46 protein-coding genes (2 of these 46 only partly in view) are annotated in these 57,671 nt (G+C 63.1%); 35 read left to right on the forward strand and 11 right to left on the reverse strand.

Going from position 1 to position 57,671, the window contains the following annotated elements; translation table 11 throughout:
• Positions 1 to 315, reverse strand: partial view of a prepilin peptidase gene (locus tag SB659_RS00605; RefSeq protein WP_410549185.1) — the 5' portion only. The gene continues 330 nt to the left of window position 1, outside the view; only the first 315 of its 645 coding nucleotides appear in the window; it begins with the start codon at positions 313 to 315; the stop codon falls past the left edge of the window.
• A gap of 318 nt (positions 316 to 633) precedes the next feature.
• Between SB659_RS00605 and rplM the strand changes: the two genes are divergently transcribed.
• The 3 genes from rplM (at position 634) to glmM (ending at position 3,156) form a co-directional block, all read left to right on the forward strand.
• Positions 634 to 1,077 (forward strand): 50S ribosomal protein L13, encoded by a 444-nt coding sequence (rplM, locus tag SB659_RS00610; protein ID WP_024817563.1) that lies wholly within the window; start codon positions 634 to 636, stop codon positions 1,075 to 1,077.
• Positions 1,078 to 1,115: 38 nt separating this feature from the next.
• Entirely contained in the window at positions 1,116 to 1,622 is a 507-nt protein-coding gene (gene rpsI / locus SB659_RS00615) for a 30S ribosomal protein S9 (protein ID WP_284976397.1), read from the forward strand.
• A gap of 169 nt (positions 1,623 to 1,791) precedes the next feature.
• Positions 1,792 to 3,156: a phosphoglucosamine mutase gene (gene glmM, locus SB659_RS00620; RefSeq protein WP_410549186.1), complete on the forward strand. Its 1,365-nt coding sequence runs from the start codon at positions 1,792 to 1,794 to the stop codon at positions 3,154 to 3,156.
• A gap of 105 nt (positions 3,157 to 3,261) precedes the next feature.
• Here glmM and SB659_RS00625 read toward each other — a convergent pair whose 3' ends face one another.
• Positions 3,262 to 4,107, reverse strand: coding sequence for a D-alanyl-D-alanine carboxypeptidase family protein (locus SB659_RS00625; protein ID WP_410549396.1), 846 nt, complete (start codon positions 4,105 to 4,107; stop codon positions 3,262 to 3,264).
• Positions 4,108 to 4,177: 70 nt separating this feature from the next.
• Positions 4,178 to 5,149: a type I pantothenate kinase gene (coaA, locus tag SB659_RS00630; RefSeq protein ID WP_284979007.1), complete on the reverse strand. Its 972-nt coding sequence runs from the start codon at positions 5,147 to 5,149 to the stop codon at positions 4,178 to 4,180.
• Positions 5,150 to 5,288: 139 nt separating this feature from the next.
• Between coaA and glmS the strand changes: the two genes are divergently transcribed.
• The 8 genes from glmS (at position 5,289) to SB659_RS00670 (ending at position 18,032) form a co-directional block, all read left to right on the forward strand.
• Positions 5,289 to 7,172 (forward strand): glutamine--fructose-6-phosphate transaminase (isomerizing), encoded by a 1,884-nt coding sequence (gene glmS / locus SB659_RS00635; protein ID WP_284979006.1) that lies wholly within the window; start codon positions 5,289 to 5,291, stop codon positions 7,170 to 7,172.
• Positions 7,173 to 7,176: 4 nt separating this feature from the next.
• Complete coding sequence (locus SB659_RS00640; RefSeq protein WP_284979005.1) at positions 7,177 to 7,524, forward strand: holo-ACP synthase; 348 nt, start codon at positions 7,177 to 7,179, stop codon at positions 7,522 to 7,524.
• A gap of 16 nt (positions 7,525 to 7,540) precedes the next feature.
• The gene (locus tag SB659_RS00645) at positions 7,541 to 9,118 is read left to right on the forward strand and encodes an NAD(P)H-hydrate epimerase (protein ID WP_410549187.1); all 1,578 of its coding nucleotides are present in this window, start codon (positions 7,541 to 7,543) and stop codon (positions 9,116 to 9,118) included.
• Between the two features lie 68 nt (positions 9,119 to 9,186).
• Positions 9,187 to 11,460, forward strand: a complete 2,274-nt coding sequence (gene glgX / locus SB659_RS00650; RefSeq protein ID WP_410549188.1) for a glycogen debranching protein GlgX — start codon at positions 9,187 to 9,189, stop codon at positions 11,458 to 11,460.
• Positions 11,457 to 13,769 (forward strand): malto-oligosyltrehalose synthase, encoded by a 2,313-nt coding sequence (gene treY / locus SB659_RS00655; RefSeq protein ID WP_410549189.1) that lies wholly within the window; start codon positions 11,457 to 11,459, stop codon positions 13,767 to 13,769. Before glgX ends, treY begins: the two co-directional genes overlap by 4 nt.
• Positions 13,770 to 13,843: 74 nt before the next feature.
• Complete coding sequence (gene treZ / locus SB659_RS00660; RefSeq protein WP_284979045.1) at positions 13,844 to 15,631, forward strand: malto-oligosyltrehalose trehalohydrolase; 1,788 nt, start codon at positions 13,844 to 13,846, stop codon at positions 15,629 to 15,631.
• Positions 15,632 to 15,728: 97 nt separating this feature from the next.
• Positions 15,729 to 16,766: an L-glyceraldehyde 3-phosphate reductase gene (mgrA, locus tag SB659_RS00665; RefSeq protein ID WP_284979001.1), complete on the forward strand. Its 1,038-nt coding sequence runs from the start codon at positions 15,729 to 15,731 to the stop codon at positions 16,764 to 16,766.
• Between the two features lie 180 nt (positions 16,767 to 16,946).
• Complete coding sequence (locus SB659_RS00670; RefSeq protein WP_284976406.1) at positions 16,947 to 18,032, forward strand: inositol-3-phosphate synthase; 1,086 nt, start codon at positions 16,947 to 16,949, stop codon at positions 18,030 to 18,032.
• A 76-nt stretch (positions 18,033 to 18,108) separates the two neighbouring features.
• Here the strand turns inward: SB659_RS00670 and SB659_RS00675 are convergent, their stop codons facing one another.
• From SB659_RS00675 to SB659_RS00685, 3 genes are all read right to left on the reverse strand, one after another.
• Positions 18,109 to 19,797 carry a formate--tetrahydrofolate ligase gene (locus SB659_RS00675; RefSeq protein ID WP_410549190.1) on the reverse strand — a complete coding sequence of 563 codons (1,689 nt, stop codon included), beginning with the start codon at positions 19,795 to 19,797 and terminating at the stop codon, positions 18,109 to 18,111.
• A 117-nt stretch (positions 19,798 to 19,914) separates the two neighbouring features.
• Positions 19,915 to 21,159, reverse strand: a complete 1,245-nt coding sequence (mshA, locus tag SB659_RS00680; RefSeq protein ID WP_284978999.1) for a D-inositol-3-phosphate glycosyltransferase — start codon at positions 21,157 to 21,159, stop codon at positions 19,915 to 19,917.
• A gap of 174 nt (positions 21,160 to 21,333) precedes the next feature.
• Positions 21,334 to 22,755: a 6-phospho-beta-glucosidase gene (locus SB659_RS00685; protein ID WP_410549191.1), complete on the reverse strand. Its 1,422-nt coding sequence runs from the start codon at positions 22,753 to 22,755 to the stop codon at positions 21,334 to 21,336.
• Between the two features lie 46 nt (positions 22,756 to 22,801).
• Here SB659_RS00685 and SB659_RS00690 point away from each other — a divergent pair, with 46 nt between their 5' ends.
• The 6 genes from SB659_RS00690 (at position 22,802) to tsaD (ending at position 28,080) form a co-directional block, all read left to right on the forward strand.
• Positions 22,802 to 23,896: a carbohydrate kinase family protein gene (locus SB659_RS00690; RefSeq protein WP_410549192.1), complete on the forward strand. Its 1,095-nt coding sequence runs from the start codon at positions 22,802 to 22,804 to the stop codon at positions 23,894 to 23,896.
• 88 nt (positions 23,897 to 23,984) lie between these two features.
• Positions 23,985 to 25,211, forward strand: coding sequence for an alanine racemase (gene alr, locus SB659_RS00695; protein ID WP_410549193.1), 1,227 nt, complete (start codon positions 23,985 to 23,987; stop codon positions 25,209 to 25,211).
• Entirely contained in the window at positions 25,208 to 25,783 is a 576-nt protein-coding gene (tsaE, locus tag SB659_RS00700) for a tRNA (adenosine(37)-N6)-threonylcarbamoyltransferase complex ATPase subunit type 1 TsaE (protein WP_410549194.1), read from the forward strand. The genes alr and tsaE overlap by 4 nt, the downstream gene beginning before the upstream one ends.
• Complete coding sequence (gene tsaB / locus SB659_RS00705) at positions 25,783 to 26,454, forward strand: tRNA (adenosine(37)-N6)-threonylcarbamoyltransferase complex dimerization subunit type 1 TsaB (protein ID WP_284978994.1); 672 nt, start codon at positions 25,783 to 25,785, stop codon at positions 26,452 to 26,454. Before tsaE ends, tsaB begins: the two co-directional genes overlap by 1 nt.
• 13 nt (positions 26,455 to 26,467) lie before the next feature.
• Positions 26,468 to 26,986, forward strand: a complete 519-nt coding sequence (gene rimI, locus SB659_RS00710) for a ribosomal protein S18-alanine N-acetyltransferase (RefSeq protein WP_410549195.1) — start codon at positions 26,468 to 26,470, stop codon at positions 26,984 to 26,986.
• Complete coding sequence (gene tsaD / locus SB659_RS00715) at positions 26,983 to 28,080, forward strand: tRNA (adenosine(37)-N6)-threonylcarbamoyltransferase complex transferase subunit TsaD (protein WP_410549196.1); 1,098 nt, start codon at positions 26,983 to 26,985, stop codon at positions 28,078 to 28,080. The genes rimI and tsaD overlap by 4 nt, the downstream gene beginning before the upstream one ends.
• Positions 28,081 to 28,132: 52 nt before the next feature.
• On the opposite strand, the gene SB659_RS00720 is transcribed toward tsaD, so the two are convergent.
• Complete coding sequence (locus tag SB659_RS00720; RefSeq protein ID WP_284978991.1) at positions 28,133 to 29,284, reverse strand: glutamate--cysteine ligase; 1,152 nt, start codon at positions 29,282 to 29,284, stop codon at positions 28,133 to 28,135.
• A gap of 125 nt (positions 29,285 to 29,409) precedes the next feature.
• Here SB659_RS00720 and SB659_RS00725 point away from each other — a divergent pair, with 125 nt between their 5' ends.
• A complete protein-coding gene (locus SB659_RS00725) occupies positions 29,410 to 30,222 on the forward strand; it encodes a shikimate 5-dehydrogenase (RefSeq protein WP_284978990.1) in 813 nt (270 codons plus the stop codon).
• Here the strand turns inward: SB659_RS00725 and SB659_RS00730 are convergent.
• Positions 30,219 to 31,469 (reverse strand): THUMP-like domain-containing protein, encoded by a 1,251-nt coding sequence (locus tag SB659_RS00730; RefSeq protein ID WP_410549197.1) that lies wholly within the window; start codon positions 31,467 to 31,469, stop codon positions 30,219 to 30,221. The genes SB659_RS00725 and SB659_RS00730 overlap by 4 nt on opposite strands.
• Before the next feature lie 67 nt (positions 31,470 to 31,536).
• On the opposite strand from SB659_RS00730, the gene SB659_RS00735 reads away from it, so the two are divergent.
• The 15 genes from SB659_RS00735 (at position 31,537) to SB659_RS00805 (ending at position 54,566) form a co-directional block, all read left to right on the forward strand.
• Complete coding sequence (locus tag SB659_RS00735; RefSeq protein WP_410549198.1) at positions 31,537 to 31,980, forward strand: hypothetical protein; 444 nt, start codon at positions 31,537 to 31,539, stop codon at positions 31,978 to 31,980.
• Positions 31,981 to 32,170: 190 nt separating this feature from the next.
• Positions 32,171 to 32,467: a co-chaperone GroES gene (groES, locus tag SB659_RS00740; protein ID WP_211711208.1), complete on the forward strand. Its 297-nt coding sequence runs from the start codon at positions 32,171 to 32,173 to the stop codon at positions 32,465 to 32,467.
• A gap of 84 nt (positions 32,468 to 32,551) precedes the next feature.
• Positions 32,552 to 34,165, forward strand: a complete 1,614-nt coding sequence (gene groL / locus SB659_RS00745) for a chaperonin GroEL (RefSeq protein ID WP_410549199.1) — start codon at positions 32,552 to 32,554, stop codon at positions 34,163 to 34,165.
• Between the two features lie 176 nt (positions 34,166 to 34,341).
• A complete protein-coding gene (locus SB659_RS00750) occupies positions 34,342 to 35,994 on the forward strand; it encodes a response regulator transcription factor (RefSeq protein ID WP_284978986.1) in 1,653 nt (550 codons plus the stop codon).
• Between the two features lie 173 nt (positions 35,995 to 36,167).
• On the forward strand, positions 36,168 to 37,289 hold the full coding sequence (locus SB659_RS00755) for a flavin-containing monooxygenase (RefSeq protein WP_410549200.1): 1,122 nt from the start codon (positions 36,168 to 36,170) through the stop codon (positions 37,287 to 37,289).
• Positions 37,290 to 37,442: 153 nt separating this feature from the next.
• On the forward strand, positions 37,443 to 39,506 hold the full coding sequence (locus tag SB659_RS00760; protein ID WP_284978984.1) for an acyltransferase family protein: 2,064 nt from the start codon (positions 37,443 to 37,445) through the stop codon (positions 39,504 to 39,506).
• 244 nt (positions 39,507 to 39,750) lie between these two features.
• Positions 39,751 to 41,262 (forward strand): IMP dehydrogenase, encoded by a 1,512-nt coding sequence (gene guaB / locus SB659_RS00765; protein ID WP_410549201.1) that lies wholly within the window; start codon positions 39,751 to 39,753, stop codon positions 41,260 to 41,262.
• A gap of 148 nt (positions 41,263 to 41,410) precedes the next feature.
• A complete protein-coding gene (locus SB659_RS00770; RefSeq protein WP_410549202.1) occupies positions 41,411 to 43,288 on the forward strand; it encodes an ABC transporter ATP-binding protein in 1,878 nt (625 codons plus the stop codon).
• A gap of 97 nt (positions 43,289 to 43,385) precedes the next feature.
• Complete coding sequence (locus SB659_RS00775; RefSeq protein ID WP_284976427.1) at positions 43,386 to 44,522, forward strand: GuaB3 family IMP dehydrogenase-related protein; 1,137 nt, start codon at positions 43,386 to 43,388, stop codon at positions 44,520 to 44,522.
• 163 nt (positions 44,523 to 44,685) lie between these two features.
• Complete coding sequence (locus tag SB659_RS00780; RefSeq protein ID WP_284978982.1) at positions 44,686 to 46,440, forward strand: glycerol-3-phosphate dehydrogenase/oxidase; 1,755 nt, start codon at positions 44,686 to 44,688, stop codon at positions 46,438 to 46,440.
• Positions 46,441 to 46,504: 64 nt separating this feature from the next.
• Positions 46,505 to 46,993: a PTS sugar transporter subunit IIA gene (locus SB659_RS00785; protein WP_284978981.1), complete on the forward strand. Its 489-nt coding sequence runs from the start codon at positions 46,505 to 46,507 to the stop codon at positions 46,991 to 46,993.
• A 62-nt stretch (positions 46,994 to 47,055) separates the two neighbouring features.
• The gene (locus SB659_RS00790; protein WP_410549203.1) at positions 47,056 to 47,958 is read left to right on the forward strand and encodes an SURF1 family protein; all 903 of its coding nucleotides are present in this window, start codon (positions 47,056 to 47,058) and stop codon (positions 47,956 to 47,958) included.
• Entirely contained in the window at positions 47,955 to 48,455 is a 501-nt protein-coding gene (locus SB659_RS00795) for a DUF3817 domain-containing protein (RefSeq protein ID WP_284978979.1), read from the forward strand. Before SB659_RS00790 ends, SB659_RS00795 begins: the two co-directional genes overlap by 4 nt.
• A gap of 123 nt (positions 48,456 to 48,578) precedes the next feature.
• The gene (gene guaA / locus SB659_RS00800) at positions 48,579 to 50,168 is read left to right on the forward strand and encodes a glutamine-hydrolyzing GMP synthase (protein ID WP_284978978.1); all 1,590 of its coding nucleotides are present in this window, start codon (positions 48,579 to 48,581) and stop codon (positions 50,166 to 50,168) included.
• 186 nt (positions 50,169 to 50,354) lie between these two features.
• Positions 50,355 to 54,566, forward strand: coding sequence for an AAA family ATPase (locus tag SB659_RS00805; protein ID WP_410549204.1), 4,212 nt, complete (start codon positions 50,355 to 50,357; stop codon positions 54,564 to 54,566).
• Between the two features lie 26 nt (positions 54,567 to 54,592).
• Here SB659_RS00805 and cpaB read toward each other — a convergent pair whose 3' ends face one another.
• The 3 genes from cpaB to SB659_RS00820 all read right to left on the reverse strand — a co-directional run bounded on the left by cpaB (position 54,593) and on the right by SB659_RS00820 (position 56,517).
• The gene (gene cpaB, locus SB659_RS00810) at positions 54,593 to 55,408 is read right to left on the reverse strand and encodes a Flp pilus assembly protein CpaB (protein WP_410549205.1); all 816 of its coding nucleotides are present in this window, start codon (positions 55,406 to 55,408) and stop codon (positions 54,593 to 54,595) included.
• 85 nt (positions 55,409 to 55,493) lie between these two features.
• Positions 55,494 to 55,760, reverse strand: a complete 267-nt coding sequence (locus tag SB659_RS00815) for an FmdB family zinc ribbon protein (protein WP_284978975.1) — start codon at positions 55,758 to 55,760, stop codon at positions 55,494 to 55,496.
• 151 nt (positions 55,761 to 55,911) lie between these two features.
• The gene (locus SB659_RS00820; RefSeq protein WP_410549206.1) at positions 55,912 to 56,517 is read right to left on the reverse strand and encodes a 5-formyltetrahydrofolate cyclo-ligase; all 606 of its coding nucleotides are present in this window, start codon (positions 56,515 to 56,517) and stop codon (positions 55,912 to 55,914) included.
• Between the two features lie 106 nt (positions 56,518 to 56,623).
• Here SB659_RS00820 and galU point away from each other — a divergent pair, with 106 nt between their 5' ends.
• On the forward strand, positions 56,624 to 57,529 hold the full coding sequence (gene galU, locus SB659_RS00825; RefSeq protein ID WP_284978973.1) for a UTP--glucose-1-phosphate uridylyltransferase GalU: 906 nt from the start codon (positions 56,624 to 56,626) through the stop codon (positions 57,527 to 57,529).
• A gap of 5 nt (positions 57,530 to 57,534) precedes the next feature.
• A protein-coding gene (locus SB659_RS00830) for a GNAT family N-acetyltransferase (RefSeq protein ID WP_284978972.1) crosses the window boundary here: on the forward strand, positions 57,535 to 57,671 show its 5' end (the start). Its footprint extends 475 nt past the window's final position; the window shows 137 of its 612 coding nt (coding positions 1-137); it begins with the start codon at positions 57,535 to 57,537; its stop codon lies off the right edge, out of view.

The following is a 57,671-nucleotide window of genomic DNA, read 5'->3' on the forward strand; positions in this document are numbered from 1 at the left end:
AAGAAGCAGCAATCCGCCGCTTAAGAGAAACAAGACAAGGGGATTGGGCAGCAGGTGCAGGGTGAAATCGATGCGTGACAGTTGCACTCCGACAAGTGCGAGCAACAGAAACGCGAACAGCTGGGGCGCGGAACCAAAGCGCCAAGCGAGCAGGCCGAAGAGCAGGCCGGTGACGGCCGCCGTCGTGATCCGGACCTTAAGATCAGGCAGTAAGCCCAGCCTCGGGAGCGCTCGGGCGATCACGAGCTCTGCGCCCAGGCTGAGCAGTATGCCGGCCGCGGCGAAAACGAGCAGGAAGGCGGGGTTGTCGGTCATCGGCTCTCCGTTTGCTGTGATGCTCAGTCCCGTGGGCACGTATCCAGAGGACGCGTATCCCGAGGGCAGATACCCCATTTTGACCCGGACGCCCCGTTGAAGGTATTGTTTAGAGTCGTTGTGCGTGTCCTATCTCGATCACACATGCCTCCTCGGGGATCCAGTTGCAGGATCAATAACTCAAGAGGCATTTCGAGATCCTGGGATTACTGGTACATAGAGCCCTCACCTCTGCTCCGGTAGCGCATACATAGTAGGTACACGTCTCACTGCGTGTCGCCTAAAACATGAACGCCAGAACAAGAACGAGGCAAAACCGTGCGTACGTACACCCCGAAGCCCGGCGATATCAACCGCCAGTGGCACGTCATTGACGCCACCGACGTTGTCCTTGGTCGTCTTGCCAGCCAGACCGCAACACTGCTGCGCGGAAAGCACAAGCCGACCTTTGCGTCCCACATGGACATGGGCGACTTCGTCATCATCATCAACGCTGAAAAGGTTGCCCTCACCGGCGCCAAGCTGGAGCAGAAGCGCGCATACCGCCACTCCGGTTACCCGGGCGGCCTGACCTCCGTCAACTACGCCGAGCTGTTGGAATCCAACCCGGTTCGCGCTGTTGAGAAGGCCATCAAGGGCATGCTCCCCAAGAACTCCCTCGCTGCACAGCAGTTGGGCAAGCTCAAGGTCTACCGTGGCGCTGAGCACCCCCACGCTGCACAGCAGCCGAAGACTTTCGAAATCACCCAGGTCGCCCAGTAGTCCTGGCCACCAAACAACTTTTCATCACAAGGAGAACCGTGGCTCAGAACGAAGAACTGACCGCCGAAGCCGTCGAGGCCGAGGAAACCCTCACCAGCTACACCTCTGAAAGCACATCTACTGAAGATGCGCCCAAGAAGGAGCGCCCGGCACTGACCGTTGCCGGTGCAGCTGTTGGCCGCCGCAAGGAAGCCGTTGCACGCGTTCGCGTCATCCCGGGTTCCGGCAAGTGGACCATCAACGGCCGCACGCTGGACAACTACTTCCCGAACAAGCTGCACCAGCAGGACGTCAACGAGCCCTTCAAGATCCTTGATCTCGAAGGCGCCTACGACGTCATCGCCCGTATCCACGGTGGTGGCATCTCCGGCCAGGCCGGTGCACTGCGCCTCGGTGTCGCTCGCTCGCTGAACGAGATCGACGTCGACAACAACCGCGCCACCCTGAAGAAGGCCGGTTACTTGAGCCGTGACGCCCGCGTCATCGAGCGTAAGAAGGCCGGTCTCAAGAAGGCTCGCAAGGCCCAGCAGTACTCCAAGCGTTAATTCGCTTACACCCCTCTCGAAGGGGTTATCGAAAGCCCGTTCCGCCCTTCCGGCGGGGCGGGCTTTCGCCGTTAAGCCACCTGCTCCGGGTGCGCATTGGCCATTCTGGCGGGGCGGCCGCGACACGCCCTGTCCCAGCGTTCTCCCAGCGTCGTCTAAACTTGAGCCGATGTCTAGATTATTTGGAACAGATGGCGTCCGCGGTCTCGCGAACGAATTGCTCACAGCCGAGCTGGCTATGCAGCTCGCGCAAGCCGCCGCCGTCGTACTCGGCCATGACCGCACAACCGACGGTAAGCGGCCCCGCGCCGTCGTCGCCAGGGATCCCCGCGCCAGCGGCGAATTCCTCGCCGCCGCCGTCGAGGCGGGGCTCTCCAGTTCCGGCGTGGATGTCTACGACGCCGGTGTCTTGCCAACCCCCGCCGCGGCGTATCTGGTAGCTGATCTCGACGCAGACTTTGGCGTCATGCTCTCCGCCTCCCACAACCCCGCGCCGGACAACGGAATCAAGTTCTTCGCCCGGGGCGGCCAGAAGCTGCCGGACCAGGTCGAAGATGCCATCGAGGCGCAGCTTGGGAAAGATCCGCGGCGCCCCACCGGTGGCGAGGTCGGCCGCATCCAAAGGTTCTCGGACGCCGAGGACCGGTACATTGTTCATCTGCTCGGCACCCTGCCCCATCGGCTTGAGGGCTTGAAAATCGTCCTGGACTGCGCGCACGGTGCCGCGAGCGGCTGCTCGCCGCAGGTGTTCGCCGACGCCGGGGCCGAGGTAGTGGTGATTGGCGCCGAACCGGACGGTTTGAACATCAACGACGGCGTCGGGTCCACCCACTTGGGACCCCTCAAAGCCGCCGTGGTGGAGCATGGCGCCGACCTCGGCATCGCGCATGACGGCGACGCGGACCGTTGCCTGGCCGTCGACCACGAGGGCAACGAGGTGGACGGCGACCAGATCATGGCGATCCTGGCGCTGGCCCTCAAGGCTGCAGGACGTCTCAAGGACAACACGCTGGTAGCCACCGTGATGAGCAACCTCGGCCTCAAACTGGCTCTCCGGGATGCAGGGATCAGCATGCTCGAGACCGCCGTTGGCGACCGGTACGTCCTCGAGGGCATGCGCGACGCCGGCTACAACCTCGGCGGCGAGCAGTCAGGCCACGTTATTTTCTCGGACTACGCCACCACGGGCGACGGCGTCCTAACGGGACTCCAGCTTGCGGCCCAGGTTGCACTAACCGGCCGCAGCCTCAAGGAATTGGCGACGGCGATGACCAAGCTCCCGCAGCTGATGATCAACGTCAAGGACGTGGACAAGGGCCGCGCCGGCACTGACGAAGGCATAGCGGCCGCTGTAGCCGCTGCTGAAGTGGAGCTGGGCGAAACGGGCCGGGTCCTTCTCCGTCCGTCCGGGACAGAAGCCCTGGTCCGGGTCATGGTGGAAGCTGCGGACATGGACACCGCCGAGCGTATCTGCACGGGGCTTGCCGCCGTCGTCAAAGAGCGCCTGGGCGCCTCAAGCGAGCTGGCGGTCTAGGCGCACCAGCACGTCAACAGAGCTCTTCACGGCCCGTTCCTGGAATACCGGGGGCGGGCCGTTCTGTATCTGAACAGCTCTCTGTTGCTACAAATGACCCGGTTCTTACAAGTAACCCGGCGCGGCCGGGAGGCCGAAGTATTGCTCAAGGGTGGCTATGCCACGGGTGGCCATGGCCGTGGCGACGTCCGTCCCGACGTACCGCAGGTGCCAGGCTTCGTGGACGTAGCCGGTGACGGCCTGCATCCCCGCGGGGTAGCGGACGATGAAACCAAACTTGTACGCATTGGCCTTGGCCCACACGGCCGCTGGTTGGTCCGCGAAGCAGGGAAGGAAGCTGCACACGCCGCCGCCGTCGCCGATGTCCATGGCCCAGCCCGTTTGGTGTTCGGAGTAGCCAGGACGGGCGGAGACGGTGTCCGCGGCTGCACGGCCGTCGGTGTTGACGTACCCGTTGTACGTGGTCACTTGGGTCGAGTACGAGCGGTAGCCGGAAGCCAAGGTCATAATGACGCCGTTGGCAGCCGCGGCGGCAAACATCTTTTCTGCGGCAGCCGCCGTCGTGCTGTTGACCATGGAGGCCTCACCGCTGATGGCGAGGCGTACCCTCGGCTGCACGAGGTCCGCCGGCGCGAACGTTGTCGGGTTGAGCGGGCGGCGCTTGTTGACCACCACCCAGGGGCTGGTGGGGTCGGTGAGGGAAAATTTTGGTGTGGCCGCGGTGGGGGCAGGCGCCGGGCTCGACGCGTCGGGGCCGGGGGCGGTGCTGGTCTCCGCTGCCGGAGCAGGCTCAGTGGTCAGGACGCCCGACGGCGTTGCAGCTGCTGACAGGGTGGATGGGCTGGGCGTCGCGGTGGATGAAGGCGTCAGTGAGCCTGCGGCGGTGGGCAAGCCTGCCGCAGTGGGGGAGGGTGCGGGGCTCCCGGGGCTGCAGGCCGTGAGCGCAGTCATGCCAAGGCCGGCTGCCAGGAATCCCGTAAACGCCCGGCGGCTTGGTGCTGGGTGCGGCTGATCCACTGTCTTAGACCTTTCGCAGGAGCATGCGCCGGATGGAATGGTCCGCGTCCTTGGTGAGGACCAACTGGGCTCGGCCGCGGGTTGGCAGGACGTTCTCCTCCAGGTTCGGCTCGTTGATCCGCTTCCAAATACCCCTGGCTGTGGACTCGGCGTCGTCGTCGGACAAGGTGGCGTAGCGGTGGAAATAGGATTCCGGCTGCGCGAAGGCAGTGGACCGAAGCTTCCGGAACCGGTCCACGTACCATTCCTCGATGTAGGACGTTTTAGCGTCCACGTAGATGGAGAAGTCGAAGAAGTCACTGACGGCGAGGCCTTGCTTGCCGTCCATCCGCGGACGTGCCGGTGCGAGGACGTTGAGTCCTTCCACGATCAGGACATCCGGGCGCCGGACCACCACCTGCTTGCCCGGCACAATGTCGTACGTGACGTGGGAGTACCACGGTGCCCTGACTTCCTCCGCGCCGCCCTTGACCTCGGAGACGAACCGGAGCAAGCTCCGCCGGTCATAGGATTCCGGGAAGCCCTTGCGTTCCAGGAGGTGCCGGCGCTTCAACTCGGCCAGGGGATAGAGGAACCCGTCGGTTGTGACGAGTTCCACGTTCGGAGTCCCTGGCCAGCGTCGCAACATTTCCCTGAGCACGCGGGCGATGGTCGATTTGCCCACGGCTACCGAGCCAGCCACACCGATGACGAACGGGGTGCGCTGAGTTTGCTCGCCAAGGAACGTGGTGGTTGCGGCATGGAGCTGCTGGGATGCCTGGACGTAGAGGTGCAGGAGGCGGGAAAGGGGAAGGTATACCTCCCGGATTTCCTTCAGGTCCAGGGGATCGCCCAGGCCGCGGAGGCGGAAGACGTCCTCTTCATTGAGCGGCTGCTCCATTTGGGCTGCAAGCCGAGACCACGTTTGACGGTCCAGCTCAACAAAGGGGGAAGCGCCGTCGCCATTCGCCTCACTGCGTTGCAAAGTCACTCTCATGATTCTGCCTTCAGTGGGGCGGATCAGGAAATGGGCGGCGACCGTGCGACCACGCGGAAGGGGACCCGAGGTGAATTGTTAAGGCTAGAGAGAGGATGTCCGACGTCGATTGTCCGGGCTAGCAGTTAGGCTTGTACCCATGTGTGGAATCGTAGGCTATGTTGGCAATTCGTCTCGCAAGGAAGCTGGTCACAGCGCCCTTGACGTTGTGGTGGAAGGGCTGCGTCGTCTTGAGTACCGCGGCTATGACTCCGCTGGCGTCGCTGTGGTGGCTGACGGGAGTATTTCCTCCCGCAAAAAGTCCGGCAAGCTGAGCAACCTGATTGCTGAGCTGGAAGCAGATCCGGTTCCGGAGTCGCTGACCGGTATCGGTCATACCCGTTGGGCCACGCACGGCGGCCCGACCGACCAGAACGCGCACCCGCACCTTTCCGACGGCGGACGCCTTGCGGTGATCCACAACGGCATCATCGAGAACTTCGCCGAGCTCAAGCAGGAGTTGCTGGCCAAGGGCGTCGTATTTGCTTCGGAAACCGATACCGAAGTTGCTGCCGCCCTGATCGGTGACATCTTCCGCACCGAATTCGACGGCGACGGCGCCAACCTCACGCAGGCGATGCGTCTGGCCTGCCAGCGGCTCGAGGGTGCCTTCACCCTCTTGGCCGTCCACGCCGACCAGCCCGACGTCGTTGTTGCTGCACGCCGCAATTCCCCGCTCGTGGTGGGCCTTGGCGACGGCGAGAACTTCCTGGGCTCGGACGTCTCCGGCTTCATCGACTACACCCGTCGTGCCGTGGAATTGGGCCAGGACCAGATCGTTACCATCACCGCGGAGTCCGTGGACATTACCGACTTCTTCGGCAAGCCCGCTGAAGGCAAGGAGTACCACGTTGACTGGGACCCGGCCTCGGCGGAAAAGGGTGGATTCAGCTCCTTCATGGAGAAGGAAATCCACGACCAACCGGACGCCGTTGCCCAGACCCTGTTGGGTCGCTCCGACCTCGACGGCAAGCTGACCCTCGATGAGGTCCGCATTGACCCTGAGCTCCTCAAGCAGGTCAACAAGATCATTGTGCTCGCCTGCGGAACGGCAGCCTACGCCGGCCTCGTGGCCAAGTACGCCATTGAAAACTGGTGCCGTATTCCCACGGAGGTTGAGCTCGCCCACGAGTTCCGCTACCGCGATCCGATCGTCGACTCCAACACGCTGGTGGTTTCCATCAGCCAGTCGGGCGAGACCATGGACACGCTGATGGCCGTCCGCTACGCCCGTGAGCAGGGTGCCAAGACGATCTCCATCTGTAACACCAACGGTTCCACCATTCCGCGGGAATCCGACGCCGTGCTCTACACGCACGCCGGCCCGGAAATCGCCGTCGCCTCCACTAAGGCGTTCCTTGCGCAGATCACCGCCGCATACTTGCTTGGCCTGTACCTGGCCCAGTTGCGCGGCAACATCTTCTCCGGCCAGATCAAGGACGTCCTCGCGGACCTCTCCAAGATCCCTGCCAAGATCCAGCACATTTTGGACGGTGCGGGCCCGCTGCGCGAGCTGGCACGCAGCATGAAAGACGAAAAGTCGGTGCTGTTCCTCGGCCGCCACGTGGGCTACCCAGTAGCACTGGAAGGTGCCCTGAAGCTCAAGGAAATCGCGTACATCCACGCGGAAGGCTTCGCCGCCGGTGAGCTCAAGCATGGCCCGATTGCGCTCATCGACGACGGCCAGCCCGTGTTCGTCGTCGTTCCGTCACCTCGTGGCCGCGACTCCCTGCACTCCAAGGTGGTCAGCAACATCCAGGAAGTCCGCGCCCGTGGTGCACGCACCTTGGTCATCGCTGAAGAAGGTGACGAGTCGGTTAAGGACTACGCGGAGCACGTGTTCTACGTTCCTGAAACGCCTACCCTGCTGATGCCGCTGCTCACCACGGTTCCGCTGCAGATCTTCGCAGCCGAACTGGCCGGGGCGAAGGGTTACGACGTCGACCAGCCGCGTAACCTCGCCAAGAGCGTGACCGTAGAATAACGCCATGATCGTTGGCATTGGCGTAGACGTCGTAGACATCGAGCGCTTCGGGCGGCAGCTGGAACGCACCCCCGGGCTCAGGGACCGCTTGTTCGTCCCTGCTGAGCGGGAGCTGAACCCCCGTTCCTTGGCTGCCCGCTTTGCAGCCAAGGAAGCCGTGGCCAAAGTGCTTGGCGCACCTGCGGGCATGAACTGGCAGGACTGCTGGATCGGCCTGGACGAGAACGGTCCCACCGTGCAGGTCAAGGGAACTGTCCTTGCGGTGGCCGAGTCACGCGGCGTCAAACGCTGGCATTTGTCCATTAGCCACGACGGCGGCATCGCCACGGCGACCGTCATCGCCGAGGGCTAGACGGACTTCATAACTAATGATCAGCGCCTTCACTGGACAACAGATCAGGGATGCGGAACAGTCGCTCCTGGACTCCGGTGAGGGCGCTGTTCTTATGCAGCGGGCAGCGTACGGCCTCGCCCTTGCCGTGATCCGTGAGGTGCACCAAGAGCGTCGTCTGCCCGGTGCCGCCGTCGCGGTCCTCGTCGGCAGCGGAAACAACGGTGGCGACGGCCTCTTCGCGGGTGCCCTGCTGGCCCGCCGTGGAATGCGGGTTACGGCTATCCTTACGTCCCCTAAAGTGCATTCCGAAGGGCTGGCTGCCTTCCTCGCGGCCGGAGGGCGCTGCCTTCAGCTGGGTTCCGGAAACGCTGAGGAACTTGCGGTTCTCTGCGCCGGGCACGACGCCGTCATTGACGCGGTGCTGGGGACCGGTGCCCGGGGAGGGTTGCGGGAAGACTCGGCGGAGCTGGTTGCCTGCCTCCAGGAACTCCGTCCCCGCCTGGTGGTGGCCTGTGATCTTCCCAGTGGGCTGGATGCGAACACCGGAGAAGTGCACTGGCCCGTCCTGGAGGCTGATGTCACCGTTACCTTCGGCGGTATCAAAGCCGGACTCATGGCCGATCCCGGGGCAGGATGCGCTGGCCGGGTCGAACTGGTCCGCATTGGTATAGAAGAATCGCTCAACTCCGCCACTCCGGAACTCCGGAGGCTCACCGCCGCTGACCTTAACCGCGTCCTGCCTAAGCCTGAGCGCCGTGCGCAGAAGTACTCCCGGGGCGTCCTGGGGGTGGTCGCGGGTTCTTCGCGGTTTGTTGGCGCTGCGGTCCTCTGCGTGCATTCCGCAGCGCTCACCGGCGCTGGAATGGTGCGCTACCTCGGGCCGGAGACCGCGGCACGTGAGGTGCTTGGCCGCACCCCCGAAGCCCTCTGGGAAAGTGGTAGCCCGGGCCGCGTTCAGGCGTGGCTGCTGGGACCGGGAGTTGACGGGGATGAACAACTGGAGCGTGTCCGCGCGGCGCTGAAGGACGCAGGGTCCTCGGAACTTCCGGTGGTGCTCGACGCCGGCGCACTAAGTGCCTTGCCGGGCCGATGCCCCCCGCAGTGGATCCTGACACCGCACGCAGGAGAGCTGGCAACCCTCCTGGCCTCCCTCTCGGGTCCCGGTGAAGCGGCGGTGACGCGGGACGACGTCGAGTCCCGTCCGTTGCACTTCGCACGTCACGCCGCGAGGCAGACCGGGGCCACAGTCCTCCTGAAGGGTGCCACCACCCTGGTGGCCTCGCCGTCGGGCGTTGCCTTCTGCCAGTCCGAGGGGACGTCGTGGATGGCCACCGCGGGCAGCGGCGACGTACTGGCTGGTCTCTTGGGTGCCCTGCTGGTGCAATCCGTGGAATCGATCCAGGACGACGACGGCCCTTACGCCGCGTTGGGCCTCGAACACGACGATCGCTGGGCTGCCCTGGCGGCCTGCGCGGCGAGCATCCACGGCCGGGCCGGAACCGCTGCCTCCGGCGAAAATGGGGGAGGACCTATCACTGCGTCGGCCATCATGGCGGCGGTTCCCCGCGTCATTGGTTCGCTGTGCGCGGAATACGACCACAGAAGACCCTAAGGTTACTGACTGTGTCGGTCCAGTGAGTAGGCTTGCAGGAGTTGTTCGCATTCACTAGAGGAGAACGCATGGAAGTCTGGCCTGGATCGGCTTACCCGCTCGGCGCCACGTTTGACGGCACGGGCACCAACTTCGCGCTGTTCAGCGAGAAGGCCGAAAAAGTGGAGTTGTGTCTCTTCGACGACGACGGCGGGGAAGTCCGCGTGGAAGTCACTGAGGTTGACGGTTACGTGTGGCACTGTTACCTGCCGTTGGCACAGCCGGGACAGAAGTACGGGTACCGCGTCCATGGGCCGTATGACCCGGATGCAGGCCAGCGCTTCAACCCCAACAAGCTGCTGCTGGACCCTTACGCCAAGGCTATCCACCGGCAGATCGACTGGGATCCGTCGCTGTTTTCCTACAACTTGGGCGATCCTGAGTCGCGCAATGACGAGGACTCCGCAGCCCACATGATGCTGGGCGTTGTGACCAACCCGTTCTTCGACTGGGATGGCGACAAGCTCCTCAAGATTCCGTACCACAAGTCCGTGATCTACGAGGCCCACGTCAAGGGCCTCACCCAGCTGCACCCCGAGATCCCCGAGGAACAGCGCGGCACCTATGCCGGCGTGGCCCACCCCGCCGTGATTTCGCACCTGCAGAAGCTTGGTGTCACCGCCATTGAACTGATGCCTGTGCACCAATTCGTCAATGACGGAATCCTGCAGGACAAAGGCCTGAGCAATTACTGGGGCTATAACACCATCGGCTTCTTCGCCCCGCACAACAGCTACAGCTCCAAGGGCGATACCGGGCAGCAGGTGCAGGACTTCAAAGCGATGGTCCGCGCGCTGCACGCTGCGGGGATCGAGGTCATCCTCGACGTCGTGTACAACCACACAGCCGAAGGTAACCACCTTGGCCCCACGCTGTCCTTCAAGGGCATCGACAACTCTGCCTACTACCGCTTGGTGGAGGACGACCAGAAGTACTACATGGACTACACCGGGACGGGTAACTCCCTGAATGTCCGCAGCCCGCATTCACTGCAGCTGTTGATGGATTCCTTGCGCTACTGGGTCACGGAAATGCACGTGGATGGCTTCCGGTTCGACCTCGCTTCCACCCTGGCCCGCGAGTTCTACGATGTGGACAAGCTCTCCAGCTTCTTCGAACTCATCCAGCAGGACCCGGTGGTTTCCCAGGTGAAGCTCATTGCCGAGCCATGGGACGTTGGCCCCGGCGGCTACCAGGTGGGCAACTTCCCGCCGCAGTGGACGGAATGGAACGGCCAATACCGCGATACCGTCCGCGACTTCTGGCGGGGCGAGCCTTCCACCCTTGGTGAATTCGCATCACGGCTGACCGGCTCTGCGGACCTCTACGAGCACTCGGGGCGGCGGCCTGTTGCCTCCATCAACTTCGTTACCGCTCACGACGGTTTCACCCTGCATGACCTCGTCTCCTACAACGAGAAGCACAACGACGCCAACGGGGAAGACAACAACGACGGCGAATCGCACAACCGTTCATGGAACTGTGGCGTAGAAGGTCCCACCGATGACGCCACCGTCCTGGCACTGAGGGCCCGCCAGCAGCGGAACTTCATTGCCTCCCTGTTCCTGTCCCAAGGTGTTCCCATGTTGCTCCACGGCGATGAACTTGGAAGGACCCAAGGCGGAAACAACAACGGCTACTGCCAAGACTCCGAGCTGACCTGGATCCACTGGGACAACGTGGACCAGCCCCTGATCGAGTTCACGGCAGCCGTCAGCGCGCTGCGCGCAAAGCACCCCAGCCTGCGCCGCAGCCGCTTCTTCGACGGCCGCCCTGTGCTTCGCGGTGAAGGCGAGCGGCTCCCGGACATCGTATGGCTGGACGCCGACGCCAATGACATGAGCCCGTCCGATTGGGACGAGGCACTGGGCCGTGCTGTGGGTGTCTTCCTCAATGGCGACGGCATCCACGGCCTGGATACCCAGGGCCGGCGCATCACCGACGTCAACTTCCTGCTGTACTTCAACGCGGACCAGGAACAGGTCGATTTCCGAATTCCTTCGGACGAGTACGCCCCGGCATGGGACGTCATGATCGACACCGCGGGAGAAGGTGCCGAAGCGGGAGTTGTCAAGCCTGACCAGACACTCACCGTGGCAGGCAAGTCGCTCGTGGTCCTCCGGGCCCACACGGCTCCCGAGGTGGAACCGGACCACTCCGTCGCTGCTTCCCTTGCTGCGCTGACCCAGACCAGCACGCCGGAAACGGCGTCGATCACGGCGCCGGCAGTGACGTCATTGCCCTTCGACTACAAGGCCGGAGACGCTGCCCCCGCCGCCAGCCCCGCGAAGGACGGAGAATGAGGACCCCTGTATCCACGTACCGGCTCCAAATCCGGTCCGGATTCACGCTTCAGGACGCCGCCAAGCTGACCGGCTATCTCCGGTCGCTGGGCGTCGACTGGGTATACCTTTCTCCCATCCTCACGGCGGAGGAGGGCTCGGATCATGGCTATGACGTCACCGATCTCTCCAGCGTGGACCCGTCCCGCGGCGGAGCGGAGGGGCTGTCCATGCTCTCCAAGGCCGCACGGGAACAGGGCCTCGGCGTCCTGGTGGACATCGTCCCCAACCACATGGGCGTGGCCACTCCGGCGCAAAACGCCTGGTGGTGGCAACTGTTGAAAGAAGGCCGTTCGTCCAAGTACGCGGAAGCGTTCGACGTCGACTGGGACTTCGGCGGCGGGAAGATCCGCATTCCTGTGCTCGGCAGTGATGAGGACATCGACCAACTCACCTTGGTGGACAATGAGCTCCATTACTACGATCACCGCTTTCCGGTGGCCGAAGGTACCGTGCAGGCCGGGGACAGCCCCCAGGATGTCCACGCGCGGCAGCACTATGCGTTGGTTGGATGGCGTCGGGCGGATGCCGAGCTGAACTACCGGCGCTTCTTCGCCGTCAACACGCTTGCCGGTGTGCGCGTGGAGGTCCCGTGGGTCTTCGACGAGGCACACCAAGAGATCGTGCGTTGGTTCGATGAGGGTCTGGTGGATGGCCTGCGGATCGACCACCCGGACGGCCTCGCGGATCCGGAGGGATACCTGGCCAGGCTCCGGAAAGCCACAGGCGGAGCCTACCTGCTGGTTGAAAAGATCCTGGAACCGGGAGAAAAGCTGCCGGAGACCTTCGATTGTGAAGGTACTACGGGCTATGACGCTCTCGCCGACGTCGACCGCTTGTTCGTGGACCCGACGGCCGAAGAGTACCTCGACTCCCTCGATGCGCGTCTTCGGGATGCCGACGAGCCCGCGGACTACCACCTCATGATCCATGCCACCAAGCGCCGGATCGCGGATGGGATCCTGCGTTCGGAGGTCCTCCGGCTGGCCCGCCTCGTTCCGGAGGATGCGCAGCTTCCCACGGACTCTGCTGCCGATGCGATAGCCGAGGTCATTTGCTGGTTCCCGATCTACCGGACGTACCTCCCATATGGGAAGGAAACGTTGGTGGAAGCCGTCCACCGCGCGGCAAAGCACCGGCCGGAGCTCGAGCAGGTCCTGGGGGTTCTCCAGCCCTACCTGCTGGACACCTCGGGCGAACTTGCCCGGCGTTTCCAGCAGACCTCGGGAATGGTGATGGCCAAGGGTGTGGAGGACACTGCGTTCTTCCGTTACACCCGGCTTGGGACCCTGACCGAAGTCGGGGCAGAGCCCACGGAGTTCTCGTTGTCGCCCGCAGGGTTCCATGGGCGGATGGCCCGGCGACAAGCAGAACTGCCGCTATCCATGACCACGCTGAGCACGCACGATACCAAGCGCAGCGAAGACACCCGGGCCCGCATCTCGGTCATTTCCGAAGCTGTCCCGGAGTGGGAGCTCTTCCTCGGCACGGCCCAGGAACTCGCCCCGATTCCGGACGGCCCCCTGGCTGCCCTGGTGTGGCAGGCTATCGCCGGAGCGTGGCCTGCTGATCGCGGCAGGCTCCAGTCCTATGCGCTCAAGGCGGCACGGGAAGCCGGGAATTCCACTAACTGGACGGACCCGGACCAGGAGTTCGAACGCCACTTGGCTGCCGCCGTCGACGCCGTTTTCGACGTCCCGGAGGTAGCCGCAGCGTTGGAAAACTTCGTGGCTGAACTGGAGCCGTACGGAACGTCCAACTCCTTGTCCGCCAAGCTCATCCAGCTGACAATGCCCGGTGTCCCCGACGTGTACCAGGGGACTGAGTTCAGGGATGGTTCACTGACTGACCCGGACAACCGGAGGCCTGTGGACTTCCAGGCGCGGATGGACGCACTGGCGGATATCGATAACGGACCGAGGCCGGCTTACACGGAGGATGCAGCCAAACTCCTGGTGGTATCCCGTGCCCTGAGGCTGCGCCGTGACCGGCCTGAACTCTTTGGCGGGTACCGTGCGGTGGATGTCCGCGGTGAGGCAGCGAACCACCTGATCGCGTTCGATCGGGGTGCCGATGGCCCAGGCGCCGTCACACTCGCCACCCGTTTGCCCAAGCGGTTGGCTGGGGACGGCGGCTGGCGGGATACGGTCATCGATCTGCCCGTCACCTTCCGCGATGAACTCACCGGAGCTACGTACGGCGCCGGCGAAGTTTCCGTGGCCACTGTCTTGGGGCAGTATCCGGTGGCACTGCTTGTACCTGCCGAGTAATGACGGACGCACCACAACTGCACTGAACTGACACTGCACTGCAACGCACGCTTGAAGACATACAGGGGATCATGATGCTGGAGCACGCTGCTGGAAAAAGCCGCTACGACGTGTGGGCGCCGAACGCCGATTCGGTACGCCTTCTGGCTGGCGGCCAGGAATACCCCATGGAGGAAATTCACGACGACGGCGCCGCCGGTTGGTGGCGGGCGCCCGCTGACCTAGTAGCAGGGGACGCCGTGGACGTTGCCTATGGCTACCTCGTGGACGGAGAAGGGCCCTTCCCGGACCCGCGTTCGCGCAGGCAGCCGGAAGGTGTCCATGGGTTGTCCGCGACGTTCGATCCCGCCGCGCATGAGTGGCAGGACGCCCAATGGAAAGGGCGCGAACTCAAGGGTTCCGTCATTTATGAGCTGCACTTGGGCACGTTCACGCCCGAAGGAACGCTGGACGCTGCTGCCGGCAAGCTGAGCTACCTCGCGGAACTCGGCGTTGACTTCATCGAGCTGCTGCCGGTCAACGATTTCAATGGAGTCCATAACTGGGGCTACGACGGCGTCCTCTGGTACGCCGTCCATGAGCCCTACGGCGGTCCTGCGGCGTACCAGCGTTTCGTGGATGCCGCCCATGCCGCCGGGTTGGGTGTCATCCAGGACGTCGTCTATAACCACCTTGGTCCCAGCGGGAACTACCTGCCGAAATTCGGCCCGTACCTGAAGTCGGGCGAGGGCAACACCTGGGGCGATTCGGTAAACCTCGACGGGCCCGGGTCCGACGACGTCCGGCGGTACATCCTCGGGAACGCGGCGATGTGGCTCCGTGATTACCACGTGGACGGCCTCCGACTCGATGCGGTGCACGCCCTGCGGGACGAACGCGCAGTTCACATCCTCGAGGAATTCGGGGCGCTGGGGGATCTTATCGAGGCGGAGACCGGGATCCCGAGGACGCTCATCGCGGAATCGGACCTGAACAATCCACGCCTCATCTACCCGCGCAAGGACAACGGTTACGGACTGGAGGGCCAGTGGAGCGATGACTTCCACCACGCCGTCCACGTTAACTTGAGCGGGGAGACAACGGGGTACTACTCGGACTTCGATTCACTCGCCGTGCTGGCGAAGGTCCTGGAGCATGGATTCCTGCACGATGGCAGCTACTCGAGCTTCCGCGGCCGGCATCACGGGCGGCCCATCCGCCACGATCTCGCGCACCCTTCGGCCTTGGTGGTCTGCCTCCAAAACCATGACCAGATCGGCAACCGGGCCATAGGAGACAGGCTTACCGCATCCCTGTCCTACGGCAGGTTGGCAATCGGTGCCGTCCTGACCATGACGTCCCCCTTTACGCCCATGCTGTTCATGGGCGAGGAGTTCGGCGCGTCCACACCGTGGCAGTTCTTCACCTCCCACCCGGAGCCGGAGCTTGGCAAAGCCACAGCCGAGGGCCGGATCAAGGAGTTTGAACGCATGGGCTGGGATCCCAAGGTGGTGCCGGATCCCCAGGACCCGGAAACCTTCCTGCGCTCCAAGCTCAACTGGGCTGAAGCCGGAGAGGGTGAGCATGCGCGCTTGCTCCAGCTGTACAAGGATTTAGCACAGCTGCGCCGGAATACGCCTGAACTGGTTGACGGAGGATTCGGTGAGACGTCCGTAGAGTTCGACGACGACGATCACTGGCTGCAGTTCTCGCGCAGCCACGGGGGAGCGGGCAGCGTTCGCGTGGTGTGCAACTTCGGGGATGACGCCCTTGAGCTTCCGCTCACCGGCACCGTGCTGTTGGCCACCGACGAAAAAGCAGTCCTCGAGGACGGGACCCTGGCGCTTCCGGGTGCCAGCGCCGTCGTCGTGCGCCTTTCCTAGGACGTCTTTCAAAAGAAAAACCACGACGTCGGGGTGACGGCGCCCACATTGCGGACAGCGCCGTCACCCCGCGCCGGGCAGTGGCAGGATGGTAAGTATGACTTATTCGGCTGCGGAAGACCGCTACGAGACCATGCCCTACCGCCGCGTCGGACGCAGCGGACTCAAACTCCCTGCCATTTCGCTGGGCCTTTGGCACAACTTCGGTGATGACAAACGCTTCGATGAACAGCGCGCCATCCTGCGCCGCGCCTTCGATCTCGGAGTGAACCACTTTGACCTGGCCAACAACTACGGGCCTCCGGACGGATCGGCCGAAACGAACTTCGGCCGCCACCTGAAGGAAGACTTCAAGCCCTACCGCGATGAACTCATCATCTCCACCAAGGCCGGCTATTACATGTGGCCCGGCCCCTACGGCGAGTGGGGATCCCGGAAATACCTGATTTCCAGCCTTGACCAGTCCTTGGAGCGGATGGGCCTGGAGTACGTGGACATCTTCTACAGCCACCGCCCGGACCCGGAGACGCCGCTTGAAGAGACGATGGGTGCCCTCGACTACGCCGTCCGCTCAGGCAAGGCCCTTTACGCCGGCATCTCTTCCTACACTCCCGAACAGACGCTCGAGGCGGCCCGGATCCTGAAGGAGCTCGGAACACCCCTGCTCATCCACCAGCCCAGCTATTCCATGCTTAACCGTTGGACCGAGAACGGTTCCCCCAACCTGTACGAGGCCTTGGACCAGGTGGGCGCGGGATCCATCGCGTTCTCGCCGCTGGCCCAAGGGATGCTGACCGACCGCTACCTCAACGGTATTCCGGCTGATTCCAGGGCTGCGAAGGAACGCTTCCTGTCCGAGTCCCAGTTGACGGAGGAAAAGCTGGATCGCGTGCGGGGCCTCAAGGCCATCGCTGAGGGCCGCGGCCAGACCCTGGCACAGATGGCCATTGCCTGGATCCTTCGTGACCAGCCCAAGGGTTCCCCGGTGACCTCCGCCCTGGTTGGTGCCTCGAGCGTGGCGCAACTGGAGGACACCCTCAGTGCCATCAACAACCTTGCTTTCACGACGGATGAGCTGACGGCGATCGATGAGTTTGCCGTCGAATCCGATATCAACCTCTGGGCACAGAAGTAGCAGGAGGCTGCAGAGTCGAACATCGGGGGCCGGTGGCCAACGTGGCGGGAACAAAACCTGCCCCCGATGTGTTCGATACAATGCAAGGTGTGTGCCAAGTGGCGCCGTGCCCATTCGTCGCGTTCCGAAACCATTTGGAACGGCGCGAGGCACCTGAGGTTTAGTCTCAAAAGGAGTTCCGTGTCTTCACATCCGATTCGTGTTGCCATTGTCGGCGTAGGTAACTGCGCTGCATCGCTGGTCCAAGGTGTTCAGTACTACCGTGACGCCGACCCTACGGCCACGATCCCGGGTCTGATGCACGTTGAGTTCGGTCAGTACCACGTCAACGACGTCCAGTTCGTTGCTGCCTTCGACGTCGATAGCAAAAAGGTGGGCTTGGACCTTGCCGACGCCATCGGCGCAAGCGAAAACAACACCATCAAGATCGCCGACGTTCCTTCCACCGGCGTAACTGTCCAGCGCGGCCACACCCTGGATGGCTTGGGCAAGTACTATCGCGAAACCATCGTCGAAGCTCCCGAGGAAAACGTCGACATCGTTGCGGCCCTTCGTGAAGCGAAAGCCGATGTCATGGTGTGCTACCTGCCGGTGGGCTCCGAACAGGCGGCAAAGTTCTACGCACAGTGTGCCATCGACGCTGGCGTTGCTTTCGTCAACGCCCTGCCCGTATTTATCGCCGGAACCAAGGAATGGGCTGACAAGTTCACCGAAGCCGGCATTCCGATCGTGGGCGATGACATCAAGAGCCAGATCGGCGCCACCATCACGCACCGCGTCATGGCTAAGCTCTTCGAAGACCGCGGCGTCACGCTGGATCGCACCTACCAGCTCAACGTCGGCGGCAACATGGACTTCAAGAACATGCTTGAGCGGGACCGCCTCGAGTCCAAGAAGATCTCCAAGACCCAGGCCGTGACCTCCAACGTCGAGGCCGTACTGCACGCTGACGATGTCCACATCGGACCGTCCGATTACGTTGCGTGGCTTGATGACCGCAAGTGGGCTTTCGTCCGCCTCGAAGGCCGCAACTTCGGCGACGCTCCCGTCTCCCTGGAGTACAAGCTCGAAGTGTGGGACTCACCGAACTCTGCGGGTGTGATCATCGATGCCATCCGTGCAGCGAAGATCGGCCTGGACCGTGGCATCGGCGGTCCGCTGCTCTCGGCTTCCAGCTACTTCATGAAGTCCCCGCCGGAGCAGTTCAACGATGACATCGCCCGCGAAAAGGTCGAGGCCTTTATCCGCGGCGACATCGAACGCTAAAACCGAATAGCTTCTGCAGGCGCCCTTCCACCCAAGGTGGGAGGGCGCCTTCCGTTTCCTATGCTCCTGAGCGGCCTTAGGAGAGGCCCGTGGGGTTGCCCTGGGCGTCAACGTCCATGCGCATCGCTGCCGGTTCTTTGGGAAGCCCGGGCATCGTCATCACCGCACCGGTCAACGCCACGATGAACCCTGCGCCCGTCTTGGGGATGAGGTCCCGGACGTGGACCGTGAACCCGTTTGGGGCACCCAGTTTGGTGGCGTCATCGGTGAACGAGTACTGGGTCTTGGCCATGCACACCGGTAGCCCGCTCCACCCGTTTCTCTCAATCTCGGCCAAACGCCGCAACGCTGGAACCGAGAACTCCACGCCGTCGGCACCGTAAATCTCGCGCACGATCGTGGTGATCTTATCCTCGATGCTGAGCTCCAGCGGGTAAAGGTGACGGAAAGACGACGGCGCCTCCAGCGCAGCGGCCACCTTGGCGGCCAGGTCGTCACCGCCGTCGCCTCCACCGCCCTTGCCCCATACATCGGCGACGGCGGCTTGGACACCTTCTGCTTGGCACCAATCGAGCAGCCACTGGAGTTCCGCGGCGGTGTCCGTTCCGAATTTGTTGATCGAGACCACCGGGGAAATCCCGAACTTGGCCACATTGCCCAGGTGCCGTTTGAGGTTGGCGACTCCTGCGGCCACCGCCGCCACATTGGGCTCGTTGAGTTGGTCCTTGGGGACGCCGCCTTGCATTTTGAGGGCCCGGACTGTCGCGACCACCACGACGGCAGACGGCGCCACGTCCGCGATCCTCGCCTTGATGTCCATGTACTTTTCGGCCCCCAGGTCAGCGCCGAACCCGGCCTCGGTGACAACAACGTCCGCGAGCCGGGTAGCCGTGCGCGTTGCGATCAGGGAATTGCATCCATGCGCGATGTTGGCGAACGGGCCACCGTGAACCAGCGCGGGCGTTCCGGCTATGGTCTGGACGAGGTTTGGTTTGATCGCGTCCTTGAGCAACAGGGTCAGTGCTCCTTCAACACCTAGGTCCGCGACCGTGACGGGCGCTCGGTCATAGGTGTAGCCGAAAGTGATGTTCGCCAAGCGGCGTCGCAGGTCGTCGAGGTCGCTGGCCAGGCAGAAAACCGCCATGATCTCCGAGGCCACCGTGATGTCGAAGCCGTCTTGCCGCGGCACCCCTTGGGTTGGTCCACCGAGGCCTATGACCACTTCCCGCAATGAGCGGTCATTCATGTCCAAGACGCGCTTGAACGTCATTCTGCGCGGATCGATTCCGAGCGCATTTCCTTGGAAGATATGGTTGTCCACCAAAGCCATCAGCGCATTGTTGGCCGAGGTGATGGCGTGGAAATCACCCGTGAAATGCAGGTTGATGTCATCCATGGGCAACACCTGCGAGTAGCCGCCTCCCGTAGCTCCGCCCTTCATGCCAAGGATCGGTCCCAGCGAGGGTTCGCGAAGCGCGATCATGACCTTGTGTCCGGCCCGCGCCAAGGAGTCGGCAAGCCCCACGGTTGTCGTGGACTTCCCTTCCCCGGCAGGGGTGGGCGACATGGCAGAGACCAGGACCACCTTGCCGGGCGCTTTGCTGTCTTGGAGGCGCAGCTTCCCGGGCTGGATCTTGGCCTTGTAGGGGCCGTAGAGCTCCAAAGCGTCCGCAGGAATGCCTGCGCGCCTGGCGATTTCTTCGATGGGCAAGATGGCGCCGTTGTGGGCAATGTCCAGATCGGAGGGGACCTTATTCTCAGACATCGTTGTCCTTCGGCTCAGGGCTTGCGCTGCGCGTAGGCGCCGGGAAACGGGATTCCCCGGATCGCCTACGTTTCGCATCAACCTATCAGGCCGTACCCGTGTACCGGCGGAGGGCCGTTAATGCCGTGGGACGAGCAGCCCTGAGGCCGCTTCGCGGTAGCTTTCCATCGTGATGTCGGCCGTGTGCTTCCAGCCGAAAGATTCAGCGTGCACCGCGGCAAGCCTGCCCATGTCTTCGCGCGTCTGCGCGTCGTCGAATAGGTCCTCCAGGACATCAGCCCAGTGGCTGGGGTTGTGGCCGTCCACCAGGATGCCGGTGCGGCCGTCTGAAATAGCCCTGGACAGACCGCCGACATTGGTAGCCACCACCGGGGTCCCGCACGCCTGTGCTTCCAAGGCAACCAATCCGAAGGATTCACTGAAGGACGGCATGACCACCACGTCGGCAGATCGGAACCAGCCGGCGAGCTCGGGTGCGATCACCGGCGGGCGGTGGGTGACGACGTCGTGCAGTCCCTCTTCGTCAATGATTTGCTGAAGGTTGAAGTCTTTGGCGCCACTGAGCGAACCCAGGATGGTCAATTCAAGGTCGATATCCGGACGGCGCTTGCGCAGGATGCCCGCGGCTTTGACGAAGATCTGGGGACCTTTGAGGCGTTGGATTCTTCCGGCAAAGACAAGATGGAAACTGTCCGGCCTGACCTTGCGCTCTGTCCGTGACTTCCTGCGGAACGAGGGCGTGAACACCTTAAGGTCCACGCCCGGAGGTGCCACATCTATCCGGTCGATGTCCGCGCCGTAGTGGGAAACGAGTTCAGCGGCTTCCGCGGACGTATTCGCGATGAGCCGGGAGGCGCCGTCCACGATCCGCTGCTCGCCGTCCTCGCGACGCCTCGGTTCCGGCCGCTCGCCGGATTCCAGGACCAGGTTCTTGACCTTGGCCATGGTGTGCATGCTGTGCACCAGTGGAACACCCCACAGTTCCGACAACTCCAAGCCGGCCACCCCGGAGACCCAGTAATGCGAATGGATGGCGTCATAGCGGCCGTGGAGTTGCTGGTGGCGGATCTTGTCGATCTGTTCCACCATTTGGTGCAAAAGTTCGGGGAGCTCCTCCTTGGGCAGCTTCCGGGGCGGCCCTGCCAGGACGTTGTGGACGCAGACGCCGGGCCCGGGATGTTCGACGGCGGCTTGGCCGGCTTTGGTGGAGCGGGTGAAGATCTCTACCTCCACGCCGGATTCCGCCATGGCCATGGCCAGTGCCCGTACGTAGACGTTCATGCCTCCGGCATCCCCGGCGCCGGGTTGCTCCATGGGGGAAGTATGCAAGGAAAGCAACGCCACACGGCGGATCAACGGCACAAACTTCCTCCTGACAACCACAGCAAAACCATCTTTGCCCTGCAGAAAACAGTACTCCTGCCCCGCGCTGTAGTGGCGTCAGGCTATGCGGCCGGTACTACCCAGAGGCGCGTGTTGGCAAAGCCCCGTGTTAACCGAGGTGTGCTTTAACCGGGGCGTGCTCTAACCGGTGCTCTAACTGAGGGGTGCGGAACCGCGCGCCCACAAGGACCGAAGGGCCGGGAAAGCCGTCTCGTATCCCTCCAACAGCTGTTTTCCGATGGCCGTGGATCCCACCAGCGGGTGTGCGGCGAAAGCCTGGAGGGCCGCTTCCCGGTCACCGTCCCGGGCGGCCCGGATGGTCAACTGCTCCACTTCCTTGACGTGCCGCATCAAGGTCAGGAACTGCCCGGCTGGCCTTTCCTGCGCGCGTGGCAGGGCGCCGTCGGACGTTACGTCGCAGGGCACCTCCACCACGGCAGTTTCGGGCAAGCCCGGCACGGCGAGCTCGGGCGGGCCGGTTTCGGGCGAGCCAGTTCCAGAGCGCAACGATGCGGCCACAGGGGAGTTCGGCACGTTCAGGATCAACTCGGTGCTTCCCCCGCCAGCCAAGGCCCGCATCACGGACAAGGCAACGCGCTCATACCCACCGCCGGCGAGATCATCCTCGTCACGCTCCTCTCCATTCTTGCGCGCCTCGGCCAAGTAGCCCTCCTCCCGGGCACGTCGGGCGGATTCCCAGAGCGCGTAGGCATGGGAGGAAGCCGTCAACGCTGGGTACAGGGCGTCCTGCTGATGATGGATGGCGGCCCCGCGTGTTTCCTTCAGGGCCCGGATGGCAGCGGTGGCGTGGTCTGTCTCGTAGTAGTAATAGAGGTACTCATTGGGTAGGCAGCGGAGCTTTTGCAGCATGTGTTGCCCAAACAAGCGGCCCTCTTCCATCGATTCAAGGGCCGCGTGATCAGCGAGCAGATCCGGCAGGACGTCGTGGCCTGCGGGCGCCAACCGATACAGCCAACCGAGGTGGTTCAGTCCGTAGTAGCCCACGCCGTCGAGCTTTCCCTCGCCTAACGGGACGCCCGCGGCGCGTGCGGCGCGCTGCACCAGCCCGCCAGCGGAATCGCAGATGCCAATGACCCGACGGCCCAGCACCGGGACCAATGCCTCGGTGACCATGCCTGCCGGGTTGCTGAAATTGATGAGCCACGCATCGGGGCAATGGGCCCGCATGGCTTCGGCCAGCTCCAACATGGTGGGAATGGAGCGCAGCGCGTAGGAAATGCCGCCCGCTCCGGTGGTTTCCTGGCCCAGCAGGCCCAGGTCCAAAGCGATGCGTTCGTCCGCGATGCGCCCGGCCGTACCGCCCGGACGGATCGCGGAAAAAACCATATCCGTCCCCGCCAAGGACTTTGCCAGATTGGTGGAAACCACGACGACGGGCCGGGAACCTTCGGCCACCGGCATGTCCCTTAGCACCGCGTCAATGGCGGCCAAGCGCGCGGCGTCGACGTCGTAAAGGACCAGTTCGCTGACGAGCCCTGCGAAGGGACCCGAGCAAAGGGCCCGGTACACCAGGGGAACCCTGAATCCGCCGCCGCCGGCGATCATGAGCCGCATGGGTTGAGTCTATGCAGCAAAGTGGCTGCAGCGTAGTGTGCGGTGCATGGACGCTATGCCCCAGCGCCGCTTCGATCCCCTTGCGGCAGTGCGCAAGGATGCGAACGGAGCCTGCGATCTTTTACTCACGGGAACGGTTTTCCAAGACATCATCTTCACGGGCCTGCCGCACTCGCCCGAACCGGGCACCGAAGTCTGGTCCGAAGGAATGGGGAGCTGCCCCGGCGGGGTGGCCAACCAGGCAATCGCTGCGGCCAGATTGGGCCTCCGCACGAGCCTCGCCGCCACCTTCGGTGATGACGGATATGGGGACTACAACTGGCAGATCCTTGAAAGCCAAGAGCACGTGGACCTTTCGATGTCCCAACGGGTGCCGGGTTGGCACTCGCCGGTAACGGTGTCCATGTGCGTCAACCAGGACCGCTCCATGGTCACCCACGGGCACCCGGCCCCGATCAGTGCCACAGAGCTGATGGGCGAACCACCCAAGGCCTTGGCCGCCGTCGCCGATCTGGGCGAAGAACTCGAACCATGGATGCATGCGGTGAAGTCCGCGGGCACAAAACTCTTCGGAGTGGTGGGCTGGGATCCCAGCGGAAAGTGGTCCGAGCGCCGGCTGGACCAACTGGAGAATTTCCACGCCTTCCTGCCCAACGCTCCTGAAGCCATGGCCTTCACGGGCAAGGACGACCCCTGGGCTGCACTGTACTCGCTGGCCGATCGCGTTCCCGTGGCCGTGGTGACGCTCGGTGTGCAAGGCGCCGTTGCCGTGGACTCGGAGACGGGGGAGGAGGAGTGGGTGCCGTCGCTGCCGGTCTCGGCCTACGATCCCACCGGAGCCGGAGACTGCTTTAGCGCGGCCTTCATCATGGGATCGTTGGCGGGGTGGCGGCTCGGGGACAGGTTGCGGTTCGCGAACTTGTGCGCCTCCCTCGCCGTCCAGCAAGTGGGAGGTTCGTTGGCTGCGCCTGGCTGGGGCGACATTGCCGACTGGTGGCAGCGCGCCAACGCCCGGAAGGAACGGCAGTCGAGCCAGTGGATACGGCGGTTCGCGTTCTTGGAGCCGATCCTGAAAGACATACCCGCCGGCGCCCAGCGGCGCGCCAAGGCAACCATCGCGCACCTGTCCGATGCCCAGTAGGTTGATTCGCAACGGACGTCCGCCCAAACTGAGGCCGTCACCAACCCCTGATTAAGCCCGGATCATTGGCAGCACTAGAATCTCTAGGGTGACTTACGAAGCAGCTGCAGATATCGGTATCGGGTCCACCACCCCCATCGCGAGGTCGGCGGTGCTTGAACGTTCCGCGCTGATCGACCTCGAAGCCGTGCGGCACAACGTCCGCCAGTTCGCCGGTATTGCCTCCCCCGCAGCTGTGATGGCCGTTGTGAAAGCCGACGCTTACGGTCACGGAGCCGTGCAAGTCGCCCGCGCCGCACTCGACGCCGGAGCGGCGTGGCTTGGTGTCGCGCACATCTCCGAGGCGCTCGCCTTGCGCGCCGCGGGAATCGAATCGCCACTGCTTGCCTGGCTGCACACCACCGAGAGCAACTTCCAGGCAGCTGTCGCCGCGGGCATCGACGTCGGAATTTCCGGGTGGGAGCTGGACGCCGTGGTCGCCGCCGCCCGCGACCAGGAGCGCCCGGCACGCGTGCACCTTAAAGTCGACACCGGCTTGGGCCGCAATGGCTGCCCCATTGGGGAATGGGACCACCTGGTGGGCCAAGCAATGGACTACCAGGACCAGGGCCTTCTCCGGGTGGTGGGAATCTTCTCGCATCTCGCTGTGGCAGATGAGCCGGAGCGGCCCGAAACGGATGCCCAGCTGGAACTGTTCCGCGAAGCCATCGCCATCGCCGAGGACGCCGGTGTGGACACCGAGGTGCGGCACATCGCCAACACACCCGCAACGTTGTCCCGTCCCGACTCACACTTTGACCTGGTCCGGGTCGGCTTGGGCGTCTACGGACTGTCACCGTTCGACGGCGTCACCTCCGCCGAGCTCGGCCTCCACCCCGCCATGACCGTCCGCACACTGTTGTCCAACTGTAAAAAGGTGCCGCAGGGACAGGGCGTCTCCTACGGCCTGAACTACCGGACCAAGGAAGAGAGCACCCTGGGCCTGGTGCCGTTGGGATACGCCGACGGCGTTCCCCGCATCGCGACAGGTGGACCAGTACGCGTCGCCGGCACAAACTACCCGGTGGTCGGCCGAATCGCGATGGACCAGATGGTCATCGACCTCGGGCCGCTGACAGCGGAGGAAGCAACCGCCCTCAAGGGCGCCGAAGCCGTGCTTTTCGGTGATGGAGCCGACGGCGGACCGACGGCGGACCATTGGGCAGCGGCTGCGGGCACCAACAATTACGAGATCGTCACGCGCATCAGCCCGAGGGTTCCCCGCAGTTACCTGAACGAGCTGCCTGCCCAGCCCACCGGGACGGCGACCCCGTGAACGGACCACAATGGGAGCGGACCGTAACGGTCACGACGGCGGAACAAACCCACGCGCTCGCTGCCGCGCTCGCCGGGCTGCTGGAGGCCGGGGACCTCCTGGTCCTCACGGGAGAACTTGGCGCCGGCAAGACGACTTTCACCCAAGGCCTGGGGGAGGGCCTCGGAGTCCGCGCAGGCATCATCTCGCCCACCTTCGTCTTGGTGAGGATCCACCCGAATCTCCCCGAAGGCCCCCGCCCCGGCGGCCCGGACCTGGTCCACGTTGACGCGTACAGGCTCGAATCGGCGGCCGAGATCGACGACATCGACTTGGAAAACACCATGGATACCGCCGTGACGGTGGTGGAATGGGGGCGTGACCGGGTGGAGCATCTCTCCGAGAGCCGCCTTGAAGTGGACTTGCATCGCTCGGTGGGCGGAGAGTCTGTTGCGGCCGGCGCGGAGCAGGTTATGGACTTCGATACCGAAGACGACGACGAACCCCGCACCATAGTCTTCCGCGGCTTCGGGCCGCGCTGGCCCGAAGCTCCGGAACTGCTGGAGTCCACGTCCCTTGGGGGAGGAAACTGATGCTTATTTTGGCCATAGACACCTCCGCAGTTGCCAGTGCGGCCCTCATTTCGGACGTCGCGATGGAAGGAGTCATCGACTCCTTCGCCACGGAGGACACCCGGAGCCATGCCGAAGTTCTCGCCCCGGGAATCGAAAAGCTCCTGGCCGGCGCAGGGGTTACCGGAGCGGACATCGATGCGATCGTGACCGGCGTCGGACCCGGACCCTTCACGGGATTGCGCTCCGGCATTGCGACCGCCCGGACGCTGGCTTTTGTCTGGAACAAGCCCCTGTACGGGCTCATGAGTTTGGACGCCATCGCCTTGGAGGTGGCCGAGTCCACCGCAGCGGCTCCTGAGTTCCTCGTTGCCACCGACGCACGGCGCAAAGAAGTCTACTGGGCTCGATACGCGGCCACAGAGGGCCAACTGCCTGAATTGCTGGACGGTCCCCATGTGGGATTCGCTGCCGATTTGCCCGACCTCCCCGTGTTCGGTGCTGGTGCGGGCCTCTATCCGGACGTCCTGCGCGCCGACGAGGACTTCGCCGATGCCCAGCCGAACGCAGCGGCCTTGGGCCAGTTTGCGATGGCCCGGCTCACGGCAGGCAAACCGCTGCTGGACTCCACGCCCTTGTACTTGCGGGAATCCGACGCCCAAGTGCCTGGGCCCAGGAAGCGGGCGCTCTGATGGGACGGAAACCGTGAAACTGCCTCCCCAACTCGAGCTTGCGGGGGTTTGCCTGCGTGAGATGACCGAGGCCGACATTCCCGCCGTCGAGGTCCTCGAACGCCGGCTATTTCCCGTCGATGCCTGGCCGTTGCAGATGTTTTTCGATGAACTCGCGCAGCCCGAAACCAGGCGCTACCTGGTGGCCGAGGTCGCCGGGGAGATCGTCGCCTACGCCGGCCTGATGTGCATCGAGCCGATCGCCGATGTCCAGACGATCGCCGTCGTGCCTGAATTCGAAGGCAAGGGGATCGGCTCAGCGATCCTGACCGAACTGATCCAGGAAGCCCGACGCCGGCACGCGGCGGACGTTCTCCTGGAGGTGCGGGCAGACAACCCCAGGGCCCAGAAGCTCTACCTTCGCTTCGGCTTTGAACGGATCCACATTCGCCCGCGGTACTACCGCGACGGCACCGACGCGCTGATCATGCGCCTGCCGCTGACCGGACCGCATCCCAACGAATCCGCCCCCACAGAAGGAGCCACCTGGTGAGCGCCGCACTTCCCAAGCAGCCGCTGGTCCTGGGCATCGAATCATCCTGTGACGAGACCGGCGTCGGAATTGTCCGCGGAACCACGCTGCTGACCAACACAGTGTCCTCGTCCATGGACGAGCATGTCCGCTTTGGCGGCGTCATCCCCGAGATCGCTTCACGGGCCCATCTGGATGCTTTTGTGCCGACGCTCCAAGAGTCGTTGCACGAGGCCGGGGTCACGTTGGACGACATCGACGCCATCGCCGTGACATCGGGGCCCGGCCTCGCAGGTGCCCTCATGGTGGGTGTCTGTGCTGCCAAGGCGCTCGCGGTGGCAACCGGAAAGCCGCTCTACGCGATCAACCATCTGGTGGCGCACGTTGGTGTTGGGCTGCTCGACGGAAAGTCGTCCGACGCCGGGCAGTTGCCGGCGTCGTTGGGCGCGCTTTTGGTCTCCGGTGGCCACACAGAGATCCTCCGGATCCGGAACATCACCGGCGATGTGGAACTTCTCGGTTCCACCATCGACGACGCCGCCGGAGAGGCTTACGACAAAGTAGCCAGGATTCTAGGCCTGGGTTATCCGGGTGGACCGGCGATCGACAAACTCGCCCGGCTTGGCAACCCAAAATCCATCCGCTTCCCGCGCGGACTGACACAGCCCAAGTACATGGGCACAGCCGAAGCCAAGGGACCGCACCGCTATGACTGGTCCTTCAGCGGCCTGAAGACGGCCGTGGCCCGTTGCGTTGAACAGTTCGAAGCCCGCGGAGACGAAGTGCCCGTTGCCGATATTGCCGCGTCCTTCCAGGAAGCGGTGGTGGATGTCATCACGTCCAAGGCCGTCCTGGCTTGCAAAGAGCATGGCATTAGCGATGTCCTGCTCGGTGGGGGAGTCGCGGCCAACTCCCGGCTCAGGGAGCTTACGGCCCAGCGATGTGCCTCGGCCGGGATCAAGCTCCACGTTCCGCCCCTTAACCTCTGCACGGACAACGGGGCCATGGTGGCCGCGCTCGGGGCACAGTTGGTGATGGCGGGAGTTGGTCCGAGCGGTGTGTCTTTTGCTCCGGACTCGTCCATGCCGGTGACGACGGTGTCAGTGCCGGCCTAAGTTTCGCAGGGCGGTGCCAGGAGGCGGTGCCAAGCGGTTTCAGGAGGCGGTGCTACGCGTCCGGCCCTTTGCGCATCTGCTGGACCAGATCCATGACAACTTCGCGCAGGTCGCCGTGATGCTCTGCGGCAACCCGGCGTTGGCGCTGGTAGCTGGCGCCGCGTTCGATGATCTTAAGGACGTCCGCCAGCTCCTCGGTGCAGCCAAGCTTCGCTGCCACCGGCTCCAACCTCGCAACAGTTTCTGCCAGATGCTCGGTGACCAACTGCTCATTGCCTTGGGCGTCGAGGATGATGATGGCTTCCAACCCATAACGGGCAGCGCGCCACTTGTTTTCCTGCACATGCCACGGCGGCATGGTGGGAATGGAACCGCCCGCGTCCAGGATGGTGGAGAACTCATCCACCAGGCATTGGGTGAGTGCAGCGATTGCGCCCACTTCTTCGAGGCTGGCCAAACCGTCGCAGATACGCATTTCGATGGTGCCCAAATTCGAAACCGGACGGATATCCCAGCGGATCTCGGAGGTGGAGTCGATCACCCCGGTGGTGAACATGTCCTGGACATAGGACTCGTACGCTTCCCAGGTCTCGAACTGGAAGGGCAGGCCGGCGGTGGGAAGCTGCTGGAACATCAAGGCGCGCTGTGATGCATAGCCGGTTTCCTCGCCTGCCCAGAACGGACTGGAGGCGGAGAGGGCCTGGAAGTGTGGGAAGTAATTCACCAGGCCGTCCAGGATCGGCAGGACCTTATCGCGGCGGTCGATGCCCACGTGGACGTGCACACCATAGATCACCATTTGGCGTCCCCACCACTGGGTCCGCTCGATCAACTTGGCGTAGCGCTCTTTATCGGTGACGGGTTGCAGCAGGGGCGGGCTGAAGGGGTGGCTTCCAGCGCAGAACACTTCAACGTCCATGGGGTCCGTGACTTCGCGGACGGCTGCCAAGGACCGGCTCAGGTCCTCCTTGGCTTCTTGGACGGTTTCGCAGATCCCGGTCACCAGTTCGACGGTATTGAGAAGGAGTTCACGCTTGATGTGCGGGTGCTCGTCGTCTTCGTTGAGGTCGGGGTGGTTTGCAGCGACGCCTTTGAGGACCTCATTTGCTACGGAGACCAGTTCTCCCGTACGTGCATTGACGAGCGCCAGCTCCCATTCCACACCCAGTGTCGATTGCCTGGATGGCGCAAAATCAATCTGCACGTAGTCCCCTCGTTGGTCTTGTCCGAGCCGGACACGGCCCCGCTGCAGGGCCGCCAGCGGTCGGCTCAAGTCTAATGCAGGGCGAACGACGTTTCTTGCCGGTGACCGAGGTGTTAAATGGGTGGATGCCCATCCTGAACAAAGACATGTCCCTGTGCATTTCGCTTGCAGCCCGGCCCAGCAACATCGGCACCCGGTTCCATAACTACTTGTATGATCTGCTCGGCTTGAACTTTGTCTATAAGGCGTTCGCCCCAACGGACATCGCGCTTGCCGTTGCCGGTATCCGCGGCCTTCCGATCAGGGGAGCGGCGGTGTCCATGCCGTACAAGGAAGACGTCATCGCCCTGGTCGATGTCATGGACCCATCGGCAAAGGCCATCGATTCGGTCAACACCATTGTGAACGACGACGGCGTCCTGACCGCCTACAACACTGACTACATCGCCATCGCGCGGCTGCTGAAAGACCACGAAGTCCCCAGCAGCCATACCGTCCTGCTCCGTGGTGCCGGTGGCATGGCCAAAGCTGTTGCAGCTGCCCTGCGGGATGCCGGCTTCACTGCGGTCACCATTGTGGCCCGCAACGAAACCAGCGGCCGTGCGCTGGCGGGTCTCTACGGTTTTGAATGGCAGGCCGAGGTCAACGGGTCCACCGCCGACCTCATCATCAACGTCACGCCACTGGGCATGGCCGGCTCAGATGAAGCGGTCCAGTCCTTTGATGACGCAGCTATCGCGGCCGCGGAGGTGGTGTTCGACGTCGTCGCCCTGCCTTCGGAGACTCCGCTCATCGCAGCGGCACGCCGAGCCGGAAAGCCGGTTATCACCGGAGCCGAGGTCATTGCCATCCAAGCCGAGGAACAGTTTGTCCTCTACACCGGTGTGCGTCCCACACCGGGGCAGGTGCGGGAAGCCTCGGAATTCTCGCGCCGCTAGGCTTCCACGCTGCATGTGGCAGAGGACGCAGCCTCCACCACAATGGCCACCCTGTCTTCGCCGATCCGGGTGAGGACCAAGGTGGCGGTCTTGGCCGTGAGTGACTTGTCCGGTTTCCCGGGGAGCAGCTGTTTCCGCAGCTCTTCCGGGGTCACGGACGTGCCGCGCTTCTTGATGTCCAGCACAGTGATGCCGTTGTTTTTGACCCACGACTTGAGGGCTTTGACGTTGTAGGGCATCACGTCAAGCACCCTGTAAGCACGGGCGAACGGAGTGTCGTGAAGTCCGGGTGCGCAAATATAGGCGATGTGCTCGTCCACCAGGTGCCCGCCCAGCTTTTCCGCGACGTCGGCCACCAAGCCCGCGCGGATCACGGCGCCATCGGGTTCGTATAGGTAGCCCTCAACCGGCCCGACGGCGGCAACAGGACCGCCGTCGAAATCCTCGCCGCTGGTGATTTCCGCGGCGCCCTGGGAACTAAGGACAAGGGCCGCGCGTCGGACGCCCGGCCGGGCCACCGCGTTGAACCACAACGCCACCTCCGTGACATCCCCGCCCACCGAAACCCACTGGGCTTCGCAGCCGCCCGGAACGGAGTCATGGGGTATGCCGGGCCCCATCTTCACACCGACGGCCCGGCCCGTGGATGCTACTGCCTCCACGAAGGACAGCGGGGGAGAGAACGCTTCGGGATCCCAGATCCTCTTGGTGCCGGACGTGGACGTGGTGCGTCGCGCCGGGTCCATCCATACGCCGTCGATCCCGTCGAGGTCCACTGCTGTCGCATCTGAATGCACCACCGTGGCGTGGGGGAACGGGATGAGGTTGATGGTGGCGCAGGCTGCAGTGGTTTCGTCCATCTCCACGGCCGTGACAGCGAGGTCCAACGATGCCATCGCCATGGAATCGGCGCCAAGGCCGCAACCGAGGTCCGCTACGTGGGCTATTCCCGCTGCGGCGAAACGTTCAGCGTGGCGGGCAGCAACCGTCAGCCGCGTGGCCTGCTCTAACCCTGCCTGGGTAAACAGCATTTGACGCGCGAATTCGCCGAACTTGGCCTCAGCGCGGGTCCGAAGGCGTGACTGTGTCAGCACTGCGGCCACCAGTTCTGGCGCGTGGCCCGCTTTCCGGAGGTCGGCGTTGATGGTGAAAGCCTCGGCCTCCCGGTAGGGGCCCAGGGAGGCAAGGAGTTCCCAGCCCTCAGTGGTCAGCAAGGGGGCAATCTGTTCCTGCGGTGCGTGGGACATGGCATCAAGCCTAATGGGCTGCGAAGCAGCGTCGTGACTTGGTATCAGGCCAGCTAGGGTTGTTTTCATGGAAGACAACGCAGCCCCGCAGCCCTCCGACGCCGACAACTCCGGCGGCGACAACCCGGACGCGGAGGGTCCGGCAGCGCCATTGGCTCCAGGTCATCCGGACCATCACCCGCTCGTGGCATCGGCCCGTCCTGCTTTGATCGCAGGAGCTGTGATTGCCGTGGTTTGTATCGCCTTCCTGGTCATCCTTTTCGTCCTCGATTCCTTCAACGCGGCCGCCTACTCAGTCAGCGGCAAGAGCGTCAGCGATGCCACCGATGAAGCGCGGCAGATCCGTGACCTCTACAGCGGCGCCCGCATAGGCGGGATCATCGCGCTGGTGGTTTCCGCCATCGTCGCCTTGGTGTCCGCGCTGGTGTTGTACCTCAATCGGGACGTCGTCCGGCGTGACGGTAACGACGACGGCGAGAGCTACCACCTCGACGACCTGACGGGCAGGTAGGAGTTCATCTATGGACGAAATGCTGGCACTCGCCTTGACCGAGTGCTAACCACTTACATAGAGTCTAGTTAGCACTCTCCCCCGGAGGGTGCTAACTACGCCAAGCGTCCACCGGCACCGCGACGACGGATGTACGCATCGGCACCCTAGTTCTTAGTCCATGAATCAGCTCATGAAAAGGAGAGTCCGAGTGTCGGTCTCGATTAAGCCTCTTGAGGATCGTATTGTTGTTCGCCCGCTCGAAGCAGAGCAGACCACCGCTTCCGGACTGGTCATTCCGGACTCCGCACAGGAGAAGCCGCAGGAAGGCGAAGTTGTTGCAATCGGCCCCGGCCGCTTCGATGACAACGGCAACCGCGTTCCGGTCGACGTAACTGTCGGCGACGTCGTTATCTACTCCAAGTACGGTGGAACCGAAGTCAAGACCGGCGGCAACGAGTACCTCGTTCTGTCCGCCCGCGACGTTCTGGCGATCGTCGTAAAGTAACTTCCTGGAGCCCCGCACCGCAGCCGCGTTGGATCTATTCCGACCAACGGCGGTGCGGGTTTTCCGTCTTGAAAGGACACAACCATGGCAAAGCAGCTTGCTTTTAACGATGCTGCCCGCCGGTCTCTTGAGGCCGGTATCGACAAGCTCGCCAACACTGTCAAGGTGACGCTTGGTCCGCGCGGCCGCAACGTCGTGCTGGACAAGAAGTGGGGCGCTCCCACGATCACCAATGATGGCGTGACCATCGCCCGTGAAGTCGAGCTTGACGACCCCTACGAGAACCTTGGCGCACAGTTGGCCAAGGAAGTAGCAACCAAGACCAACGATGTCGCCGGTGACGGCACCACCACCGCCACCGTCCTGGCCCAGGCCCTGGTCAAGGAAGGCCTGCGCAACGTAGCTGCAGGCGCGGCTCCGGGTGAGATCAAGCGAGGCATCGAAGTTTCCGTCGAAGCCATCGCAGCACGTCTCTTGGAGAACGCCAGCGAAGTTGAAGGCACCCAGGTAGCCAACGTTGCTGCTATTTCCGCGCAGAGCGACGAGGTCGGCGAACTGCTGGCAGAAGCGTTCGGCAAGGTGGGCAAGGATGGCGTCATCACCATCGAAGAGTCCTCCACCACGCAGACGGAATTGGTCCTCACTGAGGGCATGCAGTTCGACAAGGGCTACTTGTCCCCGTACTTCGTCACCGACGCGGAACGCCAGGAAGCTGTCCTCGAAGACGCCCTGATCCTGATCAACCAGGGCAAGATTTCCTCGCTGCAGGAATTCCTGCCCCTGCTGGAAAAGGCACTGCAGGCCTCCAAGCCGCTCTTCATCATTGCCGAAGACATCGAGGGTGAGGCCCTGTCCACCCTGATCGTGAACCGCATCCGCGGCACGCTCAACGTTGTCGCCGTCAAGGCTCCCGGCTTTGGCGATCGCCGCAAGGCCATGCTGCAGGACATCGCAACACTCACCGGGGCACAGGTTGTCTCCCCGGACCTTGGCCTGAGCCTGGACACCGTGGGCCTGGAGGTCCTCGGTACCGCACGACGCATCACGGTGACCAAGGACAACACCACGATCGTCGATGGTGCCGGCACCGCTGAGGACGTAGCGGATCGCGTTGCGCAGCTTCGCGCCGAGCTCACCCGTACGGACTCCGACTGGGACCGGGAGAAGCTGCAGGAACGCTTGGCCAAGCTCGCTGGCGGCATCGGCGTCATCAAGGTTGGCGCAGCCACCGAGGTTGAGCTGAAGGAAAAGAAGCACCGCATCGAGGACGCTGTTTCCTCCACGCGTGCCGCCCTCGAAGAAGGCATCGTTTCCGGTGGCGGTTCCGCACTTATCCACGCCCTCAAGGCGCTGGACGAGTCCGAAGCCGTTGCGGCGCTTGAGGGGGATGCTGCAGCTGCTGTTGGCATTGTCCGCCGAGCCCTCATCCAGCCCCTGCGTTGGATCGCCCAGAACGCCGGCTTTGATGGCTTCGTGGTTGTTTCCAAGGTCTCTGAACTTGAAGCCAACCACGGATTCAACGCCAAGACCGGCGAGTACGAGGACCTGATCGCCGCTGGCGTGATCGACCCCGTCAAGGTCACCCGTTCGGCCCTTCGCAACGCCGCTTCCATCGCAGCCTTGGTTCTCACCACTGAGACCTTGGTTGCCGAGAAGCCCGCTGAAGAAGAAGACGCACACGCAGGGCACCAGCACTAACCTGCCCTTCAAAGCCCCGGTCACTGTTTTTGGTGGCCGGGGCTTTTGCCGTGTAGGACCAGTAGCGTGCAGGACCAGTAGGGCGGCCTATTGTGACGCGTCCGACGTCGGCAGTAACCTGACGCTATTACGGCGGTTTCGGGCGAACACCGGGCCGCTACCCTGCAGGGTGAGTCATGACAGCACCGGCCACAGCGTTGGACCTCGGCCGCTCGGCGTACTTCGAGCGCCGGTGGAGGGATGCGTTGGATTACTTGGCCCGGGCGGACACCGAAGGGGGATTGCCGCCTGCGGACATCGAGTTGGCGGCATCGGTTGCGATGCTGCTCGGGCTGACCATGGAAAGCGTTGACTACCTTTCCCGGGCCCACGACGAATTCCTGACCCTTGGAGATACGGACAGTGCAGCGCGCTGCGCCGCTTGGCTGGTCCTTTTCCTCATGGACATGGGCGAGGAGGCACGTGGCAACGGCTGGCTATCGCGCGCCAAGCATTTGCTGCAGGGAATGAAAGGTCCCAGTGCCGCCGAGGGATACTTGCTCATTCCAGCCGGGCTCGGCTCATTACGTGCCGGCAACCCGGAGGCCGGGCGTGCCTTGTTCAGCCGCGCCTTGGACATGGGGCTTGCGTGCCATGACAAGGACCTGGAGGCAATGGGGTTGCTGGGCGTAGGAACCTCGCAAGTGTCCCTCGGGCATACGGATGAAGGGCTTCAGCTCCTTGACGAGGTCATGGTTGCGGTGGGCGCAGGGGAGGTCTCTCCCATTCCGGCGGGCATCATCTACTGCGCGGTGCTGGGCAGTTGTCGCGTTGCCCACGATGTCCAACGCGCCCAAGAGTGGACGGTGGCGTTGGAACGCTGGTGCGGAGACCGTCCCGACATGGTCATGTTCAGTGGGCAATGCCAGGCGCACCGTGCAGAGCTGCTCATTCTTCACGGTGCATGGGACGACGCAATGTCGGTGGCCCGTTCGGCCGAAGGCCGGGTCAGGAAAGGCGACCCTGATGCCACTTTCGGTGCGTGGTACCAACAAGGGGAAGTATTTCGGCTGAGGGGTTCATTCGAAGAAGCAGGAGCGGCTTACGCCATGGCGGCAGAGACGGGCTTCGAACCCGTTCCCGGGATAGCCTTCCTCCAGTTGGCCCAGCACCGGACGCAACAGGCGCGGGCCACCATACGCCGGGCCGTGGAGGGCGCGGACGCAGCCAACCGGCGTCGCCTGTTGCCGGCGTTGGTCGACGTCGAACTTGCCGCGGGCAATCTCGAGGCCGCCAAGACCGCCTCACATGAATTGGCTGCGCCCTTGAACCATCAAAGCCGCCCCTTGGAGTTGGCACTTGCCGCCCAGGCTGAAGCCCAAGTTCTGCTCGCCGAGGATCCCGCATCTTCCCTTCAAGCAGGCAGACGCGCTTGGCGGCTCTGGTACAGCCTGGAAGCGCCTTACGAGGCAGCGCGTTGCAGGGTGCTCGTGGGCAGGGCATGCGCCGCAATGGGCGATGCCGACTCGGCGGCCATGGAGTTCGAGGCTGCCAAGGCCGAATTCGTCGATCTTGGTGCACTACCGGCCGTTGCTGAAGTCTTGGAACTAAGCGGCGAAAAGCCCAAAGGCGAGTCCCAGCTGACTGCCCGGGAGCTGGAAGTATTGCGCCTCATTGCGGGCGGCCGCTCGAACAGGAGCATCGCGCGTGAGCTTTACCTTAGCGAGAAGACAGTCGCCCGTCATGTGAGCAACATTCTCTCCAAACTCTCGGTGCCCTCCAGGGCCGCAGCGACCAGTTTTGCCTTCCAGCACCGCCTGGTCAATGGTGGTCCGCTACCTTTTTCGTAGCCCATTGCTGATGCAGGGCTGAGGACACCCACACCTACGCGCTCTTGAGTGGGCTTAAATACCCATGTCCTGCCACGAGGAATGCGCATTTCGCCCGACGCGGCGCGAGCCCCCGGCCGCCTAGCGTGGCTGTATCGGCATCCGTTGCCAGGACCAGCAGGAAGGAATGCACCATGGACACGAGGCAGCACACAGAAGTGGACACCGTCATCGTCGGCGGTGGCCAGGCGGGTCTGGCGCTTGGGTATTGGCTTGCCCGGGAAGGGCGGGATTTCGTGATTCTCGACGAGAATGCCAGGGCAGGGGAGGCATGGCGTCAACGGTGGGACTCGCTGCGACTCTTCACCCCGGCCAAGTACGACGGACTTCCGGAGGCTCCCTTCCCAGGCGACCCCCTGGCCTTTCCCCCGAAGGATGAACTTGCAGACTACTTGGAAGAGTACGTCCGCCGCTTCGATCTTCCCTTCCGTCCGGCTACCCGTGTGGACGAGATCCGCCAAGACGGGCAGAGATTCATCGTCATCTCAAAAGATCACACATGGCACGCCAGCAACGTAGTTATTGCTACGGGTGGGCACCGCATACCCAAAACGCCACCCTTCGCATCGGAATTGGACCCGAGGATACTTCAGCTGCATTCGCAGGACTACAAGAATCCGGGGCAATTGCGGCAGGGGACCGTTCTGGTGGTCGGGCTCGGCAACTCGGGGGCGGAGATCGCGCTGGAGACGGGCCGCAGCCACCACACTGTGCTGGCAGGCAAGCCCAGCGGCGAGTTGCCGATGCGGCACGGGCGGACGGCGGCCCGTTTCGGCTTGCCCATTGTCCGGTTCGCTGGCTTGCACATCCTTAACCTCAACACTCCTATCGGACGGAAGGTGGCCCCCAGGTTCAAGTCCATGGCAGCGCCCCTCATCCGGACAAAGACCAAAGACCTGACGGCCTCGGGCGTGAGCCTGGTTCCCAGGCTGGCCGGCGTCTCCGGGGGTCAACCAGTTGTGGAGGATGGGACCGAAATCGATGCGGCCACGATCATTTGGTGCACCGGTTACCACGAGGATTACTCGTGGGTGAAGCTCCCGGCTTTTGACGAGCACGGCAGCCCGGCGCAAACCAGGGGAGTAGCGGACAAAGTTCACGGGCTCTACTTCCTTGGCCAGGAGTTCCTGTATTCCGCAGCCTCCGCCACGCTGCCGGGGGTCACACAGGATGCAAGATACCTGGCCCGCAGGATAACGATGACCAGTGAATCCGCGGTGGTGCCCGCGCCCACGGCCGAGCGCAGAATGGCATAGCACAGGTGGCGCACAGGGAAGGCTGGGACAACGCATAGCTGGATTTGAGCTAATAGACAGCGAAGACGCGGTCGGGGCAAGCATCCCCTGGGGGCTTGTGACCTAGCCGCGTAGTATGGATACTTTGTGCCGCTGCTTTGAGGAACCACCAACGTGATTACGCCAACGATCCCAGCCCCCACCCGACGTGACAGGAGGGCTGCTGGAGCCGTTGGAAAGCCGAATTACCGGCCCGAGATCCAAGGTCTTCGCTCATTGGCTGTGCTCATGGTGGTCAGTTACCACGTCTGGATCGGCAGGGTCTCCGGGGGTGTCGATGTCTTCTTGCTGATCTCCGCGTTCCTCATGACCTTGCAGTTCACCAGACGCTATGAACAAGGCCGCGCCATGGACCTCGTCCGGCACTGGCTGCACCTGTTCAGGCGGCTGCTTCCCGCCGTCGTCGTGGTGCTGCTCGCAACCCTCGCGGCCACTTTCGCCTTCCTGCCGGCAACGCGGTGGGTGGATGTGGTCCATCAGGTCTGGGCCTCGTTGTTCTACTTTGAAAACTGGCTTCTGCAAAGCCTGGCGGTGGACTACTACGCTGCGGACCACAGCCTGGCAAGCCCGGTGCAGCACTTCTGGTCGCTGTCCATCCAGGGCCAGATTTTCATCATGTGGCCGGTTATCTTTGCCGTGGTGGCCGTGCTGTGCCGCCGTTTCCGATTGCGCTACCGTGCCTGCCTGGCCTATGTCTTCGCCATCATTTTTGCTGCTTCCCTGACGTACTCCATCATTTTCACTGCCCAGAACCAAGCGGTGGCGTACTTCGATACGTTTGCCCGTCTGTGGGAATTTGCCCTGGGCACGCTTGTGGCGCTGGCATTGCCCTTCCTCAAGCTGAGCCAGCCGGTCCGGATCGCCATGGGCTGGGTAGGTGTGGTGGCGATGCTCAGTTGCGGCATCGTCCTCCAGGTCCAGACGGCGTTCCCGGGTTTCCTTGCCCTGTGGCCCACGCTCGCCGCCACCGCGGTGATCGCGGCGGGACAAACCGGAAGCCGCTGGGGAGCGGACCGGATACTGAGTTCAAAGTTCCTGGTCCGCCTGGGAGATAACTCTTACGCGCTGTACCTGTGGCACTGGCCCATCCTGGTCATCGCGCTTGCCTGGAGTGGGAAGTCCCACGCCGGGTGGCTCTCCGGAACAGTGATCATAGCCACTGCACTGACGCTGGCGTTCGTGACCACCAAATTCGTCGAGAAGCCATTTAGGCAATGGAAATGGCCCGAGGAGAAACGGCGCCGTGCACTCATAGCCATCGTGGCGTGCCTGGCCCTGGTCTCCGGACCCTTGCTGGGCTTCCAGTACAAGCAGCTCATGGATCAACGGGCCGCCGAGACCCAGGCTTTCAACGATAATCCGGGGGCGGCCGCGCTCCTTCCCGGCTATGTCAACCTTGTCAGCGCCGGTGCCAAGACGTTGCCTACCGCAGCCCAGCTCCCCAAGGACTGGGCGAACCTCGGCGGATCGTGCCAAGGCACGTCGAAGCCAAGCGACAAGCTGCTCCAGGCCAATTGCCAACAGAACGACGTCGGCGATGATGCCACCAAGTCCATCGTGGTGCTCGGCGACTCCCACGCTCAGCAGTGGATGGGGGCGCTGGCCCCCCTCGCGGAGACCGAGCACTGGAAGGTCACCTCCCTGCTCCTGGGTGGTTGTCGGACTATGCCTGAGACGCCGGCCGCGAGCGCGGAGTGCAACACCTTCAATGCCGCCGCCCTGAAATACGTGGAGGCCAACAAGCCGAGCGCAGTGTTCATGGTGGGAACTGATGCTTCCCCTTCCTCCCCGAACGAACAGTTGGTGGACGGCTTCGCCCAGACGGTGAAAACCTTCAACGACCTCGGTGTGAAGGTGGTAGCCATCCGTGATAACCCCAGGTACAACTTCAACGTCACCGAGTGTGCGCTGTCCAAGGGTGCGGACAATGCGGCCTGCAAGTCCAAGGAAGCCAGTGTTCTCGCACCGCAAAGCCCCTTCGCAGCGGTCCAAGGGTCCTTCGCTAACGCAGCGTTCCTGGACATGACCGACCTGCTGTGTGACGGCGTCGAGTGTTCACCGGTGGTGGGGAATATGTTCGTCTACCTGGATGACAACCATTTGTCCAAGACCTACGTGGCCAGCATGGGGGACACGTTCAATGCACGCTGGTTTGCCGCCACGGGCTGGCAACAATAGCTGGCCCGCTAGGACTGCGGGCAACGAGAACCGCACGTGCCGTTGCTCACAGTCAGGCGTCGTGGAATATGGCGATCGCCGCTGAGGTTCTACTATTTATTCAATACCGGCGGCCCGTTCCGCCATTGAAGTAGATATGCCATTGAAGTAACTATGCACAGGCCAGTCCCGTAATGACGGGCTGGTCATCAGTTGCAACCCCTACCAGTTAAGCCCCCAGAACCCAGGTAAGAGGCGCACACTCATGACCCAGCCCGAACACAATCCCTTTGGCTTCATTGGCCTGACGTACGACGACGTCCTGTTGCTCCCCGGACACACCGACGTCATTCCGTCCGAGGCTGACACCTCGTCCCGTATTTCCAAGCGGATCGGCGTGCAGACACCCTTGCTTTCTGCTGCCATGGACACCGTTACTGAGTCGCGCATGGCGATCGCCATGGCACGCCAGGGCGGCCTCGGCGTCGTGCACCGCAACCTGTCCATCGCTGACCAGGCCGAGCACGTGGACCGCGTCAAGCGCAGCGAATCCGGGATGATCACCAACCCGCTGACCATCGGTCCGGAAGCGACCTTGCAGGAGCTCGATGAGCTTTGCTCCCGCTACCGCGTATCCGGCCTGCCCGTGGTGGACACCGACGGGCGGCTCCTCGGCATCGTCACCAACCGCGACACCCGCTTCATTCCCGAGTCGGACTTCCCGCTGCGGAGCGTCAGCGACGCCATGACCAAGATGCCCCTCATCACCGGGCACGTGGGCATCAGCCGCGAGGAAGCCTCGCACAAGCTGGCCACCAACAAGATCGAGAAGCTTCCTCTGGTGGACGAGCAAGGCCGGTTGAAGGGCCTCATCACCACCAAGGACTTCACCAAGGCAGAGCAGTACCCCCTGGCGACCAAGGACGACGAAGGCCGCCTTCGCGTGGGCGCTGCCATCGGCTTCTTCGGCGATGGTTGGGAGCGCGCCATGACGTTGATCGACGCCGGCGTTGACGCCCTTTTCGTGGACACCGCAAATGGCCACTCCCAGGGTGTGCTGGACATGATTGCCCGCCTGAAATCCGATCCCGTTGCCGCGCATGTGGACATCATCGGTGGCCAGGCCGCAACCCGCGAAGGGGCGCAGGCATTGATCGACGCCGGTGCTGACGGTATCAAGGTGGGCGTTGGGCCCGGCTCCATCTGCACCACCCGTGTGGTGGCCGGTGTGGGCGTCCCCCAGATCACGGCCATTTACGAATCCGCGAAGGCTGCCATCCCCGCCGGCGTGCCGCTGATCGCCGACGGCGGACTCCAGTACTCCGGTGACATCGGAAAAGCCCTCGTTGCCGGTGCCGATACTGTGATGCTCGGTTCCCTCTTGGCCGGCTGTGAGGAATCCCCGGGCGACCTCATCTTCGTCAACGGCAAGCAGTTCAAGAGCTACCGCGGTATGGGGTCCCTCGGCGCCATGCAGTCCCGCGGCAAGAACACGTCCTATTCCAAGGACCGCTACTTCCAGGCGGACGTTTCCGGTGACGACAAGCTCATCCCCGAAGGCATCGAAGGACGCGTGGCCTTCCGCGGCCCGCTGGCGTCCGTTGCTTACCAGCTGGTGGGTGGGCTCCGCCAGACCATGTTCTACACGGGTGCTCCCACCATCCCTGAGCTCAAGGCTCGCGGCAAGTTTGTCCGCATCACGCCCGCCGGCCTCAAAGAATCCCACCCGCACGACATCCAGATGACGGTGGAGGCGCCGAACTACGGCTCCCGCTGATCTTCCGCAAGAAAGCTGTTCCCCGCGGAAAACCTCCGCGGGGAACTGCCATTTAACGGCAAGCAGCGGAACCGCCGGAGGGCACCGCCGGACATCAGCGAACCCAGGACGCATGAGGATTGTCTGCCCATGAGAATAGGCTGGGTGTATGTCTGAAACGCCTGCGAATCCGCGGCACCCGGAGTCCATCCGGCCAAACAAGGCACCGCCCCGGCGCCTTGCCCTCCGGCCGTATACACGCGCCGTCGGGCAGGTTCTCAAGGTGAGTTTTTCGGCGTCGCCACTGGCTGTCATCATGAAGGTCGCAGGCTCCCTGATCTCGGCCACGCTGCCACTGGTCACTACCTACTTCGCGGCCTTGACCACCTCGGCGCTGGCCGCCGGTTACGCCGGAAATCACGACGCCGGGCAGCGGGCCGTGCTGTACGTCGTGATCACGGCCGTTCTCGGGCTGCTGTGGGGCACCTTCAGCAGCGTTGACCGGTACATACAGCAGTTAATGAGCTTCAAGGTGGGGGCCATTGTCGGAGACCAGATGTACGAACGTTTCCTGGCGCTCGATTTCTGGCGGTATGACGACAAGGAGACGGTGGACCTCTATGACCGCGCCAAGCGGTTCTCCGATTCCTATGCCCGGGTGTTGGACCGTATCGCCGCCATCTTCACGCAGCTCGTGTCCGTCATTCTTGCCGTCGGCGCCCTACTCCTTGTGAGTTGGTGGATCGCGATGATTGTCCTCGTGGCGATCGTGCCAAGCGTGTACCTGCAGTTCAAATTGTCGCGGGAACAGATCGAGCACTGGAACACACAAGTGGATTCGCGGCGGCAGCGCAGGATGATCGAGCAAAACCTGCTCAGGCCCCAACACATTGCCGAGATGCGGTTGTACGGCATCGTCGGCTACCTCATGGACCTGCGGTCCCGGCTTCGCGACGCTGACGAACGCAGGCGTTTGGACTTCCAAAAACGCTACATCCCCAAACAGCTCGCGGCAGATGCGTTGCAATACGGGGCAGAAATCGTGTCACTGGTGTGGGTGGTCGGGCAGATCATCTCCCGCGTCTTGCCCGTGGGTCAGTTCCTTTACGTCCAACAGATTGTCAGCCGGGCGCTCTCTACGGCCAGTAGCCTGGTTTCCTCGCTGAGCTCCATTGATGAGGACCTGGCCAACCTCAAGGACTACGAACTCTTCATGACGATGCCTGTCCCCGGCGGGCACGAGCCCCCGCTGGCCAGGTCGCCCGACGTCGTGGATTTACGTGATATCCGCTTCAGCTACACGGGCAGCGACATAGAAGTCATCAAGGGCATATCGATGACGATCCGGGCCGGGCAGCACATCGCGATCGTGGGGGAGAACGGGGCCGGGAAGTCCACGCTGATCCGGATCCTGGCCGGCTTGTACCGGCCCGATTCGGGGCAGGTGCTGCTCGACGGCGTCGACCTCGCCGGTGTTGATGTGACCAGCTGGCACCGGTATTTGGCGGTCCTCAGCCAGGAGTTCCTCAAGTACGAGTTCGCCACTGCGGCAGAAAACATCTACCTCGGCGATGTGGAACAGAGCATCGACGACGAACGGGTGCGGCGGGCAGCGTCCGACGCCGAGGCCATGGAGTTCATCGAGAAGTTGCCCAACGGCTTGGACAACCATGTGAGCAACTGGATGGAAGACCCACGCGGACGCAAGGGCAGCGGGCTTTCCGGCGGGCAGTGGCAGCGGCTCGCCATGGCGCGCAACTTCTACCGGGACGCGTCCTACATGGTGATGGATGAGCCCACATCGGCCATCGATGCGTTGGCCGAACACCGGATCTTCACCCGCTTGTTCGCGGACCGCAGCAGCACCATCATCGCCATCAGCCACCGGTTGGCCACCATCGAGAAAGCTGATGTCGTGTACATGCTGGAGGACGGCCGGATCGCCGAACAGGGCACACATAAGGAGCTGGTATCCCTGCGTGGACGCTACTTCCGGATGTTCGAATCACAGTTGTCCGTGGATGAGGGAAGCTCGACCACCCCGTAACGGTCCGTCTGTGCGGCTGCGGCTGGGGCACGCCACCGTGGGTTTGATGGACCGTGGTTCGCGTGGGATGAAGGTTGGGGTGGGATAAACTCGAGCAGTGACTTATGAGATTGAGATTGGCCGTGGCAAGCGTGGGCGTCGTGCCTACTCCCTGGATGACATCGCGATCGTTCCTAATCGCCGGACGCGTGACCCGAAGGACGTCTCAGTCTCATGGCAGATTGACGCGTATAAGTTCGAAACCCCGGTGATCGCGGCACCCATGGACTCCGTGATGTCCCCGGATACCGCCATCGCTTTCGGGCGCCTGGGTGGATTGGGCGTCTTGGATCTTGAGGGACTCTGGACTCGTTATGAGGACCCCCAGAAGGTGCTGGACGAGATCGCGGCCTTGACGGATGAAACCAGCAGCACCGCCGTGACCCGGCGCATGCAGGACCTTTACCAGGCTCCGGTGCAACCGGAACTGATCAGCTCCCGGCTCGCGGAGATCCGGGCAGCCGGCGTCACCGTGGCCGGTTCCCTCACCCCGCAGCGAACCCAGGAACACTACAAGACTGTGGTGGCTGCCGGCGTCGACATCTTTGTTATCCGCGGAACCACTGTCTCCGCCGAGCACGTCTCCAAAAACCATGAGCCGCTGAACCTCAAGCAGTTCATCTACGAGCTCGATGTCCCCGTGATCGTGGGCGGCGCAGCCGGCTACACCCCGGCCCTGCACCTCATGCGCACCGGGGCTGCAGGCGTCCTGGTCGGTTTCGGCGGTGGAGCGACCACCACCACGCGCCGCGCCCTGGGCATCCATTCGCCCATGGCGTCAGCCATCTCCGACGTCGCTGCCGCCCGCCGCGATTACATGGACGAGTCCGGCGGCCGCTACGTCCATGTCATTGCCGACGGCGGCATGGGCAGCTCGGGCGACATCGTCAAGGCCATCGCCATGGGAGCTGACGCCGTCATGCTCGGAAGCGCTTTGGCGCGGGCCGAAGAAGCACCCGGCCGTGGCTGGCACTGGGGCCCCGAGGCGCATCACCTCGAGTCCCCCCGCGGCGACCGCGTCAATGTCGGCACCGTCGGTCCGCTCGAGGAGGTCCTCTTCGGACCGGGACACCACACTGACGGAACGTCCAACCTGATCGGAGCCTTGCGCCGATCCATGGCAACCACCGGCTACTCGGACCTCAAGGAGTTCCAGCGCGTCGACGTCGTCGTTTCTCCGTACGCCGGCAACTAGGGCACCCCGCTGAACCTGCCTGCGGCCCTGCGCTGAACCTGCCTGGGGCCCTGCGCTGAACATACGTGGGGCCCTGCGCTGAACATACCTGGGGCCCTGCCCAAGGCGCTGACCAACAAGTAGGGTAGGAAACTACCAGCCGTTGCGTTTGAGGAGGGTTCCGATGAGCAATACCGCAGGCGGTTCGCAGGTGAGGACCCCGGGAGCACTGAGCCCGGAGTCAAGAGCCGCATCCATCGATGTCCTGAAAGCCACTGCCGAGGCCGGTAAAGAGCTCGACATCCTGATCGTCGGCGGCGGCGTAGTGGGTGCGGGGGCTGCCTTGGACGCGGTTACCCGTGGCCTCACAGTCGGCATCGTCGAGGCCAGGGACTGGGCATCCGGCACCTCCTCCCGGTCCTCGAAGCTCATCCACGGAGGCCTGCGATACCTGGAGATGCTGGACTTCGCGCTGGTACAGGAAGCCCTCCAGGAACGTGGATTGCTCATCCAGCGCATAGCCCCGCACCTGGTCCGGCCGGTCCCTTTCCTGTACCCACTGACGCGCCGTTTCTGGGAAAGGCCCTACGTCGGAGCCGGCATCATGCTCTACGACACCTTGGGCCTTACCTCGGGGAACAGTCGCGGCGTTCCCATGCACAAACACCTCTTTAAGCGCGGAACCCTCCGGGCTGCCCCCAGCCTGAAGGATGACGCGTTCGTCGGGTCCATCCGCTACTACGACGCCCAGGTCGACGACGCCCGGTTGGTGGTCAATGTGGTCAGGACCGCGGTGCATTATGGCGCCCACGCGGCCAACCGGGTCCGCGTCGTCGATTTCCTCCGCGAGGGGGAGCGCGTGGTGGGAGCACGGCTCGAGAACCAAGAGGATGGCACTGTCTTTGAGGTGCGGGCCAAGCAAGTGGTCAATGCTACGGGCGTGTGGACCGACGAGACACAGGCGATGGTGACTGATCGCGGGCAGCTCAAAGTCCGGGCTTCGAAGGGCATCCATCTTGTGGTGCCGCGCGACCGTTTCCAGTCCACTGTCGGACTGATTCTCCGGACCGAGAAATCGGTGCTCTTCGTGATCCCTTGGGGACGTCATTGGATCATTGGCACCACCGATACCGACTGGAAACTGGATAAGGCCCACCCCGCGGCGTCGAGCAAGGACATTGACTACGTGCTTGAACACGTCAACAAGGTGCTCAAGCGGCCCCTGACTCGTGAGGACGTCGAGGGAGTCTACGCGGGCTTGCGGCCGCTGCTGGCTGGCGAAAACGACTCGACGGCCAAGCTGTCCCGCGAGCACGTGGTGGCCCATCCCGTTCCGGGCCTTGTGGTGGTAGCCGGCGGAAAGTTCACCACGTACCGTGTCATGGCCAAGGACGCCGTTGATGAGGCCACCCGCGCCATGGACGAGCGCGTTCCGTCAAGTTGCACCGAAACCATCCCGCTCCTGGGCGCCGACGGCTTCAAGGCAGCGTGGAATCGTCGAGCACGGTCCGCGGAGGAAGCCGGCGTTCACGTGGCCCGCGTCGAGCATCTGCTGAACCGCTATGGCTCCATGACCCATGAAGTCCTGCAGCTGATTACGGAGCGGCCGGAGTTGGCTGAACCGTTGCCTGGCGCGGACGACTACTTGGCGGCTGAGGTTGTTTACGCCACCACCCACGAGGGCGCACGCCACGTTCATGATGTCCTGACCCGACGCACCCGGATCTCCATTGAGTCATGGGACCGGGGTGTGTCCGCAGTCCCGGTTGTAGCTAAGCTGATGGGAGAAATCCTTGGCTGGAGTGAGACGCAGCGGGACAGCGAGATCAAACACTACCTGGCGCGCGTGGAAGCTGAACGGCTCAGTCAGCAGCAGCCCGACGACGAATCGGCGGACGCCGCGCGCATGGGAGTCGATGACATCGTTCCCCTTCGCTAACCGGTTGAAGGGGTAACCGGCCGAGGAAAACGGGCCGGACGACCACCATTCGGAGGAACACGACTTGGCAGAACCACTGGATCGGTACGACGCCGACCTGACCACCCCCGATCTGGTCATCCTCGAACTTGTCGCCCAGGACAAGAATGATGCTGCTGCCCAACTTGCCCGCCGGCTCCATGCGGCAGGTCGGGTCTCGGACCTTGATGCCTTCCTTGAGCAGGTGCAATCGCGCGAACACCAGCTGGCCACCGGCCTCCCGGGCGGTATCGGCCTACCGCATGCCCGAAGTGAGTTCGTGGACCGCATTTCCATCGCTGTTGGGGTAACCAAGTTCGGCCACGCGCTGGAATTCGGGGCGACGGACGGTCCAGCCAACCTCATCCTGCTCATTGCCACACCCGCAAGCTCCTTTTCGGACCACCTCGAAGTCCTGGCCACCATGGCCCGTTCGCTATCGAAAGAATCTTTCCGGGAGTCCCTGCGGCGGGCACACGATCCGGAGGTCATTGCAGAACTCATTAACTCCAGCCTGGTGTTCTTCGACCACTGAGCTGGGTATCCCGGCGGGGGGACGTTTAGCTGTTCTACAGCCGGACGAAGTACGGTTAACAGGTGTTGAAAACCGCGTTGAAACCCCGCTGGATCGCAGGACTGGTCTTTGCGCTTCTGCTGTCCGGGGTGTTCGTGCTGCTCAGCCAGTGGCAGATCAGCCGGTCCACGCAGCACGACGTGCCCGAATCGTCCAGCGTCGAACAAGTCAAGCCCCTGCTGGAGGTCCTCACTCCCGGTCAGTTCTTCCCCGGATCGGCGTCGGACCAAATGGTCACCGCCACCGGCAGCTACGATCCCCAAAAACAGGTGCTCGTTGAAGGCCGCTTGTACAACAACCAGAAGGGATTCTGGATTGTTTCAGCCTTCGCTGTGGACAAAGCGCCAAAGCTGAGCGGCGCAGGCGCCTCACCGCAGACCTGGATTCCCGTTGCCCGCGGTTGGGTCGCTGATGCCTCCCAAGCGGGCCCGCCGCCGTCGGGCAGTATCACCCTTACCGGACGCCTCCTGCCGTCGGAGGCACCGGTCCCCAATGTCGACCCGGGTCCTGGCCGCGCGTCGGCGGTTTCCTCCGCTGAACTGATCAACACGTGGAACGTCTCGAGCTACCAGGGATTCATCGCAGCTACGTCCGAGGTCGCGGCCGGGGGAGCCCACATCCCCTTGGGTCCGGACGTGAAGGCCCTCAACATTCCGGCCCAGCCTCCCACGGAGCAAGTCAACTGGCTCAACGTCTTTTACGCCATCGAATGGGTTGTCTTCGCAGGGTTCGCCCTCTACATCTGGTGGAGGATGGTGGCCGATGATTATCGGCTGTCCCTCGAAGATGACGACTTCGACGACGACGACGAGTTCGTCGGGGATTTCCACGACGACGGCCACCAAGCGGTCCAGTCCGAAGCCAACCATGACCCTCAACAACCAGAGCCAGAACATCCAAAGCCAGAACAAAAGGTGCAGCAATGATCGAGCCCAAGCCGGCCATCCAGCCCGAACACTCAGGGCCCAAGCCTAAGAAGAGGCGTTTCGGCGGGACCGAAGCGCAGATCCGGTCCGCGTTGAAGTTCTACAAAGTCATGGCCTACCTCACCGGTGGGATGCTGCTCTTGCTGTGTGCCGAGCTCATCGCCCGCTATGTTTTCGGCGTCGCGCTCTTTGCCGGTGGAACGGATGCCCTGACCGGGCGGCCCTTCGGTTTCGGTTTTGCCGCAGCAGACCCCAAGGGAGTCATTGGCGGGTTCAACATCTCCACCACGGTGCTGATCGTGCACGGCTGGATGTATGTGGTGTACCTGGTGTCCGACTTCCGTCTGTGGTCCCTCATGCGCTGGCCGTTCGCCAAGCTGGTTCTGTTGGCGTTGGGCGGCGTTATCCCGTTCTTGTCCTTCATTGTGGAGAAGAAGTTCCATGCGCAGGTGGAAGCGGAGCTCGCAGCGAACCCCAAGGCGTCCAAACGCTACTAAGCCGTGCCAAGTAGCCGGGGCTTCCGCGGTGCTGGTGTGAGATGCATAACGCAGGGCTGTTTTTGCTCCCGGGATACAGGGGTAAACGTGCAACCGGGTACCCCGGCAAAGTAGTCTTGTTCGGTGACTACTCCCACCGCACCCCAGACTTCCCAGAAGCCGGTGCTGGTTGTTGACTACGGTGCCCAGTACGCGCAGCTGATTGCCCGCCGCGTCCGGGAAGCGAACGTGTACTCGGAAATTGTTCCGCATACGTTCACCACCGAGCAGCTTCTGGCCAAGAACCCCGCAGCCATCATCCTTTCAGGTGGACCCTCCAGCGTTTACGCCGAGGGTGCTCCGCGAGTTGGTGCTGACCTCTTTGAAGCTGGAGTACCGGTCTTCGGGATCTGCTATGGCTTCCAAGCGATGGCAAACGCGCTGGGCGGCAAAGTGGCCCAGACTGGCCTGCGCGAATATGGCGCCACCGAAGCATTGGTTGTGGGGGACGCACGCTCCATCTTGGACGGTGTGCCCTCATCCCAGAACACGTGGATGAGCCACGGTGACTCCGTGCACGAGGCTCCTGAGGGCTTTGAGGTTCTTGCCTCCACGGCAGGTGCCCCCGTTGCCGCCTTCGCCAATGACGAGAAGCGCCTTTACGGTGTGCAGTGGCACCCTGAGGTCAAGCACTCGGTTCATGGCCAGCACGTTCTGGAGAACTTCCTCTTCAAGGGCGCAGGATTGACCCCCAACTGGACCACGGGGAACATCCTCGAAGAGCAGGTGGATCGCATCCGCCAGCAGATCGGTGACTCCAAGGTTATCTGTGGCCTCTCCGGCGGCGTCGACTCTGCGGTTGCGGCTGCGCTGGTCCAGCGGGCCGTCGGGGACCAGCTGACGTGCGTGTTCGTCGATCACGGCCTTCTCCGCGAAGGCGAAGCCGAGCAGGTTGAGCGTGACTTCGTAGCTGCCACGGGAGTTAACCTCTATGTGGCGAACGAGCAGGAGCGTTTCCAGTCCGCGCTTGCCGGCGTTAGCGACCCCGAAACCAAGCGGAAGATCATCGGCCGCGAGTTCATACGCGCTTTTGAAGAAGCCGAACGGGCCATCATCGCCCAAGCGGAGTCCGAGGGCGAAAAGATCAAGTTCCTTGTCCAAGGAACCCTTTACCCGGACGTCGTTGAATCAGGCGGCGGAGAAGGTGCTGCCAACATCAAGAGCCACCACAATGTGGGCGGGCTGCCTGAGGACCTCCAGTTCGAGCTCGTCGAACCGCTGCGAGCCCTCTTCAAGGATGAGGTCCGCGCCGTCGGTGCCCAGCTCGGATTGCCGCAGGAAATCGTGGGCCGCCAGCCCTTCCCCGGCCCGGGGCTCGGAATTCGTATCGTCGGGGAAGTAACCAAGGAACGCCTTGACCTGCTTCGCAAGGCCGATGCCATCGCCCGTGCCGAATTGACCGCGGCAGGCTTGGACAACGATGTGTGGCAGATGCCGGTGGTTCTCCTGGCAGATGTCCGCAGCGTGGGCGTCCAAGGCGACGGGCGTACGTATGGCCACCCGATTGTGCTCCGCCCTGTATCTTCCGAGGACGCCATGACGGCGGACTGGTCACGTTTGCCCTATGACCTGCTGGCACGGATTTCCAACAGGATCACTAACGAAGTGGACGGCGTGAACCGCGTGGTGCTGGACGTTACCAGCAAACCGCCGGGAACCATCGAGTGGGAATAGCGTTTTAAGTGGCCGGCTTCCTCTGGGAGGCCGGCCACTTTGTTCTTGCCGGGCACTTGGTATGCCCACGTCATTCTTCGTGCACCATGGCGGTGAAGGGCAGGCTCCTGTGAATTCGCGGCGAATTTTGCGGAGCCACAGTGTTGCGGACAGGGCAGCCCGGGTATTCCCGCTACCCTCGAAGGTATGCCGGTATGGTCTAAGGCGTCTAAAGCGAGCAAAGAGAAGAAGGCAGAAGTTGTGTCAGTAGGTCAAGGCCAGGAAGAGGGCTCCGAAGAGCTCAAGAAATGGCTGTCTGGTCTCAAGCCCGTCACAGGGGCGGATACGATGCTGCGCTTCGTCAAAACGCCGGAGGGCGCCATTGATTTGAGCAACGCCCACCCGTCAGGGTTGGCGCAATTGCTCGCTGGGCGGAAAACCCGCCTGTCCACCCTGATCAGGGACCGCCAGCAGTATTTGGTAGCGGCCCGGGCGGCCCGGAATATTCGTTCGAAAATCTTCGAACTCAGCAACGATCGCGGCATCGAGGCCGGATACTTATCTGCGGGAACGGTGGTCTGGACATCGGCCGTGGGCGGGAAGCCCCAGCGCGTTTCAGCGCCCGTAATGCTGACCTCCATCATGCTGACGGTCCGTCCCGGCGAGGACGACTACGAGCTGCAGCTGACCGAGCAGGCCCGGATGAACCCTGCTTTGGTGCGGCACTTGAAAACCGTGCACGGCATTGTCTTTGACGTTAACGCGGTGGCACGCATGGCCTACAACACGGCCCGGCTTGATCCCCAGCCGGTCTTGGATCGCTTGACCACCCTTGTGCGGCCTATCCATGGCGCCGAGGTGGAGTTTAATTTGCTGGTTACCACCCTGGCGGACCTGTCAGGCAATCTCGATGATCCCTGGATCAATATGAACAATCCGCTGGTCGCCGCTCTTGCCACGGTCGCGAACGGCGGCGACGTCGAACCCGAGCCGATCAAGTCGGGCAGGTTCCCCAGCCTGGACGATCGTGACCCGGCGGACGAGCTGCTCCTGTTGGATGCAGACACCGATCAGCAGTATGTTGTGGACGCGGTCCGTGCCGGTGACTCCCTCGTTGTCAGCACACCCCCAGGCAGCGGACAAACGCAGACGGCAATTAACGCCATCGGTGCACTCGTGAGCCAGGGCAAATCCGTTCTTGTGGTGGGTGACCGGCAGTCCAGCTTGATGGGCCTGTCCGCCCACTTGGAGGCGCTGGGTCTCGGCTCCATGTTCTTCCGTCCGGGAAACGGCACCACGCCGCAGCAGCTCAAGGGCCAGTTGGTGCAGGCCATCATGCGAAACGAGAAGGCCCTCGAGCCTCAGCTCGGAAACCTTCACCAGACCTTGATCGGGCACCGCCATGCCCTGATGGACCATGTTGCCTCATTGCATAATGTCCGTGAGCGTTGGGGGTGCTCGCCGTACCAGGCGATGCAGTCCCTCGCCGAATTGACTTCCATCCACCCCGCTCCTTCAACCACTGTGCGCCTGAAACGCAGCGTCTTGGACAATATTCGGGACCGCGAGGAGTTGGCTGGCCGTTTGCGCCGGGCCGCTGAGCTGGGCAGCTTTAGCAAGGACGCTACGTCCAGCCCGTGGTACGGCGCCCGTTTGGTGAACCGGAAAGAGACTGAGGAAGCGCAACTGCTGACTCGCGTGGCGGCAGAGAAGCTTCCTGTGTTGCGCGAACGCATGAAGGCGGTGTCCGACCATGCCGAGATCCGTTTGGGGGAGACCTTCGCCGAGTGGGGCGCGCAACTGGAGCTTCTCATTGCCGTGCGGGAGAGCTTGGACAAATTCACTCCCGACATTTTTGATCGCCCGGTGCACGACCTCATTTCGGCCACGGCCACGTCCGCATGGCGTCGTGAGCACAACGTGGAGATGCCGTCCATGCAGCGCTCCCGGTTGCGGCGCGTCGCAAAAGAATATGTCAGGCCGGGCGTTCATATCGCCGACCTTCACAGCTCGTTGGTTCTGGTCCAGGAGCAACGTGCGTTGTGGGCCGACTATGCCACCACCCAACGCCACCCCGCTGTGCCTTCCGGACTCGCCGACCTCGGGGTTCTCTACCGCGAGTTGGACAACGAGCTGCGGCGTCTCGGGGAAGCCCTCAAGCACACCGCAGCCGGCGGCTCTCTGCGTGAAACGCCCTATGCGGAGCTGACGGAGCGCTTGGGACGGCTCGTGGAGGACGCGGCCACCTTGGAGACCCTCCCGGAGCGGACACTCCTGATTGAGGAAATGCGCGAGCATGGTCTGGGAGAGTTGCTCGCCGATCTTGCTGCCCGTGAAGTCCCCGCCGAATCGGTGGCGGCGGAACTGGATTTGGCGTGGTGGCAGTCTGCGCTGGAAGCAATGATCAGTGGCGATGACTATCTTGCTATGTCGGACGGCGATTCGCTGCGCCGCCTCGAAGCTGAATTCCGTCTCGCCGATCAGGCACACATCGCCAGTGGCGCTGCACGCCTGCGCTGGCAGTTGGCCGAAAAGTGGCGGCAGGGCATTCTCGAGCATCCGCGCCAAGCCGAGCTACTCCGGGCGTTGTTGAAGGACGGTCGGGTGACATTGCCGGCTTTGAGTGCGCAGGCTCCCGACCTCGTCCCGTTGTTGGTTCCTGTGTGGTCAGTTAGCCCCTACCTTCTGACGGGCGTTCTTCCTGCGGAGCAGAAGTTCGATGCCGTGGTGGTGATCGACGCCGAATCGACCTCCTTGCAGGCGGTCCTGCCGGCGATATCCAGGGCTCGCCAGGTGATCGCCTTCGGAGACGGCAAGATCGGCAATGCACGTACCTTCAGTGTCGCGGTGGAGCCGCCCGTGGCAGGGGTAGCCAGCCATGTTGCCGTGGATAGTGCGTTTAAGTCGTTGGCTCGGGTGTTGCCTACGTGGCAGCTCAACTGGGTGTATCGCGCGGTTGATGAGGACCTGATCCTTCAGCTCAGCAAGAATTATTACGACGGCGGCTTGCGGCGCCTCCCCGACGGAAGCTCCGTCACTGGCTTGGATCGGTCCATCCTGGTGGAGTACATTCCCGACGGCACCGGGCTGCCCGGTGCCGATCACGAAGGGGTGGAATCCGTAACTGCCGAGGTCAACCGCGTGGTGGATCTGGTCTTTGAGCACGCGCGGCTGCGTCCGCGGACGTCCTTGGCCGTGGTTACTGCGAGCCTTCGCCACGCAGCGCGTATTGGTGAAGCGATCAGGCTCCAATTGCCTAATCACCCATTGCTTTCCCAGTTCTTCGGGGCAGGACCGGAATCTTTCCGCGTAGTGGATTTGGAGCGGGCCCAGGGCTTGGTGCGGGACCACGTGATCTTCTCGCTCGGTTACGGACGCACCCCGCACGGGCGCGCCCTTCACTCCTTTGGCCCCCTGTCCACAGAGGGCGGACGGAACCGGTTTGCTCTGGCCATGACGCGTGCACGGCGGTCCATGCACGTGCTGAGTTGCTTCCGTCCTGAGGACCTCGACCTGGATCGGCTCGCCCACGGCGCCGTGGACTTCTATGAGTTGCTTGATCGGGAGCTTTCCGGCAACAGCAACCTGGGTACTCCTGCTTCCCGCGCGGTAGCCAGCGAACAAGCCCTGGGGGAGGACCCCCTGGTTGCTGACCTCGGGGAGCGCCTGCGCGCCAGGGGCGCACGGGTATGGCATCTTTACGACGGCGTCCTTGACATCGCCGCCGCTGCGGACCCTGTTCATACCATTGGACGGGAAGGCGCGGAGATCCCCACGCCGGTTGCCATCGAGTCTGACGGTACCGAGCGGTACCGTCGGATGAGCGTCCGTGAGCGCAGCAGGCTCCGCCCCCAACTGCTGGAGCGCATGGGATGGCGCTACATGTCCCTTTGGACCATTGAGGTGTTTACCGATCCTTCCTCGTGTGCAGACCGCATTGGTTCCTACCTGGGCCTTGAAAACCACATTCTTCAGCCATCTGCCGCACCTCAGCATGGCTTCCTTGACATGGATGTTGAAGAATTGAATGTGGGCGGTGGGCAGCCAATCTTCGCGGCGGCTTCTTCGGCCAGGAGATCACGCGAAACGCCTCAATCGCACGGATATGGGGCTTCGGTGGCCAGTCAAGACGTGGAGAAAGCAGTAGGTATGGAACCGGACGGAAACCAGCGGGACACCGCCGGAGAAGCCGACAGGACAGAAGCGGTGGCATCCTCATCGGACACCACGTCGTCGGACGGATCACGAGCGGATGGCACTCCTGATCAGCAGGCAGCCGACGTGACCTCCACGAAACTGTCATCTGGCGGCATTCTTCCGACCAAAGCGGCCGAGGACGATCCCCGGCGCTGGGGCGACGAATCCGGATACGATCATGAGCAGTGGTTGAAGGAGCAGAAACCCCCTCACTGGGGCTGAACGGCAGGCGGCGGGTCCGACGTCGTTCATTGCTGGTGCTCGAGCACAAAGAAAAGCTTGCCTTGCGTGGATGCGCCGGCAAGCTTTTCTGCTTGCAGGGGGTCGGCGGCGACGACGACCAAACCGTCCGTGTCACTGGTCCCGAGCCACTCGCCAGGCTTTCCACCTTGGGCCGATGTCCAGAGCACAGGAACCGGGCCAGCGAGCACTTCGCTCTTCCGGGATTCGGCATAGGAACTGTCCGCTGTGAGAACCACCGTTACCAACTGGCCGGGGGACAGTAGCTGGATGGAGGAGGGGTCCGCCATCCGCAGCGGAACCGCCGAAGTTCCTGCGGGGGCACCTGTGAGGAGGCCTGGGCCCAGGAGAACCGACTCAGACGGGATCTGTCCTCGGCGTAGTGGGGCGGCCAACTGGCGACCCACCAGGGGTTTGACGTCTTGGAGTGCACCAGCCAGAGCGACGTCCGTTGGTACTCCAATGGTGGTGAAGTCGTTCCCCGTGAGGCTTGTGCCTACTGGAAGGTCCCTGGCAGCAACTACTACGCTGACGCGTTGCGGCGGCTCGGGAGTCAACTGCTGGACTGCCAAGCCTGCGGCAAGGCATAGAAGCAGGGCAACCATAAGCCGGCGGTTCCGTCCCACCCAGGACCCCCAGCGCAACCTCAAAGGGCGCGTCTGCCGGAACCCGCGCGCCTGGGCCCGCTGGAGCTTGCCGGTTTTTCCTCGTCCAGGCCCTGCCCGCAGTTGCTGGGCGCGCATCGAGGGGAACGTTCTAGGAGGAGTGGCTGACGCCGCCCGTTCAGCACGGGCCAGGAGGGTGGTGCGCGATGTTCGAGGCATGCGGCCACGCTAACGTCGTGCATCCATGCGGGGACAGCTGCTCGTCTCCCTATGTGGAGAACGCGCTATGTGGAGAACTTAGGGCCTAGCTGGTAGCTGCGGCAGGTGCCGGGGCGGCCGCGGCTGGCGCAGCAGCGGGCGCAGCCGGAGCAGGCGAAACCGTGCTGCCCTTGGTGTCGCGTGAGTCGGTCCGGTAAAACCCGGAGCCCTTAAAGACAACGCCGACGCTGTTGAACTTCTTGCGCAAAGAACCCTTGCATTCGGGGCACTCCGTCAGGGAGCTGTCAGAGAAAGACTGGACGATGTCAAAGGCATGGCCACAGTCCTTGCAGGCGTACGCGTAAGTGGGCACTGAATTCCTCCTTTGGGACAAAGTTCAGGTCCTGGGCGGCGGAAGCGGGAGATCCGCATTAGCAGTCGCAGGGCCTGAGTGCCAATTCTATCATCCAGTGCGCGGCAGTTCCGGCACGGCCTAGCGTCGTCCGTGAAGGCGCTAGGTCGGTTTAGGCCCCCGCATGCATCCGGACAATTCCTGAAGGTGTCAGGACCTCCGGCACTGGGCGATCAAAGCCTTCGGTGGGGATGGAGCCCGCGGGTAAAAGGTCCTCGTCGTAGATGACCGCAATGCTGGGGGGCCTTACTCCGGATGAGTCCAAGCCGTCCAGTAGCCGGTCGTAGTAGCCGCCGCCTTGTCCTATGCGACTGCCGGCCAGGTCCACCGCCGTCGCCGGCATGAAGATTCCGGCGGTTCCGGCAATGACCGCACTGTCCAAGCGTTCGCCCTCCGGCTCGTCGATCGGCGCGTAGGCAGAGCGGACGAAAGCCGTGTCCGGAGTCCAGTACACCCAGCTCAACTGCCGATCGGGCTCGCAGACAGGTAGGAGGACCCTATGGCCTTCTGCGTAGAGGGCCTCGATGAGTGGCATGGTTGGCGGTTCGTGGGCGACTCCAACATAGAGTGCGAACTCGCCCGTGGATCCGCCGGCCACCCGTGCTGCCCACTCTTTACCATGAACGCTGATCGATGCCCCCGCGGCTGACCGTTGTTCGGGGGTCAGGGCACTACGGCAGAGTCGTCGCGAGCTGCGGATCTCTTCTTTGCTAAGCATCTGGGTCCCATCATAGCGGCGTCGGGTACAGAGTAATCCCGCAATAGTGCAGTCCGGCTCGGCGGGGGTTTACCCGTTGCCGTGCTACTTCCGTTAGATTAGTCCGGTGACTCTCGATAACAATGCTGTCCGTAAAGCTGTCATCCCTGCCGCGGGTCTTGGTACCCGTTTCCTTCCCGCCACCAAGGCGATGCCAAAGGAAATGCTGCCGGTGGTCGACAAGCCAGCCATCCAGTACGTCGTCGAAGAAGCGGTCAAGGTTGGCCTGCACGACGTCCTGATGATCACCGGACGCAGCAAACGCGCTCTGGAAGATCACTTTGACCGGGTGCCGGCGCTGGAAGCGACGCTGGCCGAGAAGGGCGATACGGCCAAGCTTGAAGCCATCCAGTCAGCCACCAACCTCGGTGACATCCACTACGTCAGGCAAGGCGACGCCAAAGGCCTGGGCCATGCGGTCTTGCGTGCAAAGCAGCACGTAGGGCATGAGCCGTTCGCCGTTCTGCTCGGCGATGATCTCATCGATCCCAAAGATGACCTCTTGAGCGAAATGATTGCCGTCCAACAGAAGACCGGCGGCTCCGTGGTGGCCCTCATCGAAGTGGAGCCTTCGAAGATCAGCGCCTACGGTTGTGCCGACGTCGAGGACATTGGCGAGGACGGCTACGTCCGGATCAAGCAGCTTGTGGAAAAGCCGTCTCCGGAAGAGGCGCCGTCGAACCTGGCCGTCATCGGCCGCTACGTACTGCACCCGGCAGTGTTCGATGTTCTGGAGAAAACCGAACCCGGGCGTGGCGGGGAAATCCAACTTACCGATGCCCTTGAGGTCCTTGCTGGTGGCGACGGTGAAGGCTATGGGGTCTATGGCGTGGTATTCCGGGGCCGCCGCTATGACACCGGCGACAAACTGAGCTACCTGAAGGCCTGCATCGAGCTTGCCTGTGAGCGTGAGGACCTCGGTCCCGAGCTCCGGGAGTGGCTGCCCAACTTCACCGCCAACCTTCCCCAATAGCGCGGATGTACGGCTCTGCGATCTGGCCGGTAACGCTGGAATGCGGAGACTTGGCGCTGCGGCCCATCCGTTATCGCGACCGGCGGGAGTGGTCCGACGTCCGGTCCCGCAACGGGGAGTGGCTGGCGCCCTGGGAAGCCTC

The organism is Arthrobacter sp. SIMBA_036 (genome assembly GCF_046535135.1).
Taxonomy (GTDB): domain Bacteria; phylum Actinomycetota; class Actinomycetes; order Actinomycetales; family Micrococcaceae; genus Arthrobacter.

Bases quoted from the DNA above. Each gene is read 5' to 3' on its own strand.
- glmM (WP_410549186.1), top strand. From the start codon at position 1,792: ATGTCTAGATTATTTGGAACAGATGGCGTCCGCGGTCTCGCGAACGAA.
- SB659_RS00625 (WP_410549396.1), bottom strand. From the start codon at position 4,107: ATGACTGCGCTCACGGCCTGCAGCCCCGGGAGCCCCGCACCCTCCCCC.
- coaA (WP_284979007.1), bottom strand. From the start codon at position 5,149: ATGAGAGTGACTTTGCAACGCAGTGAGGCGAATGGCGACGGCGCTTCC.
- glmS (WP_284979006.1), top strand. From the start codon at position 5,289: ATGTGTGGAATCGTAGGCTATGTTGGCAATTCGTCTCGCAAGGAAGCT.
- SB659_RS00640 (WP_284979005.1), top strand. From the start codon at position 7,177: ATGATCGTTGGCATTGGCGTAGACGTCGTAGACATCGAGCGCTTCGGG.
- SB659_RS00645 (WP_410549187.1), top strand. From the start codon at position 7,541: ATGATCAGCGCCTTCACTGGACAACAGATCAGGGATGCGGAACAGTCG.
- glgX (WP_410549188.1), top strand. From the start codon at position 9,187: ATGGAAGTCTGGCCTGGATCGGCTTACCCGCTCGGCGCCACGTTTGAC.
- treY (WP_410549189.1), top strand. From the start codon at position 11,457: ATGAGGACCCCTGTATCCACGTACCGGCTCCAAATCCGGTCCGGATTC.
- treZ (WP_284979045.1), top strand. From the start codon at position 13,844: ATGCTGGAGCACGCTGCTGGAAAAAGCCGCTACGACGTGTGGGCGCCG.
- mgrA (WP_284979001.1), top strand. From the start codon at position 15,729: ATGACTTATTCGGCTGCGGAAGACCGCTACGAGACCATGCCCTACCGC.
- SB659_RS00675 (WP_410549190.1), bottom strand. From the start codon at position 19,797: ATGTCTGAGAATAAGGTCCCCTCCGATCTGGACATTGCCCACAACGGC.
- SB659_RS00685 (WP_410549191.1), bottom strand. From the start codon at position 22,755: ATGCGGCTCATGATCGCCGGCGGCGGCGGATTCAGGGTTCCCCTGGTG.
- SB659_RS00690 (WP_410549192.1), top strand. From the start codon at position 22,802: ATGGACGCTATGCCCCAGCGCCGCTTCGATCCCCTTGCGGCAGTGCGC.
- tsaB (WP_284978994.1), top strand. From the start codon at position 25,783: ATGCTTATTTTGGCCATAGACACCTCCGCAGTTGCCAGTGCGGCCCTC.
- SB659_RS00725 (WP_284978990.1), top strand. From the start codon at position 29,410: ATGCCCATCCTGAACAAAGACATGTCCCTGTGCATTTCGCTTGCAGCC.
- SB659_RS00730 (WP_410549197.1), bottom strand. From the start codon at position 31,469: ATGTCCCACGCACCGCAGGAACAGATTGCCCCCTTGCTGACCACTGAG.
- SB659_RS00735 (WP_410549198.1), top strand. From the start codon at position 31,537: ATGGAAGACAACGCAGCCCCGCAGCCCTCCGACGCCGACAACTCCGGC.
- groL (WP_410549199.1), top strand. From the start codon at position 32,552: ATGGCAAAGCAGCTTGCTTTTAACGATGCTGCCCGCCGGTCTCTTGAG.
- SB659_RS00750 (WP_284978986.1), top strand. From the start codon at position 34,342: ATGACAGCACCGGCCACAGCGTTGGACCTCGGCCGCTCGGCGTACTTC.
- SB659_RS00755 (WP_410549200.1), top strand. From the start codon at position 36,168: ATGGACACGAGGCAGCACACAGAAGTGGACACCGTCATCGTCGGCGGT.
- guaB (WP_410549201.1), top strand. From the start codon at position 39,751: ATGACCCAGCCCGAACACAATCCCTTTGGCTTCATTGGCCTGACGTAC.
- SB659_RS00770 (WP_410549202.1), top strand. From the start codon at position 41,411: ATGTCTGAAACGCCTGCGAATCCGCGGCACCCGGAGTCCATCCGGCCA.
- SB659_RS00780 (WP_284978982.1), top strand. From the start codon at position 44,686: ATGAGCAATACCGCAGGCGGTTCGCAGGTGAGGACCCCGGGAGCACTG.
- SB659_RS00795 (WP_284978979.1), top strand. From the start codon at position 47,955: ATGATCGAGCCCAAGCCGGCCATCCAGCCCGAACACTCAGGGCCCAAG.
- SB659_RS00805 (WP_410549204.1), top strand. From the start codon at position 50,355: ATGCCGGTATGGTCTAAGGCGTCTAAAGCGAGCAAAGAGAAGAAGGCA.
- cpaB (WP_410549205.1), bottom strand. From the start codon at position 55,408: ATGCCTCGAACATCGCGCACCACCCTCCTGGCCCGTGCTGAACGGGCG.
- SB659_RS00820 (WP_410549206.1), bottom strand. From the start codon at position 56,517: ATGCTTAGCAAAGAAGAGATCCGCAGCTCGCGACGACTCTGCCGTAGT.